The organism is Chryseolinea lacunae, assembly GCF_016735595.1.
Taxonomy (GTDB): Bacteria; Bacteroidota; Bacteroidia; order Cytophagales; family Cyclobacteriaceae; genus Chryseolinea; species Chryseolinea lacunae.
Window position 1 is genome coordinate 115,343 of record NZ_JAERRB010000017.1, and the last position, 47,258, is coordinate 162,600.

The 47,258-nt window shown below is 49.2% G+C and carries 29 protein-coding genes (1 of these 29 cut by a window edge); 7 read left to right on the plus strand and 22 right to left on the minus strand.

The annotated features are described in order from the left end of the window. From JI741_RS30345 to JI741_RS30355, 3 genes are all read right to left on the minus strand, one after another. Positions 1 to 3,566, minus strand: the 5' portion of a protein-coding gene (locus JI741_RS30345) for a hybrid sensor histidine kinase/response regulator transcription factor (protein WP_369411891.1). 628 nt of this gene lie to the left of the window's left edge; the window shows 3,566 of its 4,194 coding nt (coding positions 1-3,566); its start codon is at positions 3,564 to 3,566; its stop codon lies off the left edge, out of view. A gap of 87 nt (positions 3,567 to 3,653) precedes the next feature. After that, on the minus strand, positions 3,654 to 4,628 hold the full coding sequence (locus JI741_RS30350; protein ID WP_202016077.1) for a transketolase family protein: 975 nt from the start codon (positions 4,626 to 4,628) through the stop codon (positions 3,654 to 3,656). Further along, entirely contained in the window at positions 4,629 to 5,471 is an 843-nt protein-coding gene (locus JI741_RS30355; RefSeq protein ID WP_202016078.1) for a transketolase, read from the minus strand. It abuts the gene before it with no gap. A gap of 435 nt (positions 5,472 to 5,906) precedes the next feature. Here JI741_RS30355 and JI741_RS30360 point away from each other — a divergent pair, with 435 nt between their 5' ends. Next, entirely contained in the window at positions 5,907 to 7,175 is a 1,269-nt protein-coding gene (locus JI741_RS30360; RefSeq protein ID WP_202016079.1) for a S1 family peptidase, read from the plus strand. Positions 7,176 to 7,844: 669 nt separating this feature from the next. Here the strand turns inward: JI741_RS30360 and JI741_RS30365 are convergent. The 9 genes from JI741_RS30365 to JI741_RS30405 form a co-directional block, all read right to left on the minus strand. Next, on the minus strand, positions 7,845 to 8,666 hold the full coding sequence (locus JI741_RS30365) for a hypothetical protein (protein WP_202016080.1): 822 nt from the start codon (positions 8,664 to 8,666) through the stop codon (positions 7,845 to 7,847). 32 nt (positions 8,667 to 8,698) lie between these two features. Continuing rightward, positions 8,699 to 9,544: a GNAT family N-acetyltransferase gene (locus JI741_RS30370; RefSeq protein WP_202016081.1), complete on the minus strand. Its 846-nt coding sequence runs from the start codon at positions 9,542 to 9,544 to the stop codon at positions 8,699 to 8,701. Between the two features lie 888 nt (positions 9,545 to 10,432). Further along, positions 10,433 to 11,005, minus strand: a complete 573-nt coding sequence (locus tag JI741_RS30375; RefSeq protein ID WP_202016082.1) for a hypothetical protein — start codon at positions 11,003 to 11,005, stop codon at positions 10,433 to 10,435. 30 nt (positions 11,006 to 11,035) lie between these two features. Next, positions 11,036 to 17,464 (minus strand): DUF6443 domain-containing protein, encoded by a 6,429-nt coding sequence (locus JI741_RS30380; protein WP_202016083.1) that lies wholly within the window; start codon positions 17,462 to 17,464, stop codon positions 11,036 to 11,038. A gap of 42 nt (positions 17,465 to 17,506) precedes the next feature. Next, positions 17,507 to 21,091 (minus strand): RHS repeat domain-containing protein, encoded by a 3,585-nt coding sequence (locus JI741_RS30385; protein WP_202016084.1) that lies wholly within the window; start codon positions 21,089 to 21,091, stop codon positions 17,507 to 17,509. A gap of 55 nt (positions 21,092 to 21,146) precedes the next feature. Continuing rightward, on the minus strand, positions 21,147 to 22,283 hold the full coding sequence (locus tag JI741_RS30390; RefSeq protein WP_202016086.1) for an NUMOD4 domain-containing protein: 1,137 nt from the start codon (positions 22,281 to 22,283) through the stop codon (positions 21,147 to 21,149). A gap of 818 nt (positions 22,284 to 23,101) precedes the next feature. Then, positions 23,102 to 23,353: a hypothetical protein gene (locus JI741_RS30395; protein WP_202016088.1), complete on the minus strand. Its 252-nt coding sequence runs from the start codon at positions 23,351 to 23,353 to the stop codon at positions 23,102 to 23,104. Next, entirely contained in the window at positions 23,350 to 23,745 is a 396-nt protein-coding gene (locus JI741_RS30400; RefSeq protein WP_202016090.1) for a DUF5675 family protein, read from the minus strand. The genes JI741_RS30395 and JI741_RS30400 overlap by 4 nt, the downstream gene beginning before the upstream one ends. Next, positions 23,745 to 24,533, minus strand: coding sequence for a hypothetical protein (locus tag JI741_RS30405; RefSeq protein WP_202016092.1), 789 nt, complete (start codon positions 24,531 to 24,533; stop codon positions 23,745 to 23,747). Before JI741_RS30405 ends, JI741_RS30400 begins: the two co-directional genes overlap by 1 nt. A 236-nt stretch (positions 24,534 to 24,769) precedes the next feature. Here JI741_RS30405 and JI741_RS30410 point away from each other — a divergent pair, with 236 nt between their 5' ends. The 4 genes from JI741_RS30410 to JI741_RS30425 all read left to right on the plus strand — a co-directional run bounded on the left by JI741_RS30410 (position 24,770) and on the right by JI741_RS30425 (position 30,019). Next, entirely contained in the window at positions 24,770 to 24,970 is a 201-nt protein-coding gene (locus tag JI741_RS30410) for a hypothetical protein (protein WP_202016094.1), read from the plus strand. Positions 24,971 to 25,169: 199 nt separating this feature from the next. Next, positions 25,170 to 25,457: a hypothetical protein gene (locus JI741_RS30415; RefSeq protein WP_202016096.1), complete on the plus strand. Its 288-nt coding sequence runs from the start codon at positions 25,170 to 25,172 to the stop codon at positions 25,455 to 25,457. 276 nt (positions 25,458 to 25,733) lie between these two features. Next, positions 25,734 to 27,089 carry an alkaline phosphatase family protein gene (locus JI741_RS30420; RefSeq protein WP_236676351.1) on the plus strand — a complete coding sequence of 452 codons (1,356 nt, stop codon included), beginning with the start codon at positions 25,734 to 25,736 and terminating at the stop codon, positions 27,087 to 27,089. A gap of 203 nt (positions 27,090 to 27,292) precedes the next feature. Continuing rightward, the gene (locus JI741_RS30425; protein ID WP_202016098.1) at positions 27,293 to 30,019 is read left to right on the plus strand and encodes a PKD-like domain-containing protein; all 2,727 of its coding nucleotides are present in this window, start codon (positions 27,293 to 27,295) and stop codon (positions 30,017 to 30,019) included. A gap of 85 nt (positions 30,020 to 30,104) precedes the next feature. On the opposite strand, the gene JI741_RS30430 is transcribed toward JI741_RS30425, so the two are convergent. The 10 genes from JI741_RS30430 to JI741_RS30475 all read right to left on the minus strand — a co-directional run bounded on the left by JI741_RS30430 (position 30,105) and on the right by JI741_RS30475 (position 44,698). After that, a complete protein-coding gene (locus JI741_RS30430) occupies positions 30,105 to 30,371 on the minus strand; it encodes a hypothetical protein (protein ID WP_202016099.1) in 267 nt (88 codons plus the stop codon). Positions 30,372 to 30,383: 12 nt separating this feature from the next. Then, a complete protein-coding gene (locus JI741_RS30435; RefSeq protein WP_202016100.1) occupies positions 30,384 to 30,632 on the minus strand; it encodes a hypothetical protein in 249 nt (82 codons plus the stop codon). A gap of 204 nt (positions 30,633 to 30,836) precedes the next feature. Next, positions 30,837 to 32,462 (minus strand): S8 family serine peptidase, encoded by a 1,626-nt coding sequence (locus tag JI741_RS30440; protein ID WP_202016101.1) that lies wholly within the window; start codon positions 32,460 to 32,462, stop codon positions 30,837 to 30,839. 3 nt (positions 32,463 to 32,465) lie between these two features. Further along, positions 32,466 to 33,383, minus strand: coding sequence for a hypothetical protein (locus tag JI741_RS30445; protein WP_202016102.1), 918 nt, complete (start codon positions 33,381 to 33,383; stop codon positions 32,466 to 32,468). Positions 33,384 to 33,480: 97 nt separating this feature from the next. Further along, complete coding sequence (locus tag JI741_RS30450) at positions 33,481 to 34,977, minus strand: T9SS type A sorting domain-containing protein (protein WP_202016104.1); 1,497 nt, start codon at positions 34,975 to 34,977, stop codon at positions 33,481 to 33,483. A 56-nt stretch (positions 34,978 to 35,033) separates the two neighbouring features. Beyond that, entirely contained in the window at positions 35,034 to 37,859 is a 2,826-nt protein-coding gene (locus tag JI741_RS30455; RefSeq protein ID WP_202016106.1) for an IPT/TIG domain-containing protein, read from the minus strand. A 110-nt stretch (positions 37,860 to 37,969) separates the two neighbouring features. After that, positions 37,970 to 39,487: a beta-helix domain-containing protein gene (locus JI741_RS30460; RefSeq protein WP_202016108.1), complete on the minus strand. Its 1,518-nt coding sequence runs from the start codon at positions 39,485 to 39,487 to the stop codon at positions 37,970 to 37,972. A gap of 106 nt (positions 39,488 to 39,593) precedes the next feature. Next, positions 39,594 to 42,851, minus strand: coding sequence for a TonB-dependent receptor (locus tag JI741_RS30465; RefSeq protein WP_202016114.1), 3,258 nt, complete (start codon positions 42,849 to 42,851; stop codon positions 39,594 to 39,596). Positions 42,852 to 43,020: 169 nt separating this feature from the next. Beyond that, a complete protein-coding gene (locus JI741_RS30470; RefSeq protein WP_202016115.1) occupies positions 43,021 to 44,037 on the minus strand; it encodes a FecR family protein in 1,017 nt (338 codons plus the stop codon). Positions 44,038 to 44,080: 43 nt separating this feature from the next. Beyond that, a complete protein-coding gene (locus JI741_RS30475) occupies positions 44,081 to 44,698 on the minus strand; it encodes an RNA polymerase sigma-70 factor (protein WP_202016116.1) in 618 nt (205 codons plus the stop codon). Between the two features lie 382 nt (positions 44,699 to 45,080). Here JI741_RS30475 and JI741_RS30480 point away from each other — a divergent pair, with 382 nt between their 5' ends. After that, positions 45,081 to 45,563 (plus strand): hypothetical protein, encoded by a 483-nt coding sequence (locus JI741_RS30480; RefSeq protein WP_202016117.1) that lies wholly within the window; start codon positions 45,081 to 45,083, stop codon positions 45,561 to 45,563. Positions 45,564 to 45,626: 63 nt separating this feature from the next. After that, entirely contained in the window at positions 45,627 to 47,039 is a 1,413-nt protein-coding gene (locus JI741_RS30485; RefSeq protein ID WP_236676352.1) for a PAS domain-containing protein, read from the plus strand. Positions 47,040 to 47,258 lie beyond the last annotated feature (219 nt).

The following is a 47,258-nucleotide window of genomic DNA, read 5'->3' on the forward strand; positions in this document are numbered from 1 at the left end:
TTTTCCGTGGCCATGCGCAACCCCTCCTGCCCATGCTCAGCTTGCCACACCGTGAATTCATGCTTGAGTTCATCTGAAATATATTCTCTCAATTCTTGATTGTCCTCCACAACCAGAATTTCATAACGATCCTTGCCACCGTCCCGAGCGATTGAAACATAAGGGGCTCCCTCTTCAAAAATTCCGGCTTTGGTGTGAAAAATATCACCCGGAGATTCCACCCTGTTTTCGACCGCATAAACATCGGCATCAATGGGAATAACAATGATAAACTTCGTCTCTTTGTCCGGTGCGCTGGCAACATGAATGGTGCCTTGGTGCAATTCAATCAGCGCTTTGGTGAGCGACAGCCCAATACCCGTGCCGGGGTTGGAGACTTTCGCAGCAGATTTTGCCTGGTAGAACTTGTCAAAGATCCGTGGAATTTCCTCCGGCGAAATTCCCATCCCATTGTCCTCAACAATCAACTCCAGGCAACGACACGTGCCGTGCGACGTTGTCATCTCTCCTGCATTAATGATAACGTTGATCTGGCCGCCATCGGCAGTAAACTTAAAGGCGTTGGAAAGAACATTCACCAACATCCTTTCAAGTTTATCCCGATCAAACCAGCCTTTAAGCGACAACAGCTCGGCGCGTATCGAAAAGGTGATATTCCGCTTATCGGCCACGTCGCTAAATAGCAACGCCACGTTCCTGATAAACTCCACCAACTCGCCATGCTGCGGGTTCAGTTTCAAACTGCCATTTTCAATTTTATTAAAATCCATCAGCTCGTTCACAAGACGCATCATTTTGTCAGCATTCTTGTATGCCGTACAAATCCTCTCCTTCACCGTTGCAGACACGTCTTCCCCGGTAATGAGACTTTCCAGTGGCATGAGAATAAGACTAAGCGGCGTTCTGAATTCGTGCGATATGTTTGTAAAGAACTGCGTCTTCGATTCGCTAAGGTCGTGCTCCTTTTCGCGCGCCAGTCGTTCCAGCACCAACTGATTTTTCATGTTCACGCGCTCGATTCTGACTTTGGCCACAAAAAAAATCAAACACGCAAGGCAAATCATATACAAACAAACAGCCCACCAGGTTTTCCACAACGCCTGGTGAATCGTGATTCTCAGTTGCGTAGGGGCCTCGTTCCACAAGCCATCTCCATGAGATGCTTTTACCAAAAACACATAGTCACCGGGATCGATGTTGGTATAGGTGGCGCTGTGATTTGTGCCCACAAAATTCCAGTCCTCATCAAATCCATCCAGTTTGTAAGCGTAACGCTGCCGCGAAGATGGACCAAATTGAATGGCTACGAAGTCGATACTAAACGAACGTTGATCATAAGATAATGCTATCGATGAAGTAAGGCTGACATGTTTTTTCAACGGCGATCCCTTCGTTCCAATGCCTGCCGATTGGTTGTTTATTTTCAGGTCAGACAGATATACCTTCGGCTTGCCCGGGTCACTCCGAACACTGTCGGGATAGAATGCATTAAATCCATTGTTACTTCCAAAAAACACCTTGCCCGAGCTGCTCCGCAAACATGCATTGGGATAAAAATCATTTGATGCCAACCCCTCTTTCCGCGAATAGTTAACAATCGTATGGGTCTGCTGATCTAACATCGACAACCCCATATTTCCACTGAGCCAGAGATTTCCCGACGCATCCGAGGTTATGGCCCGGATGGTGTTGCTCGGCAATCCCTCCTTTTTCCGAAAGCTTTTAAACGCCACCGCACCCCTTGCTTTCACATTCAGTCCGTTATCTGTGGTGCCAACCCACAAATTCTTCTTCCGGTCTTCATACAGCGTCTGTATGCCACTGCTGCTAATACTGCCCGGGGCATCGTTCTGAATAAACCAGCGATAAGCATAACCCCGATCGCTCTTTTTTTCCAGTGCATACAAACCGTACATCGTGCCAACCCACAACACTCCGTCCGCGTCTTCAAGCACATCGCTCACATAGGATGTCCTGGTGATGTAGTTTGGCTTGCCTTGCTCACAGAGCACCACAAAGCGCTGTGTCTTTTCATCGAAATAGAATAGGCCGCTCCCCGACGACCCTGCCCATAGTGTTCCGCTCTTGTCTTCATACAAACAGCTGGTCTTATCATCACCAAAACCTTGCGACCGCATCGCGTAGTTCCTAAGCTCCAACGTTTCAATGTTTAGTTTATACACGCCGTAACCACCGGTGCCAACCCAGAGGTTTCCATGCCGGTCGCAAATCAGTGCCGTCACAAATTTATTCGCCAGTTTTTCATTGAGCGATGCGCAGTCCTGAAGCGCATGGGTCTTGGCGTCTATCTTGCCCAGACCCAACCCATCAAAGGCAACCCATACGTTTCCGTTGAGATCTTCGGCAAAGCTTCTCACATTCTTGCCCACCAGGTCGTTCTCTTTGTAGACACCGTATTGGTATTGACTGAATTTCCTGGCTTGATTGTCAACCAGGTATGCCCCGCGATTGAATGTGCCAACCCACGTGAGTCCGGCATCGTCGGTATACACTGCACGGATGGAATTTGTAGGTATTTTTTTGGGATTCCCCTCTTCGGCCAGGTATCGCGTAACGCGCCCTGTCTTTGTGTCCAGATAGTTGACACCTGAATTCTCTCCGCCGATCCAAAGATTTCCGTAGCCATCCATATTCAACGTCAGAATACTATTCCAGCTTGCACCATAGGCGCGCTCTCCCGAGAGAATGAGATTCACTGTGTAATAGCCATTGCCGGGAATGAGTTTGAAAATTTCTCCATTCATACTGGCCATCCAGATATTGCCGCTCTTATCGGACACAAGCTGCGTGATCTGCCTGGCGGGCAAAACTTCACCTGCAAAGGTCAACGGCTCAGCCACCGTTTCGCTTGTGTTAAAAAGTTTCAGACCACCCTTCGTTCCACACCACATCTGATCATCAATACAGAGCAAGCTATTCACATAGTTTGTCGCTGCAGAAAGCTTGCCGTCTGTGGCGTCGGTGAGATAGGCAAAGGAAGAAGTTTTTGGGTCATACACATTCACACCACCGCCATGCGTACCAATCCAGACCCGCCGCCCCTCCTGGTCAAACGACAAAGAGGTTATGTAACGGTTATTAAGATGATTCGTATTGCTGGCAATGGAATCTACATTGATAAAATGATCCAGCTCACGATCATAGATACACAACCCAAGCGCTGTCCCGATCCACAACCGATGCCGGTCATCCTCCACAATCACATTAATGCTGCTGTGACAGAGGCTGAATTTGTCGTCAGGGTCATGTTCATAACGATACGTATTCGTTCCGTCGTAACGTATCAAACCATCACCCATACCCAGCCACATATAGCCGTTACTGTCTTTGTAGAAACAGCGGACAAATGAATTTGAAATCGCCTCTGGGGCAACCGGCGAAAAAACCGAAGACTGCGCGTAGCCAAAAAATGAACCAAGAATAATGAGGACTGTCAACGCAACACGGCACCCCCATCCTTCCATGCGCACACAAGGGCATGCAAAGTCAAGCGTCCGCCAATGCCGACTCCCAAAAAACCTGCTGTCAGTTCCCTTTGACTCCATTGTCTTTCGGCTCCGGTCAGCCACCCATCGTCACACAAAAAATCATAGTCTTCTTCATATCCATAGATTGTTACAGAATATCGGTGATCATTTCCGTTTCAGAACTTTTTGAACCTGCAGAACGATGTTGGCCGCATCCAGTTTATACTTCTTCATCAATTGATCGGGCTTGCCACTCTCGCCGAATGAATCATCCACGGCTACATACTCCATCGGCACGGGCCTGTGTTTTATGAGAAGCTGTGCAATGCTGTCGCCCAGTCCTCCAATCCGATTGTGTTCTTCGGCAGACACAACACATCGGGTCTTTTCCACCGAAGTCAAAACGGCATGTTCATCCAGCGGTTTGATGGTGTGAATGTTTATTATTTCAGCATCAATGCCCAGGCGCTCAAGCTCATCAAGGGCTTGAATCGCTTCCCACACCAGGTGGCCGGTAGCAAAAATGCTCACATCCCTGCCATCTTTAACCTTCCACGCTTTTCCGATTTCAAACCGTTGGTCGGCATCGGTAAACACCGGAACAACAGGCCTGCCAAACCGCAGATACACAGGTCCCACAAAATCGGCAATAGCAAGGGTCGCCGCCTTGGTTTGATTATAATCGCACGGGTTGATAACCGTCATCCCGGGAAGCATCTTCATCATTCCAATGTCCTCCAGAATCTGATGTGTGGCACCGTCTTCACCCAGGGTAAGACCGGCATGCGATGCGCAAATTTTCACATTCTTGCCCGAATAGGCGATAGACTGACGAATCTGGTCGTATACCCTACCCGTTGAAAAGTTGGCAAACGTTCCCGTGAATGGAATCTTTCCTCCAATGGTCATCCCTGCAGCAATCCCCATCATGTTTGCCTCGGCAATACCAATCTGAACAAAACGCTCGGGAAAGGCTTTGATGAAATCGTTCATTTTCAACGACCCGATCAAGTCGGCGCACAACGCTACCACATTAGGATTGCGTTTCCCGGCTTCCAAAAGCCCCGCACCAAAACCCGAACGGGTATCTTTCTTTTCCGAATAGGTAAACCGTTTTGTTTCTATAGTTTCAGCGCTCATCTAAAAGTCTTTTAAAGTTGAATGAAGTTGGAGCAATGCGTTTTGAAGTTGTTCGTCGTTGGGGGCAATGCCGTGCCAGTGGTGAGATCCCATCATAAAATCAACGCCATGCCCCATGTTGGTCTTCATCAGAATCATGACCGGTTTCCCCTTGCCCAGGCGTTGTTTGGCTTCCTCCAAAACCCTGAGCACGTCTTCCATCTCATTGCCATGCATGGCCAACACATCCCAACCAAAAGCCTCCCATTTTGCCCGAAGGTTTCCTAAAGAAAGCACGCGATCAGTCGGCCCGTCTATCTGCTGACCATTCACGTCGATTGTCGAAATGAGATTGTCCACCTTGTTATGCGCGGCAAACATAGCGGCTTCCCAAATCTGCCCCTCCTGCAATTCGCCGTCACCGTGAAGAGAGAAAATGGTGTGTTTGTCTCCATTGAGTTTCTTCGACAGCGCGGCGCCGATAGCCACCGACAGGCCTTGTCCCAACGAGCCGGAAGCGATGCGAATCCCCGGCAGTTTTTCGTGCGTGGCCGGATGTCCCTGCAGTCTTGAATTAAGCGTCCGGAACGTTCCCAATTCTTTCACATCAAAATATCCCGACCGCGCAAGCACACTATACCACACCGGAGAAATGTGACCGTTAGACAGAAAGAATAAGTCTTCGCCAGGACCGTCGATATTAAACCCAGGGTCGTGTTTCAAATGATGAAAATAGAGCGCAACCAAAAAGTCCGTGCATCCCAAAGATCCACCGGGGTGGCCAGACTGGCATTTGTGTACCATCCGCACAATATCGCGACGCACCTGCGTAGCGATCATTTTGAGTTCGTTGATGTCAACCATATCCTTTAATTGATCAAATTTATAGTCATTTTGACTATAAGTAGTACTATAAAAAAACCATCAGGTAGCTGTTGAGTTTCCATGATGGGATGTATTCCGATCGCGGGCTGCAATCGGTTGTGTAAAATTAAATGTATTCTTTACATTTACAAGCCCTCAAGAAATGCTGATAGATTTTTCTTGTCCCACCTTGGAGATTCCGACCCCATTCACCACTTTGTTTCAGGAGGACGTGACCAGCTAAAGTTACCAGAGGACTTGAGCTTCGTCTAGGTTTCGAACCACTTGATTGCTAGACCTGTTTCTGGTCAAATGGTGGCGGAATTGGGTGGTCACGCGATTTGGAAATTGATGGTCAGGGCAAAACGGAAAAAGATGGTCAGCCTCCGGTTTTAGAGGGACTTGAAATTATAATGCCGCTATAAAGGTTTTTAAATGAACTACGCAAAAATCGTTCAAGAGAAGTTCAACAACGCCAGGCAGATTTGTCGAGTTATTCAAAAGGGGTTTTACGCTATTGTAATTATTTTTGAACGTGTTGAGCCTCTCGATGAGGTAATCGGTATTCTTAAATCGCGAACGCCGGAGACGCGATTTGAAGTACAGGTTGCTGGTACTCCCGAATGTGCTGAATTGAATTTCAATTTTCCAGATGGTGAGCAGGCGAGAATATTTGTCGGTGATAAATTCGAGGAGTGGTTAGACGAAATTTTGTTGAAGGACCAAAATGCTAAGATTAGCATTTTGGCCGGCTATAAAAAGGATGGGCGCTATGACTACTTTATCAACTGGCCGAACATTCAATTGAATGCAAAGAGAGCCCGGAGTTTTGAGCAACTGTCTACCCTCGATCCTTCGCTTCATTCGGTGATAGCAATTAGTGCTGTTGAGCAGCAATCTTTTTGGCCGTTTGGTAGCGGCGTTATGTTAATGGAAGGGTATGCTGCTACTGCTCGCCACAATATTATCGGTCTTTATAATCATTACAATGATTATCGAAAAATAGGCAACGATGTTACTGGGACCGTTACAATTCGTGGTGTAGGTTTAGTGGCAGTTCATAACTATGGAAACGGGGATGTCCCGGCACTATGGACAATTGAATCAGCGCATTTTGACGCACTATCAGATGTTGCCATTTTAAGACTGTCGCCTCGAAATGACGTCGCCGAAAAATACCATTGGAAAGGCTGTCCAAAGTTAAATATCAACCCGCCAAGGCTGAATGAAGTCATCAGTGCTTTTGGATTTACAACCTTCGATGAGTCGGAATTTAAATCTAACCTAGACCACGTCATCCTCAATTTTATTTCCAAAGATCAGTACGATTTGTGGGCTGCCGTAAAAGCAAAGGGCGTAGTGTTGAACATATTCTCAAAACACAGGGATAGGGGCATGGTCAGTTTTCCTTGCTTCAAAACCGATGCAGATTTTAAACATGGAATGAGCGGCGGACCCATTTTTGATTCAAACGGGAATCTTGTTGGTATTATATCGCAAGGGTCAGTACCAATTGCCTTGGGTGAAACTGAATCTTTTGGTGCGTTACTGTGGCCTTTACTACGAATTGTCGTTTCAATAGAAGGTAAGACGCGGTTTTTGGATATCTTGAAAGAGTCTCCAGTTGAAGTTATCGGAATTGAGAATTTAGTTTTAAATGCTGATGGATCCTTTGATTTTCGCACCATTATCAGAGGTTTTTAAGGGCTTTTAGCAAAAGGCTTTCTAATCAGAATAGGAAAGGGCCCGGCGTTAGCCAGGCCCTTGGACTCCTACTCAAAAAGTCTTTTCAAATGGTTCACGGTAGCATTGGTCGTGTGTATCGTGGAGATTCCGACCCCATTGACCACTTTGTTTCAGGAGGACGTGACCAGCTAAAGTTACCAGAGGACTTGAGCTTCGCCTAGGTTTCGAACCACTTGATTGCTAGACCTGTTTCTGGTCAAATGGTAGCGGAATTGGGTGGTCACGCGATTTGGAAATTGATGGTCAGGGCAAAACGGAAAAAGATGGTCAGCCTCTTCGGATTCTCCAGTAGGTCCAAGTAGACATCGTTCGCACAACGCGGGCAACGAATTCCATAGCCAGTGGGAATCCACACCTTACTATTATGAATAGGATTAAAGTCCCTCGGAAAGACTGGTATGAATGGTTCGTTTGTTGCTTTCGTCCAAGGAATAGGAACTGGGTTGCCACATGATAGGCAATTCAAAGAGACAGGCAGATCACCCGGGATATGAGTAACGAAACGATCCATGTGGACTAAGGCAATTTAACGCTACTCCGAGATTCTGCAAAGAATCCAATTCGAGCATAGATTCATTTCGGTTCGAAGGTCACAAAGACAACTATTTCTGAAAGTCATTCTGGTCGCTAGCGCACGGTACCAGGAAGGCTATCAGCAATCGTTGGATTGTTTCGTCCTTTCAAGATAATAACATCGAATGGGCCGCCGACTAATTTTGTATCGGCGTATTTGCTATAAACATCTCCAATGAACTTCATTTTAAACTGCACAAACTTTGCCAAGGCATCATCTCGCAGGCTTGTCAACTTTCCAAAGTCATGATGTTTGACAATTTCCTCAAAAACATTATCCAAATTCTTCCAGGCGGCTTCATGAATTCTGAAATCACCGTTTCGAAATATAGTTGTACTCTTAACCCCTTTCACTGACGCGTGGGTTGATCCATCCCAACCAATGCCCTTCGCATGTTCATTGAGAAAATCGGCATAAGGGTCCTTATAACCATAGTTCACCACTTGATATTCGTTTCCTGTCCACTTGCAGTTAGAGAAATGGATAAACTCTGGTTCACCAGAACTACGGTACCCCGCAAAATGGAAGCCAGACGGTTCTCTTTTGAAGTTATCAACTGGAACACGCCTATTCAGTTCATCTTTTAGCGCCTTTGCAAAGTCCATTAGATTGTCAATTGCGTGTTTTCGTTTAATGAAGTTAGGCAGCCAATTAAAATAAAATTCTGCATTGCCCTTCTCATTTATTAGCATCGTATTTCCCCAATAGGATAATGAGGCATTTAGATGCTCGATCTTAAATAATTTCTTGCCTGTTTTATATTTTCGCTTTGCATTGGCCTCCTTTCGATAGGTGAGCCTTCTGTCAGCCGTTGATATGATGAACGAATCATCAAATCCATCAACTAGGTGAATCTCGTTTGTTATCAGAGTCATAGCTACTCATAGTTTTCCCGCGCATTAAAACCCTATTCGTCTTCGTGTCGCCTTGAAAGAGAACACCAACGGTAGATTGACTGGTATCCAACTTTTAAGAATACTCGACTTGTTATGTTGTTATCCTGGTCAGCCACTAACCCACACCTAAGACTGCCAGTTTCAAGCAGACGACTAGTCAACGTATGCAGTAAGAAATACGCATAACCGTTTCCTCTTCTGTCGGGTTTAGTAAAAAGACTACCAAGCATAGGTTGCTCTTGATCGTCGTTTATAATGCTTATGATGCCTACAATTCTATCCTCGACGCGCCATGTAAAGATAGTTCCATCGATAATTCCCTGCATTGCCGTCGCAGCTACACCTTCATCCTTCATGCGACCGCCGCCTCTAAACTCTTCCCTATAATAAGCCAATTCCATTTGTATGATTTCCTCCGAATCGTCGATCTCTGCATGAGCCATTTCTCCAGTGAACCGACCATTTGCGGGATTTGCCTCACGGCATTCCTCCAAAAGACGGTTCTTAAAAACCTCGAAGTCAATTTGGTTAGATCTAAAAAGGGCCTTAATGAGTTCACTTTCACCACAAAATACCCTTCGTTCAATTTCTTCGCCAATTCGTTCTGAAAGCAACGGCAAGACTTCATTGCCCCAACCACGCCCGTAAATGTAATATCCATCTCTAGTCCACAAGACAAATATGCGTAGCTCTCCATCCTCTACTATACTGAAATAATCATGTAGTTCGGTGGCTCCACTATGGAGCTTGTCAATTACGTTGATGAGGTGATAATGCCTAAAGTAGTCGCTATAAATGAAGTTTCCATTTATAGCGAGAAATTCCCGTGGTGTTGCATGTCGTACAATTGAATACATCTCGCCGAAATCTTAGTGGTGATACGCTTGGATTCGGATTCGTTTGGACGTTCCTGCGGACGTCAACGTTCTAACGTGTTCCATCCCGTTTTCGTAGTTCATCTCTCGTTTGTTAACCGTCCTCAAAGCCGCGATCAAGAATCACCTGCTGAAACCTTGCATATCTATTCATAAAACGAATGCACGAGTTTGTAACCTTCAAGGGCCGATCGTCGGGTTGGCGGTGATAGTAGCTTGTCTTCATATTTTTCGCCGAGAGCATCAATATTTGAAAGCCGTTATTTAATAATTCCCAAATTCCATGTAACGCTAACAAAACCCCCTATCCGGGTTGCATTTTCAACCGGCACCTCTGTTGGTGCATATGCTTTCTTGAATTTCTGGCCCTCATAAAATCTTCCGTCTAATACTTTCGCTGTTGCGATCGACATGCCGCCTCCTGGAGAATCCGAAGGGGGTGACCAACTTTTTCCGTTTTGCCCTGACCATCAATTTTCAGATCACGTGACCACCCAATTCCGCCACCATTTGACCAGGAACTAGTCTAGCAATTAAGAGGTTCGAAACCTACGTGAAGTTCAAGTCCTCAGGTAACTTTAGCTGGTCACACCCTCCTGAAACAAAGTGGTCAATGGGGGTCAGAATCTCCAGCTACGCCGAGGAGCAACCAGTTTCTGTTTAAGCCCATTCTAAAAAGGGTGATATTGTGATCGTACATTTGATGTATCTTGGTGATCCTAAGCTCGTTTCGGGTAGGCTCACCTTCGATCACCCGCAGGCTGTCATCAACGATAATATTTCCTTTAAATTAGTGGAGCTTCCAACAAATCGACCTTATTATTTGATGACGGATCACGAAGCGAAAGTTACCTTCGAATGCCACAGTTTTCATAGTTCAATTGGTTCATAGTCAATCCCGGTAAATTTTTCGCGTTTTAGTTTCGCCTGGGTTTCAATACCAATGATTATCAGTGGATTTTTCTTATCATACGAGCCAAAACAAAGGTCCGATGAATAAAAACCATCCTTCAAGGGCTTACTGATACCAATTAATGTAGGAGGGTCTGTACCAACTAGAGTGTCGTAGTTTTTACACACTGGGCATAGCTTACCAAAACGCGATTTGACTTTCTTAGCATCAAAAGGTAGTATTTTTCGCGTGATGAAATGGAAGAAGTTTGGTTCTCTTTCAAATTCTTTGAACTGAATATTTTTATAACCCTCCCGAACACAAAACTCTTTAAACTTAAGAGACGTAATAATCCCAATATCGTAAGGACAGGAAAAATCATACGTTTTTCGCTTCAATTTAAAAAATGGGTTGTGGTAGTCAAAATCCACGATATAGTGACATAGAGGACATCTTTCAGGTACTGCTCTGTCGTCAAGCATCACACTGTCGTTGTCCAGAGGGGTAATTACATACCCAATAATCGCTTTGGTTTTTTTATCTTTCTTCATAGTAATACCTCCGAAGGAAGCATTCACTTATCAATCATTTTCCTTTTTCTTGTTTCTTTCATTGACTTGGTCAAAGAAGTCTTTTGCTGCCTTCTTAAATTCTTTTCCGACGGTCCTATAGAATTTAGACAAGGCCTTGATTATTTGCTCTTCCGAAAAGTTTCTCCTTATACGTTGACCGCTATTCCCCGGGCCCGGCGACATGGTCTTCCCATTTGGAGCTTTAAATTGTTTTAAAAATTCATTTAATTTTCGATGAAGTTTTTTGTGGGCAGCCGCCGACATCCTTGTCAGTTTTTGATTTACCGCGCCACCTAGAAACTTCATCCATGAATGATGATCATTATATTTCCCGAAAAATCTTAAGACTTTGGAGCCTCCTTTCGCCTCAGGCCCAAAACCGGGTATGGCAGAAACTGTTTCCCATGCAATATCGGTACCCGACATCTCATTCCCAAACCTGTCCTTACCGGTAATAACACCAAGCAAGGCATTGTATCCACATGCCAACGGGTTCCATTCGTTTACTTTTACCAAGAATTTTTCTGTCGGTGAGAAATTATCCTCAACTCTGCCTCCCCCTTCGTCTTCCTTTTCCCCATTGCTCTCGTCACCCTGCCCGTCGCCACTTCCGTCAGATGGGCTAACCGAAATTTCGTCAAGCAAGACAACATCATTTTCGTTACTAAATGTTTTCGGATCTATGTCATGAACCTTCACAGTGTCCATCCCACTTGGATCTATTGTGTTTATAGGGTCATTACCCAAAAAGCTATATGGGGATTGATCAAAATAGAACTCAGCATGAGGATCTTGTGTGGTTGTCCGGCCGAGTACTGCGTCATATTGCCTCCATTCAAAATCATAAAAGTCTACGTCCAAATCGTCGATAAATTGTTTTTCCTCAAATAGCAGTTTCTGCGGAAAACTTTTCTCTCGTGAATAGTCATTGAAAGTCAATCCAAACGGATAGTAGTCATCTTGTTGGATAATCGGCGAAACCGTCTGAGTAACTTTCATGTCATCAAAAAACACTTCTATAGGCGTAGCCTCCTCGTTACTTAAATAGATGTAAATATACCCAGCTTGCTTTATTAAAATATTATCGAAATACAGTCGCTCGTGGGAAACGTCATTTCCAGTTTCCTTTGGGGTGGCTGACAGGCGCTTGAACCCTCCGGTGACAAAATTATAACTCCGGTCGAACACCAGATAGTTTAGATATGCCTTTGGACCTCCTGTGCTGCCCGTGGTGTTAAGCAATCCTGCAAATGGAAATGATGAGGTACTGGTAGCATATCCACCCCCGTCGACCACCGTACCAACTGGCGCGGTGCCCGCCGCAATTTGCGTTAGCAGAGTATTCAGGGCAGCAGTTCGATTTCCTGAATTGGTGTCAACGTATTTGGCGTACACCTCCATGCTTATTTGGTCACCGGGCATTACGCTCAAAGATCGTGCTATTCCGTATTTTTCATTGGCCGAACCATTCAAACGTTCGGCATACCCAGTGGCCGTGCCATTGGTATGATCAAACAAGGAGGACTGGACGCGTCGAGCATTTGCAATTCGTAGGAATTTGGATTGCTCCCAACCCAAGCGTGAATTCTCCAGCGTGGCAACAGCGGTATCCAAGGCAACGTTTGTTGTAAAAGTAGCGCGAACGTTGTCTAAGTGATCTTTTAGGTTGTATTGGTATTCTGGCGTAGCAGCTGTAAGCATTACGCGACCTTCAGGATGCGTTGCGAATTTTAATGTATCATTCTGGTAAACAAATTCGGACACGTAATCTGTTCGTGTTGTTTTTTGAGGCGTCGTTACCTGCACAAAAAGCTTTCTTCCGGTGGCATCATAGACATTTGTAATCGTATTGTTGGTCCCTTTATAGATCAGTCTCGGCTGGTCCATCGATTGATAGACGATTCCAGCTGTTGCACCGTTGGCTAAGCCCTTATTCAGATCCGTGACCATGTTGCCATTTCCGTCGTAAGTATATTCATTCGCTACCTTGGTAAGTTCTTTGAAGCCAAGTTCCTGTGCATTCATTGCCACCGCATCGTCCACCCGGGTTAAGAGATTCCCTGTGTAGCTATAGGTGAGGTCATCCATCAATCCATAGGCGCTACCCGTAGTTCTTCCGTATCGTTTCAGCTTAAGAATGTTGCCGTTTCGATCATACCCCTTCAAATTCTTTCCCCCAATCGTTTCTGTAAATCTTCCATTTTGTGCGGCAACATCGAGATTGAAATACCTGGCATCCTTTAGTCGACCAAGGGTATCATAGAAGTAGCCGTAAGATTGAAGATTGCCCCCACCGGTTTTCCAGATAGCTTCCGTTATTGCACCATTGTATTTCTTATCACCACCGTTGGCTGAAGGGTCGAAATACTTAAGCGACATAGCAAATAATTTAGGATTGGTCTGAGGATCATTAATACTTTGGAGCCATCCACGAATATTATACTGGTAGTCGATAGTCTCTCTCGCGTCACTTGCCGTTGCGTTCGTGCTGTGTAACCGTTTCTCCACCGGTTGACCGATTTCATTATAGTTTGTTCTGCTAATCAAAATTTTAGGATTACTCCCCACCTGATGCCATTGATTTGTTTCGTGAAGAAAGTGGTCGTACTCGGTTTCATAGTTGATGGCTATTGATTTAGTTGAAAAGGAAGCCTTAGCATATGCAATCGAGGCCGTTCCTGAATACAATACTGCGACCGCATTCAAGGATGTTGTAGAACCGGTAGTTGATGGGGCAAGTGCCACACCGTTTTTCTTGTAGGTGATTTGATTTCCGATTCGCTCTATGCGCAGGGTGTCACCAGAGCAATAAGTACCAACGGCTGTGTAGATACCAGCCTCTGCCTTAACTAAATTTCCGCCCCCCTGTAGAATCAAACCATAGTTAACGAGAGCAGGGTTTCCATTAGGATTCGTTGTTCCCAAACCAAACATGCGATAGTTCCATTCTTCTGACGCACTAATTTCCAAAAATCCATTGGTGTTTGCCGGCAGGCTTTCGTTGGAGACTGCGCTTGCATCCCAGGTATTCGCAGCACCGCCCCGTTTGACAATTTTATTTCCCTCAACAGAAGCGTTGACTAGATTTTTCCAGGAGATTGCTTTTGACTCATGATTGGATTTTGATTTTGTCAACTTCACAAAATCGTAAAGGGATGAAAATCGATCCTTACCCCCTTTATAGTTGTCAATGACCGACTGAATGACTTCATATTGATCATCATAGTAAAAGCAGCTGGATAACCATTGCAGTTCACCAAAAGCCTCGCCATCGAGCACCCTAACTTTAATACCCGTCATATAGCCCTTCACAAGCGATTGTGCTGTACTTGGCATACCTGTGATCTCCGCGGGTTGATAAGCATAGTCGCTGGGTTTTCGAAGTGAAGTCTTAAAACCGTAGTCGTCGTAGTACACAACGGTTAAACATTCCGTGGGCAATAATTGGTCTGGGTAAGATTTGTTTGTGTAGCCATGCATATCGGTGCCTCGCTCCTCATACCATGCTTTGCCGGCGGCTAGATTGTTGTAAAATGAATTGATGTAGGTTTGCACAAAGGCTGGCGTCCATCCATAGGGATCCGGCAGTGTTGCCGTGATAATTGGTCGATCCTGATTATCATATTTTATCACTGACCACTCTCTCGGCGACTTCGCTCGCTGCACACCATCCTGCGTCATTACAACGCGATCTCGGGGGTCGTAGGTAATATAAACTGGCTCGGCACCCGGAGACCATTTTTCGATTACTCGGTGACGGCTGTCAAAAACATACCTGAATGCAAATTTTCGTATTTCCGTCTCAGAAGGAATATAGGTATCACTCGAATAAACCTGCAAGCTAAGTTCAGGTTGAAAAATGTACCGCAAATCACCAAAATCATCATACAGGAAGTATGTGCTGTTCCATTGTTGAAGATTATTTAAGTAAGCACCTGCCCCACCTTGAAGCTGGGATTTTCGTAGAACAATTTGTCCCTGTTTGTCAGAATATTCACGGGTCATGTTACCCTCCTCATCAACTTTCACGGCCACCGTTAATTGGTTTGTGCTATAGTAGCCGCCAACTTCGATTGATCCCGCATTTACTTGGTGCCGCGCGATTTTTCCAGAACGATAAACTTTCCACGCGATGACTTTTTCGTCTGTCGTATTGTTTCCCGTGCCATGAACATTTGTGAGATACGAATATTTCACAAACTTATTACTTCCACCCGAGTTCAATGGAGCCCAAGCTTTTCCAGGACCATACTCTTTGTCTACACGACCCAATGGCGAAGGTTCAAATTTGATCATTGAGAATGGTCGGTTGTCGTCGACAACTTTGTCCGTTCCTGTGGTGTTATAAAAATTATACTGAGGCGATGTTGTATAAGTTGGACCAAGTGCGTCTGCTTTTAAATCCCCGCTGTTGTCGACCGCAACATATGGCATATATTCAAGTGCTTCACGTCCAAATTGGTCATATGCATAAGGCGTTACAATGTCCCGTTTGTTGTTCATTGAACCTTGCGTCACAACGCTTTGGAGCGGTCGCCCCAAACCGTCGACGTATTCTGTTGTCTCAGTGCGGCTACCTACGGGTAATGCTGTAACGTTGGCTGGATTTGGTGTTGGCGTGAGTAATGTCTGGGTGCGTACATAATTATAGTTGTTCTTAGGGTACACAATTACTTCAGCGTCGCTAGTCACGGTCTCCCCGGTGTTGTCCGTGCCCGTTAACCTGAAAAGGTAGTATCCAATCACAAGGTTTGTGAGGGTTAATTTCGAGGTTGCATTGCGAGTATTAAGATTAGTATTGGCAGTAGCCAACGTGGCAGCAGGGCCAACTATTTTTGTCCATGCCATCCCTGTAATTGTGCCGTCAGTGTCTGGATCGTTTGCAGCCCCATTCAACATCAGCGTTGTGGTCGGTAACGCTATGGATTGATTCCCACCGGCGCTCACCATGGGTGGTGTGTTTGCAATGAGTGTGACCACTGCTGAAGTCGTTGTACAGAGTTTAGTCACTGTCACCTTATAGCTTGCCAGGGTTTTGGTCGAGAAAGAAGCCGTATTCCAGCCGGGCTCAGCGCTGGTAATGGCCACATTGTTTCGGTACCACTGATACGTTGTGCCTGTGGGGCCCGGTGTGGTAAGGGCGACAGTCTTGGTGCAGCCCGTACACACTCTTGCTGTGCCTGCGGGTGTGGTGACTACGTTCGGCAGGGGGTTCACCACAATATTGAGAGGTGTCGACGTAGCATCGGCCTGGTTGGTCGACAGACAGCCACCATTCGAATTTATGCCTGTCACGTGCAGTGAGATCACTTCACCAGCGCTATATTCTTGTGCCGAGCTGGCATTGTCGGTCACGGGGATAGTAATGGTCTGGGTCGTCTGCGAAAGGGTTGTGCTCCCGATTTTCCAAGTGTACGAGGTCCCTACTTGAGAGGAGCGCACCGTGATGCTCTCACCTGGACAGTAGGTATACTTATTGGCCGGTATCACAATGTCGAGTGTCGGCGCTGTGCTTTGTGCAACGTTCACATAGGCCAGATTTGGTGGAAAAACCTTTGGCAAATCTGTGCACCATTGATCCGACATCACTTGCACACCAATATCAGCGTTGTCGGTAGGGTTGACGTATACGTGGTTGGGATCCGTTGTAGTTTGTCCATAGCTGCCCAGATAAAGCCACCGATAGCTCAGGTTCGACACGGTCGTTTGCACGCTGATATGGGCATTTAGGTTTGGGTGGGTGGCCGCACAAATTTCACCATCATCGGTCCAGTTCGCAGCAACAATCGTCTTGGGGGTGATATAAAAACTTTTGGTTGGAGAGTTTCCTGCAGAAGGGCTAGCACATCCTGTGTAGTTGTTTACTTTCACGTAAACTGTATGCCAGCCAGATGCTAGATTGCCTGCACTATTATATTGGGGCACATTGTTTTGTGTTCCTGTAGTAGAAACAGAATAGAAAGGTGTAGGACTATTATCCAGGTAATAGGAGTAGCTGGGATTTGGTCCGGGGTTTGGACAAGTTGCACTAAAATTGATATACCCATCTTCGCAGATTTGAGTTTCAGCAATGTTCACGGTCGGCGTCGGCGCAGCAACGCTTGCCAAAATCGAAAAATGGACTGTGTTGGTCGTTCCCGTTGTGGCTTGCTGCATGCATTGATAGCCGGCATACACCTGCACATCGGCTACGGCACTGCTCCATCGAACATTCACAGAATTGTAGCCGCTACCAAATTCCTTTTCCGTAGGCTCTGGATAAAAATGCCACCAACTTGCGTTGGGCACCACTACCCCTGTGCAGTTGCTACCTCCACCGCCAACATAGAGTGAAACCCAGTTTCCTGCGCACGTGTTGCTTACCGAGGACAACGTTTGCGCGGCAACAGGTAGCGAACAAACCAAAACAAGCATAAAAGAGATGTATAACGATTTCATAGGTTCTTGGAATTGAAGGTGACTCGAAACGCGCCGGGCTGACTATGGTTGATAGCGATAGTAGTAGTCGTACATTTTCAAAATATTGAAGTTAGTATCGCGTGTAAGCTTGAGTCGCCCAAAAGTGTCGTAGCTGTAAAACAGTCCCTTGCCATTTGGATCAATAGTTGAAGTGGTGCCTACGTTGGGGATATAAGTATAGGTATTGATCTGCGCATCCTGTGGATAGATACGGACGTCATCAATTGCGCTGCCCTCACTCAGGATCATAGACGTACTACTGTAAACCTTTTGGATATACACCCATTTGTTGGACGCATCCAGGTAATAATAATCCAAATAATAACTTCGGGCATTTGGCTTAGTGAAGGCTACCGTATAATCACCGCTAAAGTAAGCTTCGCCGCTATGGGCCACACTGGCGTTGCGCACAACGCCTGTCGTTGTATTTTCTTCAAACGATTCGGCGAGGAATTCAATAGTGCCATAAACGTCAGTTCGGGTGGTATATTTGGGATAGATGATCTCACCGCAGGCGCCTACCCCGCCGGGTGTGCCGGGGGCGTCATAGACCGTCACTGTCAGGTAGCTATCACCCACGGCCGCGCCATTCATCGTGTACGTCCCTGCGCCGCAGGCTCCGGTTGGCAGAAGGCCATTGGCCGACCCGGCGCCCGTGCAATTAAAGTTTGTTGATACGCTTCCCGGAACGCCTAGTTTTAACGTCACTGGCCCGGCGTAATCAATCTTAAAATTATAAGTCGCAGTATATGTGTTGGCTGACGACGTGCCCGGCGAAATTGCCAAGCTTCCCGTTGATGGAATTTTTGTGGTCACAATTTTATACTGTGTATTTTGAGCATTCACCACCTCAGCAATGGGCACCGAACCATTATAGCCATATAAATAAGAAACAATCTGATTGTTGTCTTTTTGTGCCATCTGCAAATTGCCGTCATAGTCGTAGCTTAGTAAACTAAGGCGTTGTTTGTAACCTCCGTCCATGGTTACACCATTCTTCGCAGCATTGATGGATACCTGGACATAGCTCGATTTGCTAATGGCGGTGTCCGATTCCCAAAGATAGATTTTGTCGGTCACCACAAAACTCGTATCTGCAGTGTGTTGCCTGAATATTGTTACTTGTCCGGACACCACACGCTGGTTCGAGTTGTCGTTCTTTTGCAGATACGAGTAAGATTCAAGCGGAACACCCACAATATGCTTTCGTCGCATCATCGCAATTCCTTTTGCAGTGCCGCTGGTCGCCGACTCGTTCATAGGTTGCATTTGAAAGGGGTAGCGGTTCACAACTACACGCTGCTCGTACCCATTTCCCTGGGTGGTGGTGACATTTGTAACCTGGTAGTTTGCTAACTCATAAGTCTTAACCGTCACCTTTTCCACAAACCGATTCACATTGCCATTCATGTACGTCTTTTCAGATATCGTGGTAGGCAAGAACACACCCGTGGACTGAATAAAGGCCTGCGTTTTAAAAGTTTGGGTGTAGTAGCGATTGGATGAAGAGCAAATGTCAGCGAAACAGACTTCATCAGCCCGTGGAGAAAATCGAAACACGCCAAGTCCAACTGTGTTAGCGGTTTCCTGATAGGGCGTATAGGTGGTAGACTGTGAATACACAATTGCGCCCAAGCTGTCATAAACAATCTTACTCGTCAGTTGCCCCCGTTTCCATGCATAGCTGTTGTGGTAATATTTGTTCGAGCCTTGAACCAGTTGGTCTGCAGGATCTGTCACGGAATTGTAGGAGTATATGGTTTTCCCTAATTTTCCGTTCGAGCCATTCTGGAGGTATTCGGTCACCGAAGAATACAGCACGGGAGCCGCGTCAAATGCATCTTGATAAAATGACGAATTGGACTGGTAAGTGCGTAGCCGGTAAGTCAGGTATGCATCCTGTGGAACACACGCCTCTTCATGCCACGCTTGTTCAGTAAAATAAGTGTATTGGTAGTCCGAAAAATTAGGAGTACCATAACCAGACTCGCTCGCCCCATATTTATACGCCTTCACGGTTGCGGGTGCTGTCAGCGATTCAGCACTGGTAATGGCTGTCACACGAAGTCCCCCAGTCAGTGTCGGTGTCGAACCATTCAAATAACGATTGGCCTCATAGTCAAACTTTGTATAGCCGCCGGTAGGAAAATCGATTCGTGAAAGCACACCTTCCTTCATCAATGTTTCATTCACGGCACGGTTGGTTGCTCCACCAAACGTCTTGGTTGTAGGTGCTCCCAACACATCTTGATAGTCCACCGTTCGCGGAAGCAACAAATCTGTATTTGACGCGCCATTGTAGTAACCCCAAAGATCTCGGCCATTCAGAGTCGCGTCTGTGCCTGCCGTCCACGAAAATGTATTGGTCGTATAGCTAAGCTTATAGCGTTGAACTACCACACCTGCATTGTCCTGAAAAGAAACAGCATCAAGCTTAAGGGCCGTATTTTGCCCACCCGGATTCTTGAAATAAGAATAGCTGAACTTTACGATTTTCTGCAAGGTGTAGGTGCCCGCTATCAATCCATAAATCTCAATCCGGTCCAGAAACTTCAGCGGCCTCGCGTCCAATGGATTCACGTCCAGTCGTGTTGTGCCAAGAAAGAATCGGACAAGACCTGTTTTAAACTTAATCGAATCCACCCCGATCTGACCAGCCGTAATGTCTATCGTTGTCTTCTGAGGTGTATACAACTGCGTGGGACAGGGTTTTAAGCTAGGCCCGCCCGTGCCTCCAGTTCCAGGCACACTTTGACAGTTGTCCGTAATAATATACGCATACGTCAAATCCTTCATTCGTGCATCGCCGACATCCTGGTATGTCATCGAAATATTGTCGCGCGTGTTTGGGGCGATCATATCGGTCATATAATACGCCGTTGTTGCATGGCTCTGTTGACCACCTGTGTAGGTCACTGTATTCTCGGTTGGCTTGCGATTTCTTTTGTCCATCCCATATCGAAAGAGATTCCCCGCCGCATCGGTCAATTCAAATTGAGTTCCGGGCACTGTTTGCTTGAGTACAATGGGTGCATAAGGGATCAGAAACGCCAGACCGTTGTTCAGTTTAGGTTTTCCTTGGTCGTAGGCCGCAGTATTCAAGAACATCGCCTTGCCCGAACCACCTGGGTAAGAGTAGCCATAAACGTCAGGCTCGGTGTCCATGGAACCATTTGCAACACTTTTGAGATATTCGAAGTCAGTGCACGTGCTCGCATCTGACTTAAGTGGATAGTAGTAGAAGTATTCTGAATCGGTCATGCCCTTCACACTTGCCGATATCTGCCCACCTGCCGACAGGGCCCATCCCAATCCAACCCAACCTGAAACGTCCGTTGGCTTGAAACCCGCCGCATGATAATTCAACGTGATGGGCAATGTAAGTGCGCCACTTTTTACCTCATATAAGGGAATGGATATTTGAGGAAGCCCACTGAAATGACTCACCTGATAATCGCCAAACTTTCCTAATGAAGCAACGTTTGGTGAAGGCGGTAGTGGCCTTGGCATTAATTTATTTACAGCATCTTGCTGGCTGACGGTTTGCGCAACCACCTGCGACAATGCCAACCACATGGCAATGCCACTTAGGAACAACTTCCTCATAGAATTAAATTATTTTGACGGGCTCAAAAATTTTATTGAAATACTTGATCGGCTATTACACTAAGAGTAAAAAAACACCCCTCCAAATGGATGTTAGTGGCGGATTCCCATCCTTGTAGTATACCCGCAAGTTGGTATCCGCAATATCATACCGTTTCACGAACAGAAAATATACGAGCCGTGGAATGGACACCTGCTTTTTTCTTCCTTCAACGGCCATAGAGGCAAACGTGGAACCTGCAACCCATTTTCCTTTTCTATCTTTCCTGAAGTCAACGATGATTTTTTGAATTTGCTCCGGCATCCACTTCTGCTGTAACCCCTGCGTGATTTTTCCAAGGGCCTTTACCCTCCCATAGTTTGAGACCAAGTATAATCCCTGATAACCGGGAGCCGCTTTCCATTTTTCTCCTGCCATGCTGGCAAGGGACAAATTAACAATGGCGGGGATCTTACTTTTGTCCGTGTATCTGATCTTGAGCCTTTTTGCTAGCGCCGTGTTTATTTCGCCGCGTTCAGTGTTACGCCGGATTTTAGTTAAACTCAAATTCCTGTGGTGGATTCCGGCCCTCCAAAAATATCCCTTGAACATGTGTCCCTGGCCACTGACGACTTCGGCTATGTTACGGCCATTAAAACCTGTCAGTCGTCCTGCCTCATACATGCTTGGAAAATGAGCGATCACTTTGCCCTGTCCGTCAAATTGGGTGACCGGCTTACTGAGTACTGACAAATGACTGATGGCGCGCTTTTCTTTGTACGAGGCCAGTTTGATCTGGCTGATGGTTGTCTTTACCAGATTGGAGATATGCGTATTTCTTCCATCATGATCCTTGAATGAAATCAGCTCAGTAGAATGGTCAAGATTAAATTTCCCTTTAAATACATAGTAGGTCAGGCGTGGCAACGAGTAATGGTAGGCAATTGCATCCCGATAAAGCGTCATGCCCAAGCTATAGATATTTTGTTTTGTTGTTTTGTTGATTTTAACATCAACTTTTGCCCTTCGGATTTTTTCTTTGGACATGTAGCTCCCGCCACCGGGAGAGTTAAGCATCATTTCGCGAGAGAGCGATTTAACGCGCCCATAATTGGATATCTCGTATAAGCTTTCAAACTCAGGAATAGGTTTCCATTTCTCGCCAGGCAGATTTATCAGGGAATGGTTTTGATAGGAATAAATAGTTTTCACCTTGTCAACAACTTACTTTTTTGTAGACAAGAACAACAAACTGAGGCATTAAGACAACGGACATTTTATTTTGTTTGGAGCCGTTGACTCTATAGTCCACGTTGTAACATTTGAAAATAAGTATTAATGCTATTTACATATCATGGGTTGGCTTTCAACTTCCACGACAAGATCTACTATCGCTAATCGCATGCCCCTGGCTGCTTACAAAAGGGGCGATCACTAACACACTCTCCACATGCCGAACAGACGATACCCATACACTTACACTTACTGGAGATTCCGACCCCATTGACCACTTTGTTTCAGGAGGACGTGACCAGCTAAAGTTACCAGAGGACTTGAGTTTCGTCTAGGTTTCGAACCACTTGATTGCTGGACCTGTTTCTGGTCAAATGGTGGCGGAATTGGGTGGTCACGCGATTTGGAAATTGACGGTCAGGGCAAACGGACAAAGATGGTCAGCCTCTTCGGATTCTCCAGTCAGATGAAGAATCTATAATATTCAGAAAGTTTGGAACAATATCTACAGAGCCATAGCTGGAGCCCAGCCAACCAGAATAGCGCGAGACTGCGTTTCGCACCGACCACCCAAAAGCATTAGATACCAAAAAAAAAGAGAAGGCCCACCAGGGCCTTCTCAATCCAAACAGCAGCCACTTCAATCCCGCTTCCTAAACAACACCTTCATCCCAAGCGAAACCAAAAAGCTAACCACCGCCCCCACGCCTGCAAGCACCACAGTCCTCCCAACGTCATCAACACCAACATTGAACAAAACCGTAATCACGGTGCCCGCAAGCGTAGCAATCACGCTATCACTCCGACTTGCCTGCACCATCGCCAACCTCCTTTCCATTTTCATCGTTGTGGGCAACCGCAGTCTGGCTCACAGCCGTCATCACCGTGCTGGCCACGCCCACATAGCCGGCAATAGTCACTACCACGGCAGGCAGGGCAATGGGTGCCGCAAGCAACACGCCGCTGGCAGCGGCAAGGCTCAGGCCAATGGTGCGCAACACTCTAAAAAACTTGGGTGTCGGCGCTTTCACTCTTTCAATCACATTCATTTTGTTTCAGATTTAATCGTCAAAAAAACATCTTCATCATGATCAAAGGCAGGCGCAAGCACAGCACGCAAGTGCTGCATCGCGTCCCGCGATTGCAAACCCCTTCCGGGGCCAGTCGTGTAGCGCACGGGTGCAATGCACCCCCGCAGTTCTCGCAGTGCGTCGTTGGCCGGGTGAATCAAAATTGCATCCCGGTTCCGCACGTCGCGCACCAAAAAATGGACACCGCGTTTTGTGGTCACACGCCGTTGCAGGGCATAGCGTTCTTCGGGCACACAGCTCACGTTGTGTTGGTTGTTTTGCCAGGGCAATTCAATGGTTTTGCACACTTCAACCCACAACGTGCCGTTGGTGCCCGTCGGAAAATATTCACGAACCAGCAGCAGGTTCATCACGCGGCAACTACAGGAGGCGCTACAGGAGCCACGCCGCCATCTGCTTTCACAATGGTCAGCGCATTAAATGCACCGTTCTGCAAAGCATACAGCTTGTTGTTCACCGATTGATAGAAGGTGATGCCCAGCAACAAAAACAGCGGCTTCGTGCTGGCAGCCGTCACGTTGTTGTCCAGGGTAAACGCCGCCTGCTTCGTGGGGCCAAGTTTCACATCCACGCTCTCGGCCATGGCCGTCACGGCTTCGCCTGCTTCAAAGTCAATCTCCGCAGCGGCGCTCACCAGTCGGCAGTGTGTCGAACCTTCGGGTGCCACCACATCGCTGCCGGGCGTAAACTCCGGAATCGCTATCGACAGCTTTCCGGCAGCCCGGTCAATCGTGGCCACAAACTCCGGAAAAAAAGTGGTCGTCAACTTGGCGGCAATGTTAAAGTCAAAGCCCTGCAAGAAACCCACCTCGCCATCAATCACGTTGCGTTGGCCGCGGTCGCTGGTGGCGTCGGCTTGCAGCACTTTCATCATGGTGGCCGTGAGCCGGTTCGACATGCGACTGTCTGTCGCGTCCTTCAACACAACGCGAAACGCTTGTCGCAAGAGCTTGCCAGCAGTGCCTGCTCGACCAAACTCCTGCCCGTTCTCACGCGTTCTGGCAAACTCGGGGTCGTTGCGTATGCGGTCACCGTTAATGCCCGACGACTGTCGCGCCTGGAAACCATCTTTGGTTTTAAAGAACGACAGATCTCCCACCGTTCCTTCTAGTTTGATTATGCCTTTTTGAGAAGCCATAAATAAAATTGTTTTTGTCATCCGTCATGTTCGGCACACTCCGGTTAAGCCCTCATTGCAATGATGACTCAAATCAAAAGCATCGCAACGAGAAGACAAATTGAGACTTCCCAAGACTTCCTGAGTGTGCCATCTGTTCCCATCATAGCCGTTTTTGTATGTTCGCTAAACCACACACCTACCCTAAATTTGTAGCACACAAAAAATAAAAATCATTCACAACATCAGATAGCATCATGAAAAATCAACGTGCCATCATCTACACGCAAGACATCATGCGCATCACCGGCCGCAGCGATCGCTACGCCCGCCAGCTCCTGCGCACCATCCGCAAAAAGCTCAACAAACAAAAACACCAGCTCATCTCCATCAGCGAATTCTGCGACTTCATGCAGCTAAACCCCGAAACCCGCCGGCACTTTTTCGAAAGCCCCTAGCACCTCGCAGTAGCGAAACCGTTGTGAAACCGTTCCAAAACCGCAGTAGTCCCGTAGGCAACGGCGGACCTAAGCACACTAAAGGCACACTAACCTCGTGCTAAAGGCACAGTTAAAGCTCACCTGGAGCACACCCGGAGCACAGCAGTGGCCCTCAAACCAAAAATCAATTTCTCACAACCCAAAACAAACCACAGTCATGGCACGTCTAAAAAAAACAGCAATCACGTCCGCCCTAAGCGGCCTGCTCGGCGACCTTGTCATCCGTCAAACACGCAATGGCATCGTCGTCGCCTCGCGTCCCAACCGCAGCAAAAAGCCAATGCCCAGGGGGCAGCGACAAAGCTGCAACCGTTTCAAAGAAGCCGTCATCTGGGCCAAACAAATCATGGCCGACCCCAGGCGCAAAGCCACCCACCTCGCCAAGCTCAAAAAGGGCGAGAGCCTCTATCGGACGCTCGTAGGCGACTATATCAAAACGCACTAACAAATCTTCAATCCCTAAACATCACCAAACAAAAAAGGAGGCAACAGCCTCCTTTTTTTGTTCTTTGTGCGCTACCCCCCTTTGCCAGAAGGTGGGTTTGGTAATGGCGGCATCCATTCCAGTAGAACTCCCACAGCGACAACCTTCTGACAAGGGCGTTAAAATGTGATGACAACGTCACACAATCATTTGAGCATGCACAGTTAAGTTTCTCTTAACATTTGATTTTTAGATTTGCGTTCAGCTCAACACGTCGCCACCCCTAACCAATCCCTCATGAAGAAATATTTTTTAACCGTCAGCTTCGTGGTCATGGCCACCGCACTGTCGTTTGCCCAAAAGTCTAAGTATGTTGTCATGATCAGCATCGACGGCCTGCGTCCGGAGTTCTACAAAGACCATTCATGGCCTGCGCCCAACATCCAGGCGCTGGCACAAAATGGCGTCTATGCCGACGGTGTGCGGGGCGTGTTTCCCACAGTCACCTATCCTTCTCACACCACCATGCTCACGGGCGCCCCACCTGCCCGGCACGGCATTTATTACAACATGCCCTTCGAGCCCGACGGCCAAACGGGCAACTGGTATTGGGACGAGAGTCTCATCAAAGTAGAAACACTGTGGGATGCCTGCCGAAAGAAGGGCCTCAAAACCGCCAGCGTGCATTGGCCGGTTTCCGTGGGTGCACCCATCGACTACAACATTCCCGAAGTGTGGCCCGCAAAACGCGACGGCAGCGACCGCCTTGCGCCCATGCGCAAACACACGTCTCCACCATCATTGTTCGCAGAGGTTGAACAAAACGCCACCGGAAAACTGGACCACACAAAACTGAACAGCGACTACCTGCTCATGGACGAAAACCTGGGCCGTATCACGTCCTACCTCATCGAAACCTATAAACCTCAATTCACCACCGTTCACCTGGTGTGCGTAGATCACTTTGCACATGCCGACGGGCGCGACAGCGAAAACGTTCGGAAAGCCGTTGCCGGTGTCGACCATGCCATCGGGCAAATCATCGAAAGCGTGGAGCGGGCAGGCATCAAAGACAGCACGTCGTTTCTCATCGTGGGCGATCATGGCTTTGTCGACATTCACACCACGCTAGCCCCAAACGTGTGGCTCGAAAAATCCGGGCTCATCGAAAAGGCCGACAACCGTGGCAACTGGAAGGCCGCGTTTCATTCGTCGGGTGGCTCCGCATTTCTTCACCTCAAAACCAAGGGCGACACAAAAACGCTTCAACAGGTGCAGGACATTCTGCAAAAACTTCCCGACAACGAGAAGAAACTTTTCCGCATAATCACACCCGAAGAAATGAAAAAGATCGGAGCCGATCCCAACGTCATGCTTGCCCTCTCGCCCATCGAAGGCGTCACCATCAGTGCTTCGGCCAGTGGCGATGCGGTGCGCGCAGGCAGAGGCGGCACGCACGGATTTTATCCCGACTTCAAAAATATTCAGACAGGTTTCATTGGTGCAGGTGCCGGATTTCAGAAAGGCAAAGTGGTGCCGGTGATGGGCCTCGAAGACATTGCGCCAATCGTCAGTGCGCTGTTGGATCTTTCGTTTCAGGCGCCCGATGGAATCGCCGCACCGGGTTTGTTGAAAGTGAACGACACAAAGTAGACTATTTCCTAGATATCTATTTTAAGAAGGCGCTCTACCAAAAGCGCCTTCTTCATTTTCACAGGGCATGCGCTACAAACCTGCCAACGTGACAACATCGTTCTCACTAAACAATATACGCTTAACAGTGACGTGAAATTCGCATAACACCGGGGAGGTATACTTACATAACTAACAACCTCATCACACCAAACCCCTCAATCATGATTAAAACCTCTACAACACAAATGCCCGGGCCTCTTGCACGAGGCTTCAACCTACGTAGCCGTGCAGCCTGCGCGTGGCTACGCGTGTTCGCATTGCTGGTCTTTGCGTTTGCCACCACACAGGTGCGCGCGCAAATCACGTTGTTACAAGACTATCAGAATAATTTCTCCGCGCCCATCGGCACCTTTCAGGGCATCAACTTCCGCGAAGCTGGCTTCTCCGGTTTGTCTGCCATTCCGGGCACCAACGGAAAAGAATTCTGGACCCTCTCCGACCGCGGTGTCAACGTGGATGCGGCCAACGCCAACCCCGCAGCCTGTCGCCCCACCTACGACAAGATCTATGGCTTCCCGGCCTACGCACCCAAAATCCACAGGATCCGACTGAATGGTGACTCCGTGCAAATTCTGCAAACCATCACCATGAAACGTCCCGACGGCATCACAGCCACGGGCATCATCAACCCCACCGGCTATGGCAGCACCGCCGCCGAACTGGCGTCGACCGACACCGTGTTGAACTGCGCCAACTTCAACGCCAAGATTGCTCCCAAAGATGTTTGGGGAATCGACTCCGAAGGCATTGTGAAAGACGGCGACGGCAACTTCTGGGTGTGCGAAGAAGGCGGCCCCACCATCTGGAAATTAAATCAAGCCGGTGTGGTGCTGAAACGCTTCACGCCCTATGCCAACCTGCCCGGTGCACAGAGCATCGATGTGCAGATCGACACCGTGTTCAAGTATCGCAAAAACAACCGCGGCTTCGAAGGCATCTCCATCACCCCCAGTGGAAAGATTTATGCCATCATTCAAAGCCCCATTCTCTATCCAACCAAATCGGTGGGCGAAGGCACACGCGTGCACAGAATACTCGAGATCAACCCCGCCGACAATTCCACACGCATGTTTGTCTATCTCAACGACGGCATCATCGGCACGGGTGGCAACCAGATCAGACTTCGCGATTGGAAAATCGGCGACATGGCGGCCATCAACGATCATTCCTTCCTGGTGCTCGAAGCAGCTTTGCGCGGCACCACCGACATTAAAAAACTCTATCGCATCGAACTGAAAGACGCCACCCCCATCACCTCCGCGCGCTATGGTGGCCTCACCACCGAAGCCCTTGTTGACTCCTCCGGTCTTGCCGCACAAGGCTTACGCCCCGTGAAGAAAACACTGGTCATGGATTTGCTGGCCCACGGCTGGCCTTCTGTGCTCGACAAAGCCGAAGGCCTCGCCATCCTCAACGACAGCACCATCGCTATTGCCAACGACAACGACTATGGTCAATCGTCGCCCCTTGAAAATGGTATCGCCACCGCCACGGCAAACAAAAGCCACGTGTTTGTTTATCGCCTTTCGGGTGCCGACAAACTTGCAGGCTATCAGGGCAGCTGCCTGCTCATTGCCGGCGAAATTGAAGGCGACACCAACGCTTGTGCCTTCACCGGCCACGGGGGTGGTGTAGCCACCTACACGGTCAACACCACTGATGCATCCGGTTTTGTGTGGACGCTTCCGTCCAAAGCCGTGCTGGTGTCGGGCAAAGGAACCAACAGCATCAAGGTGAAATTCCTGGGTGGTTTTGTGGCCGGCACATTGTCGGTTTCTATCCAGAGCGCCTGTGGCAAAGAACCGGTAACGCGATCGCTTAAAATTTCCAACACACCGCCATCAACACCGTTGGCGGTCTATGGTCCCGCCAGCGTATGCGATGTTGTGGGCACATCGTCGCCCGTCACCTATGCCGTTGCCGCGGTTGACGCAGCCGTAGAATACCGTTGGATCACACCGGCCCACGCCGTGATTGTAGACGGACAAGGCACCGACTCCATCAAAGTGATCTTCACCTCGCGATTCCGCAGCGGCCTCATCAAAGTGAAAGCGGTGTCGGGTTGTGGCACAAGCAACTTCTTTTCCTACGCAGTCACGTCAGGCCCTCCTGCCAAACCCGGCAGCATTGCCGGTCCAACGCATGCGCTCTGTGCCAATGGCAACGCCGTGGTCTATGCTGTTGATGCCGTGCCTTCGGCAACCTCCTATGTGTGGACAACGTCTGTTCCAAATGCCGTCATCACGGCCAACGGTGCACAGGCTTCCATCGTGTTCCCTGCGTTTGTGTCGGGTGTTGTGAGTGTGAAAACGGTTAACGGATGTGGCACAAGCGCCGCGAGAATCCTGGCCATCTCTGCCAAACCCGAATCACCATCCTACATTCGCGGCGATCGCCGCGTGTGCAGCGGCTCGCTTCAAACCTACAGCATCGACTCCGTGGCCGGCGCATCATCCTATAGCTGGTCTGTGCCCAAAGGCGCTGTCATCAAATCGGGAGCCGGCACCACCCGCATCACCGTGCTGATCGGTTCCGAAAGCGGCACCATCAAAGTGAGCGCGGTGTCGTTGTGTGATGTTACCAGCAGCAGCAAACTCGATGTCGATGTGAACCGTTGCCACAACGTTCCGTCGTGCGATGTAGTCCTCTATCCCAATCCAACCCGCGGGTTGGTTCACCTCCGCATCACCGGTGCCGACAGCGGCAACTACAAGGTTTATGTAACGCACATCATCACGGGCGCGGTTGTGTTCAGCAGCGAAAACACACTGAACCCTTCCAGCCCCGAACACAACGTAGACCTCTCGCGACTTGACAATGGCTACTACATTCTTCACGTCGTGTCGGCTTCGGTCAACTATCACCAACGCATCGAGATAAGACATTAGTCGCCCGATGCTCCAAAACCAAAAGAAGCAGTCCAATGGGCTGCTTCTTTTTTTATGCCGAATGTCTTCCGGGAGGTTTTTTACCTTACTGCGTCAGGCTTCCTTCTTCTACGTGAGCTTCCATAAGAAATGTATCAAACGCTTCGTGCACGATGCCGGCAATCTCTTCGCGTGCAGGCAGGTCGTTGCCGAAATATTGTTCGGGCGCGTTGCAAATGCTCGCGCAGGTGCGGCGCACCAGGGCTTCCCATGCAGCGGCGGGCATGCTTTCCTGATAGACCGACAACATGTCGAAAAACGGCATTAACGAGCGCTGAAACAAAAGGGTGTAGTTGGGCGTGGCACGTTCCATAGCGAAGCGGGGTTATGATTTTTTGGTAGCAACCTTTTTCACACGCCGCGGTTTCTTCACGGCTTTCGCGGCCGGCTTGGCACTGCTGTCGACGGTTGTTTTCTTGTGCGTCTTCTTCACCAGCACGCTAACGTCCTTGGCAAATGCCGACACCAGTTTGTCGAGCTTCTTGCTGTATTCAGAAACACCAAACTTCGCAAGCGCCACCGCAATGGCGTCGGACACAGAAATACGTATTTCTTTCTTCGAGATCTTTTTCACGTGCAGGGTCGTTAGTCGGGGGCTGTGACAGGAGCGTGCAAGAATGTAAAAAATCTTTAAACAGCAAGTGTTTCCTGTTTGTCAACCGCCAAGGGCGCGTCAAATGGCCGGATTTGTGGGAGCCGTGATAAAAAAATGGGGCCGCATCGAAACGGCGCTGGCAAATGGCGACGATTCAAAATTGCCGGCGCAGCTTTCCGGAGGTCAATATTTCAACCATTTTACCACCGCGCGGGTGTTTTCATTGCGAACATAAAGCAGGTAAAGACCCGGTGGCAGTTCATCGAACCCATAGGTCAGTTCGATCCTGCGTGTCGCATCATGGTCGTCGCGAAAAATCAACCGGCCCATGCTGTCGCACAGTTCCAGCGTGAACCGCAAAGCAACTTTCTGATCCAGCACAACACGAAGCAATCCACCCGATGGATTCGGAAAAATTTGAAGCGAGTGTTCAACGGGCGGGCGGGCACCGTCGGCATGCAACGCAAGGGCAGCATTCACGCGCCCATAGCCATAGAAGCGATCCCAGCCGGGCGAGTCTTCCGTCTCTTTTCCCACGCCATCTTCGGCCGTTGTTTCAATGCGTTGTTCAAGTTGCTCCACCGTCAGGTCGGGGTGTTGTGCGCGCAACAACGACGCGATGCCACTCACCAACGCGGCAGCCTGCGACGTGCCGCTAAGCACCATGCTGTAGACCGTGTCGGAAAGGTGATAGAGGCCATAGATATAATTGCCAGGCGCCACCACATCAAGATGTTCGCCATAGTTGCTGCCATAGAGGGTGCCGGCAAACGATTCGCTACGGTGGTCGTTGGCATCGGTCGATCCCACAGCCAGCGCGTGTGCATGGCCCGCCGGATAAAACACCGTTTCGTTGTTCAGGTTTTGCATGCTGGCCACAATCAACACATTCCTGTCCCAGGCATACTGCACCGCGTCGTCCAGTGCTTTCGAATATGCATCTCCTCCCACCGACAGGTTAATGATGGATGCACCATGATCAACAGCATAATAAATAGCCGCAACCCAGTCGCTGTAGTAACCCTGCAGCCCTTCGTCAAGAACTTTCAGGGCCATCAGTTTGCAGTGCCAGTCCACACCGGCATAGCCAACGTGGTTGTTGCCGGTGGCGCCAACAATGCCGGCAATGTGGGTGCCATGACCGGCGTCGTCTTCAATGGCAGGGTTGTCTGCCACAAAATTCCATCCGTTCACATCGTCAACATAGCCGTTGCCATCGTCGTCTTTTTGGTTGTCGGGAATTTCGTGTGTGTTTCTCCAGAGGCGTCCGTCAAATTCGCGGTGATCTGTTTTAATGCCACTGTCCAGCACAGCCACAATCACTGCAGCGCTTCCGCTAGTGGTGGTCCACGCTTCGGCAATGTCGGCATCGGCATCAAACGTGGCGACAGACAGTGCAAAGCTGCCATCGTTGTGGTGCGACCATTGTCTGCTAAAGAAAGGATCAAGCGGAAACACAACGGGTTGCGTCACTGCAGCAGCATGGCCGACGTGGTCTGTCTCTACATACTCAAAAATATTGCTGTGCATCAGGTACGCCAGCAATTCGGTGGCGTTGGCATTTGCATCGGCCTTCAATAAAAATAAAACTCCCGATGCCTTTGTTCGCAACACCGGCGACGCACTGCGCGATGTTAATCTCATCGCCATCACCTTATGAGGCGCAGCGCGTAAAGTAACGGCAAGGGTCTCGTCCGATATTTCTTTTTTTGCCAGGGCCAGAAAGCGAAGCGGTGCACCCCGCGCCAACAGCATGCACGGAGCAGCTACGGCGGCAACAAAAATAAGGGTGACCAGTTTTGTTAACATCGTTCAACTTTTTCGTCTGCGGGAAAACGTTCTTGACGCTTCCCTATACTGCGCCAGCATTTCGGACTGAAGGCTGTCGGCCGTGCCGATCATCACAAAAAATTTACTGGTGTCGAGCAACACCATTTCATATTTCAGTTTGCGGGCGGGCGTGTATCCCCACAACTCCACGCCCCGCAGGCTATCGATCGACACATGCGAAATCGACGTCTCGGTCAATGTGCACGTGGGGCACATTTCGCGGAACTGGCTTCGCGCTGTTTCTTCAGCGCCCCACCCCGGCATGCGGTCAGAAGAACCTGCAAAGAAAGAAAGGCTTTGCAACGACGCATTGTTCCAATCGCCCTTTGTCGTAAACACCACCGAAGGTCCGGGAAGAACTTTCGCCGCGCGCATGCCCTTCACGTGCACACTAAACGGCAACGCGGCATGCTTCACCTGCCCATCGAGCTGCACCGACAGCAACGCATTTTTTATGGCGGCCGCCAGTTCCTTCTCGTCGGTTTTCATGTAGGTTCCCGCCACCGAAATGGTGCTCTGGCCATAGGGCAACAACAACATCCATTGTTCAACGTTAGAGCCGTTCACCAGGCGTTGAATTTTATAGAGAACCCCGGTGTCGTGCTGAAGTTTAATATCCTCGCGCTCCAGCAACCGGATGCCCTGCCGCGCAAGCGTGTCGACAACTATTTCTGAGGCGGCATCCTCGAAAGGCGTGGGCAACTCAAGGGCCACAATGGCCGAGCGTTTCGAAACATGCTGCAGACCACCCAACGCCGGGGCGGGTTTATAGCCCGGTGGTGGCACAAGGCGCACGGGTGTTCCTTCCAGCTGAAACGTGAGGGGTTCTTTTTTGCCCGAGCAACCCAGGCAGGCCACCACCATCATGATCATCATCAGGATGTGTTGAAGTCGATTCATTTCTAACATGATTTTAACCCTTTGTATAAAATAAAAAAGAGGGCGCCGAAGGGTTGAGACATCCTTCGGCTCCCCTGGCCAGGCAATCCAATCAAACTTATTTTTTAACCACGCGGGTCACGTCTCTGGAACTTCCATAAACCGATTCCACATAGTAGGTACCTTTCTTCAGCGAACCGCCCACGTTGGTTTCCAGGTTTGTGGTGGTGTCGAGCTGCTCCTGAACAATGCCGCTTTCGTTGCGCACGGCAATGTGCAAGGCTTCAGCTGCCGGCGTGGTCACCAACACCGTGGTGGTGTTGTCGAACGGCACCGGATAAACGGAGGTAGTGCTCTTGGCGCCTGCCCCACCCGTGGCGCAGGTGTTCACTTTCAGCTTAATGGTTTTGCGGAACAGATACAGGTCGGGCACGTTCGCATTCGAGATGGCCACCGAATAGCGGTTGGCATTGGCGGCCGTCACACCATCCAACACCAGGTTGGGGCTTGCCGACTCTTCCGAAACAAACGATCCGTCAACAGCAAACCAGGTGTAGCGGTTGTTGGGATCGCTCTCAATCACATCGCCACGCAACACAACAGACGAACCCACACAGGCCACCACCGTGCTGCTGGTGCCCACGCTATCCTGGGGAATATAACTTCCGGGCAGCATCTTGCCGATGCTGGGCCGGATGTCGGCAAAGGTCAGTTTGTTGTCGGCCACCGTCAGCTGAAACAGCGAAGCAATGCTCGACAGGTTGGGCAGATCGGCAATGTCGTTGCCCGATACGTTGAACAAATAGAGGCGTTTCAATTTTGTGAGTGTTTGGGGCACGGCACCAGTAATGTTGTTGTTGGCCGCATTAAAAAACACAAGGCTGTCCATGTCTCCCAATGTGGTTGGCAGCGCGCTGCCAAAGCGGTTGTTGTCCAGATACACATCGGTTGCTTTCTTCAATTTTCCGATCGATGCCGGCACGGCACCCTGCAGTTTGTTGTTCGACACATACAAACCCTGAAGCGAGGTGAGCAAGCCCAGTTGCGACGGCAGGTTGCCGGTCAATGCGTTGTCTGACAGGTTGAGTTTTTTCAGCTTGCACAACAACACCAGCGTTTGAGGAAGCGGTCCTGAAAATTGATTCTTCGAAAGGTTGAGGTCGGTGAGCGACGTCAGCAAACCGGTAGTAGCCGGAATCTCACCCGAAAATTTATTCTCGCTAAGGTTCAGAATCGTCAGCTTTTGCAGAAACACAAACACCAGCGGCAGCGGCCCCTGCAAATTGTTCGACGACAGGTTCAACACCTTCAGCTCCTGCAGAAAGCCAATGTGATAGCCCAGCGTGCCCGTGAGGTTGTTAGACGACAACGAAAGCTCACTAACCCGCGAGCCAGTAAGCGTAACACCTTCCCAGGTCGAAACTTTGCCCGTGAGCCAGTTTGTTTTTGAACTCCACGAAGGACCCTGGGTCTGGTTATAAATTTCCACCAGGGCCAACGAATCGCCAACCGAAACCTGTGCTTTCACCAGTGTGGTGCACAGTACAAGGAACATCATCAACATGCTTTTGTGGAGCACGTTTGTTTTGTAGATAGAATCTCTTTTTGTTTTCATTTGTGTGTTATGTTTATACAGCCCGGCCATGGGCCCTCAATGCAATGCGATGTTTGTTATTTCTTTCGTTGATGCGGGCGATGCGAAAGCGTTTTTAAGGTCAGGCCCGAAAAACTTCCGCGTTGTGCACCGCCACGCCCGGTCGACTCTTCCACCACCAATCCTGTGGGTGCGCTGCCCACCTGCACCGATCCTTTAATCGAATACACGCTCTGAACATTCGACGCGGGGTCTGTACCCGGAATCAACTCGCCATCATAGCGCTTGCGATACACGTGCGTGACACTGGCGTTGTCGTAGACAGCCCAATACACATACTGGTCCTGAACATCGAGCGACATGCCCACCAAAAGCTCCCCGGGTGGAATGGTGATGAACGAACTGAGTGCACCCGTGCCGTCGGCCTTGCCCGCCAGAATAGTTTCCATGCCGTCGACAACAAACATTTTGTTGTTGTCGGTGTCCACCCGCACATCGTGTGGTTCGGTGAGGCCTTGCGTGTAGAGTTGCGTAGAGGTTCCCGAACCATCGGCCTTCATCCGCCCAATGGCCGGCACAAAATTCACGGCGTCATATTCAATCAGATACAACATGTCGTCGGCCGGATTGTAGGATAGGCCATAGGTCAAATAGCCCACGTTGCCATTTTCAAAACTCAGCCATTTCTCCGGCGTGCCAGATCCATCCAGGTTGCCGCGCATCACAACTGCATCGCTGGTGGTCCAGTAGAGTTTTCCGGCCGCCGTGTTCAACGTGAAATCAGAAACCGCTCCGGCCTCCGCCTCGGTGTATAATTCTTCATAACCCGTGTTGGTGAAGTTGCACCGGGCAAGGGCCGCGCCTCGCAGCATGTAGATTTTTTTGCTGGCGAAATCGGCAGACAATATGGAAATGCCCAACCCCGCATTGCTGGCGTTATACACATCGGTGAGCGTGGGTGGATCGAACGTCGATTTCAAAATCTTCCACGTCTGCCCCGCCGTGATGGTGACCTGTGCGGCCATATAAACATTTTTCACCGCCACAGGTTTTTCCTTCACGCGAAACGCCACGGGCGCCGAAACATTGCCAACTGCCACAGTCACCTGGTAGTTACCCGGTGCCAGGTCGGGAACATAAACCGAGATGCGATCAGGAAACGGATCGTTCGCATCGGTGAGCGTTGCGTCAACACTGCCAAACTTCACAAGGTTATCTTTTTCAAGCGCGCCAAAGTCTGTTCCCTCCAGCGTCACAATGTTTCCGGGAAATCCCTCGGTAAGCGACAGGTTTTTGATTTGGGGCGAGCCTTTCACAAAAACAGGAACCGCATTCGATGTGAGACTGAACTGCGACACCTGAAGGGCCTTTGTGCCCGCCGGAAATCCCATAGGCACCATCACCACCACTTCGTTCTCCGCAGCCGACACCACTGTGAGCTGCCCACCACCATCGGGTGTGTTCACCACAATATCGGCGCTCGTCGCACTGAAGTTGCCACCCCGCAAGGTGATTGTCTCCCCGCGCGACACGTTGTCTGGTTGTATAGACGAGATAAAAGGCTTGGCACCACCCGTGGTCACCGTGAACTTTGGACCAATGCCCGTCAGTCCACCTTTGGTCACCGACAAAGGGCCGGTCGTGGCACTGGCCGGTATCTTCACCGTCACCTGTGTGGTTGTGGCCGTCACTACCGTAGCGGCCACACTTCCAATCTTCACCGAATTTCCAGCCGCCGTGCCGGCAAAGTTTTTTCCAGTGATAACGGCTTGGCTAAGCGCCGGGCCGCTGTTGGGACTAATGCTATAAATGATGGGTGCATCCGGGTCGGCTTCCGAAAACACAGGACCATCGGCCTTGCGTTCGTTCACCACAACCCACACCGGCCCCGTAGAAAACCCCGATGGCACAAGGGCCACTAGTTCTGTTTTCGACGCTTCGGTCACCACGGCAAGTTTGCCATTAAAGTAAACCTGGTTGTCTTCAGGAAGGTGGCTAAATCCTGTTCCGGTAAACGTAACGGGCACACCCGCTGCGCCACTCACAGGCACCACGTCTTTGATTTCGGGATACACTTCAAAAATCTCTGCGCTCGAAACAACATAGTCATCCGCATACTTCAACGTCCACACGCCATCGGTGGCACCACCGGGCACCACCACCTTCACCGCACGACTTGTCGATTCCGTTCCCGAAAAAACTGTTCCCATCCCGTTCAACTCAGGCTGCGCCGATCCATCGTAGGGCAACCCTTTGCCGGTGATGGTAATGACCTGACCGGCGGCACCATGCGCAGGCGACACACTGGTGATGAACGGGGTCTTCAAGGTGAGCGAGGGACCATCAAAGCCAAATATATTTGTAGTGCTCACCTTCGATGTGAAGGGCACAATCACCTTCAATTCTGTAGACGATCCGCCAATCACCGTGGCGGCATTCACTTGTCCGGGTTTGAAATAAACACGATTCTCCACCGCACGCGGTCTGAAGTTCACACCGGTCAGCGTCACAGTGTCGCCAACCCACGCGTCGGCGGGTTCCACTTTGGTGATGGAGGGAACCTTCACAAACAACGAAGGGCTGCTGGCCACTTCTTCGTCAAGAATGTTCACCATCACGGGGCCGGGGGTGGCGCCGTCGGGAACCACCACCCACAATTGAGATTGTGTTTTTTTAATGGGTGTGATGCGCGTTGCGCCGGGAAAGAAGATGCCGTTCACGCTTGGGTCGGGGCTAAACCCTTCGCCGGTAATCACAATGGTGTCGCCCACCAGCGCATCGGCCGGTAGCACGGAAAATACTTTTAGCGGAACAAACTTCTCTTCTTTCTGACAGGACAAAAAACACAGCGTCAACCAAAGGAATGCTACGAAGCCAATGCGATAGTAAAGTTTCTGTTTCATTCGCGTTTCTTAAATTTTAATAAAGAAACAGGCGCAACGTACGCCTGTTTCTAAGTTCAGTTCCAGGTTAATGATGCCGTTCAGTTGATCAGGTGAACGGTTGAGTTTTGTTAGTTGTAAGGTGTGTTTTGAGGATCGAAATTGAGCCAGCTTCCGCTCAGGTTCCAGCCATTGTCGTCGGCTGCACGGCGTGCGCCTTTGAAATAGGTGGTGGGCGAAACGGCTACAGTTCCGTTCACATCAAAAATGGGATTGATCAGATTGGCGTTTGTGCCGGTGGCCAATACCGGCGATGTGTAGGCCGGAGGAACCGGACCCGCCAAATTGGTTTGCGGCAGGAAGCTCGGGTTTGTCAACGTCCATGCTGCCGAAGTCAGGCCACTCTTGCGAATGAGGCCGTTGTTGTCGGTTGACGAAGATGTTGCCAACGCTGCGGCATTGCACACGTTCGATGCACCCAGTGTCCAGGCGTTGTTGGGAGCCACGGGCTCATACACGCAGGTCACGCCGGTAATGAACGGTGTGGCAATCAGGTTGTGTGTGAGAATCGAAGTAGTCACCAATTCAGCAGCCGGGGTGTCGTCCAGATACAAGCCGCGTTTCCAGCCCACCACCAGTGAGTTGTAAACATCGAGGCCCGTGTTTCTTCTCAGGTGCAAACCATCGCCGAACTCGGCCGTGCCGGGTGTGTTGATCACGGTGCGGGTATTGGCCGGATCGTAGGGACCAATCAGTGTGAAGTTGCTGAACTGCGCAGTAGTGCGCGTAGCATTCACACCGTCGGCATCCGTATCCGACTCAAAGCCGTTTGATTTCGAATCGTCGGCCACTTGCGGATCGCGCACGGCAAGACCGTATTGCACGGCACCGCTATAGCCCCAGTCCGTATCGAAGTCATCGTCTTTGTTGCGATACGAAACCAGATACTTGGCGTTCACCGTGCCGCCAAACCACTCGAATGCATCATCGCCACCATACGACACCTGGATGTGATCGAGAATGGTGCCACTGCCCACGCTATAGAGCGTCAGACCGTTTTTCTCCACATCGGCAACGCCGGTTTTTTTTCCGCCAAATTCAATGCGCACATAGCTGAGGCGACCGGAGTTGTCGTTGCTAACCGCACCACCGTGTTGAGGCGCAGTAAGGCAAACGGGATATCCTTCGGGCACAGCATTCACGCTTTGGTTGTTGGGCGCTTTTCCAAAAAGGTTCACACCACCCCAATCCTGCTGGGCACGCGAGCCGGCCACAGCGCTCGAAGTGAACACGATGGGCTGGCTGGGAGTGCCAATGGCAATCAGCTTGCCACCGCGCTCAACCGACAAGGTGCCAACGGTGGCTTTGTCGCCTTTCACAATGGTTCCGGCGTTGATGGTTAAGGTCGCGTTGTTGGGCACGCGCACATCGCCTTTAATGATGTAGATGGTGTCGCGCCACGTTTGTGTTTTCAGATTGGTGGTAACGCATTCGGTAGCGCCGCCAATAATCTTGATGGGCAAAGAGGCTGCAGAGCCTTGCAACCCCTGGTTGTTCACCACGGGTTCGTCGCTGCAGGCGTTCAGGAACGCCGCCATGGAAACCACCCCAAGGGCGGCCACGGCAAATTTCTTCAACTTGTTTTTCATTGTGCGTCAGTTTAATTTTGTATATGTTTTGAAACTGGAACTGATCTTCTAGTTTTCATTGTGTGCGCAGCCCCGGCCATGGGGCTGCCACTTTTTTTGGCCGGCCTCAGAAAGTGAAATTGAGCCCGATCATATAATAACTTCCCGGCTTATATTCCTGAAACATCCAATCGCGATACGGCAACTTGTTGCGTCGCTCAGGGTCGTAGCGCGCATCACGGTCAAAGTCGCGATACAAGCGGCGCGGTTGATTGAGAATGTCCTGAATGGCAAATCGAAACTCCATGTATTTTGTCACGCGTTGGCGCACGGTCAGGTCGAGCACATTGCGCGGGAGTTCGTAGGTAGCAGGCCACACCAACGAAGGTGCATAGACCAGGCGCTGCCCGATAACATTGTAGAGAAGCGAAATCTTTGTTCCCCATTCTTCCTGATCATAATACAACCCTGCGTTGATCACATAGCGCGCCGTGCCTTCCAGGGGGCGCACCGATTGCCGGTTGTCTAAAAAATATTGTCCTTCTGTGTCGGGAATAAGACCGTCGGTAAATTTCACTTCGCTGTGCAGGAGCGCAAAGTTGGCAATGGTCGAAAATCTTCGAATCCATTTCACCGGCACAAAGTTCAGACTCTTGCGCAATTCCAACTCCACACCATACACCGTGGCATTGTCTGTGTTGTCAAACTTAATGCGCTCGCGAAGTCCATCCCGGGAAGCATATTGTTCGATGGCATCGTATAGCTTCTTATAAAACACACCCACCGAAATAAACTCGCCATCGCCCGGATAATATTCCACCCGGAGGTCCATGTTGTGAATTTTGGCGTCGGTCAGCGAATCGGTACCAATGGTCATGTTGTCGAGGCGAGGATCAAGAATCGCCATCGGAAGATATTCGCGATAGTTCGGCCGGTTCAGCGTCTTGCCATAGGCCGCGCGCAGCAACAGCTTGTCCGTAAAACTCCAGCTCACGTTCACCGACGGAAGCCAATAGTAGACATACTTATTGATCAGATCTGTGGAATAGCCCATCACCTCCAGCATGCGCGACGGGCGCACCTTCACCAGCAAATCCTGGCCTTCATAGCGAAGACCACCATACACATTCAATTTTTTCCGAAACGCTTGAAGGTTCACGGCAGTGTAGCCCGCCATGATCTTTCCGCGAATGTCGTATTGACCCGTCAGGTTTTCGTTATCAAAAATATAACCACCCGATCCGTCTTCGCGAAACAGGGCCGGACTCATAAGTTTGTTAAAATTTGTTTCGCCGATAGAATCACCTTCCACAACAAAAAAATTATCGTTGTTGGTGCTGATGTTGATCATGCGGGTGTCCATGCTTTTTATCTTGCCTTCATAAAAGGCACCGGCCCGCACAAAAAAACCTTTGTTGAATTTCTTTTCGTAGTCAACGGTGTAGGTATGGTTTTCTTCCTTTGTATCGATGTAATACAGCGCATTGGTAGTGGACCCGCGATTGGGAAGGATATATTGAAACGGATAGCGTGTATTATAGAAACTCCGTTGCGCCGGAACGTTTTCCACCGAACTCGAATAGGCACCAGACCATTTTAATGAATGCGCACCCGACTTGCCAAGCGTGTGACTGCCCGCTACCTGTGCCGCGCCAATGCTGCGGCTTCTGTAGGTATAAATAATATTTCGCACATAACCGCCATCATCCACAACGATGCCCTCACTACCCTCTCGAACCAAGGTTTCGTCTGTGCCCAGGCGGTTAAAAAGCCCCTTCAGTTCTATGACATGACGGTCATTAAATGCAACGGACAAATTCTGCAGCAACCCCCACCGCGCCATCTTGCGGCTGATGGAATCCTGAAAAGCACGCGAATCACTCACAGCACCATCTTTCGAAATGACACGCTGTGGTGCAAAGCTCTGGTTCACCAACTGCACCGCTTGCGTAGTGTTGATTGACGTGAGGTTACTTAGCCGCACGTTGCCGATTTTCCAGGCATCATAATAATTAATACCCGCCCGGTAGTCGGGACCCGAACGCGCCTTTTTCAAATCCCACGAATTGTAAAGAGACTTCGACAGCTTTGCATTGGTCGCCATATTTTCGGGAGTCAACACCACGCCGTGAAAGTTCACACTGTCTGTCCTGAAAAAACCCGGCGAACCAATTCCCCCCGCCGGAATTTCGCCCACACCCGGAAAGCCCCCAGGCAACGCCCGCGTGCCATCGTCTTTCCCAAGCCAGTCTTTCTTGCCACCGCTGTTTGTATAATAATCTTCAAAGGTCGACCCCGGCCTATACCACGAAGACAGATTCACTTCAAACTGCCGCGCAATTGACGTGTTCTTTGTTTCAATCTTAATCGCCCCTCCTGCCCAGTCGGCCAGCAACTCCGGCCCCGGACTTCTGTACACCGTCATCTTATCAATCATGTTGCTGGGCAACAAATCGTAAGAGAACGCGCGGCGATCCGATTCAGAGCTCGGCGCCACCATGCCATTGAGGTAGGTAATGTTGTAGCGCTCGTGCATGCCACGGATGTTCACAAAATTATTTTGAATCGACACGCCGGGAAGTCGCCGTGCCACTTCGCCTGCGTCCTGGTCCACACTGCGGCCAATTTGTTGTGCCGAAATGCCGGTGATAATGAGCGACGAATTCCGGATCTCCTTGACCAAAGCCGACTCATTCGTCTCCACGACGTTGCCCGACAACACACGGTCGCCGATGATGGTAATGTCTTGTAACTGCGTGCCCGATGCTTTCAAGGCGCGATCAAACACCGTGTGCTGATTGGCCGTGATGGCCACCTCGCGTTCGATCAAGGTTTCATAGCCGAGATACGAAACCGCCACTTGGTAAACACCTTCGGGAATATCGCGAATCATAAAATCTCCTTCGGCATTCGTGATATTCCCATGGGGTGTTCCAATAAGGCGGACGCTGGCACCGATAAGCAACTCGCCGCTGGCGCCATCTTTCAGCTTGCCGCCCAGGCTCCCTTTGGGAAGATGCTTGGCGGCCGGCTTCACAAAAATGATGATGTTGTTTTCATGCTCACGGAAGCTGAGCGAAGTCTCGCGCAACACCGTTTTGAGGGCATCGGCCACAGAGACACGGGCCGACTGATAAGTAACTTTAAAATCTCTCGGAAGGTCTGCGTCGTTGTAGGTGATGCCGAACCCTCCTTTGGATCCGATGGCATCAAGCGCATCGGGCAGCGGCGACTTTTGCAACGCCACGGCGATAAATACTTCTGTGGCCTTCTGCTGTTCGCCCGCGAAAGTCGCTTGCGGAATACTTACTACTAACAAGTGCAAAGATGCCAGCCGCACAAAAAGAACAATAAGGGCATGACACCTCGATAAAAGTTTTTGCATACTTTTAAAGGTTTTAAAAATTATGATTCTAACCGGATCACTTATGTTTTAAGACCCGGACGCTTCGTCCGGTCCAAGACGGAAGCGTTAGCGCGCTTCCGTCTTACTTTTTTTATAGCACTGTTTTTAGTATAGGCAATGCATGGTGTCTGTCGTTTAGGCTTTCGTTCTATTTATTCATGTCGCAACCACGGGCCACAATGTCAATCTGTTGTGCGTTTCGTATGGCGTAGGTTATCAATCCCGTCAGCTTCACCGATTCCAGCACATCTTGCAGCGGAGTGCCTTCATTGAAGGCAGCTGTCACTTTGCACGACGCGGTGGGCACGTGCGCCAGGTTTATTTTCACGGCATACCAGCGCTCAAGACGTTTGATCATTTCAGGAAGCGGGCAGCTTTTAAAAACCAATCGCCCTTCGTGCCACGCCATGCGGGTGGCCGCGGCAACCGAATCTTTAACCCACGTGTGCTGCACCAGGTCATAGCGCACATGATGGTTGGGCGTGAGCAATGCCAGCTGATTTTGTTCCTGACGGGCGGTGTCGAAAATGCCCACGGCCACTTTGCCGGTGGCCACCGTCACGTCAATGGTCGCGTCGTCGTCATAGGCCTCTATATTGAAAGACGTGCCCAGCACGCGCGTATAGAACTCGCGGGTCTGCACCACAAACGGCTTGTGCTCGTCGCGACGCACTTCAAAAAAAGCTTCGCCCGTCAGGTTCACTTCGCGCATCACACCACGGAAGGCCTCCGGATAGCGCAGGCTCGACGATGCATTGAGCCACACCTGGCTGCCATCGGGCAATTTCAGCAATCGTTGTTCGCCCGCTTTGGTCTGCACCGAAACATACCGCACCGGATCAACGCGATCGCGAATAACATCCCAATACCTCACGGCGAAATAAGAGCTCATCACCAACAACACAACCGACGCCGCGATCTTATAGAGCACAAAGCTATGAGCAGGCCGCACCTTGCCCCGAACGCCTTCATAGCGTTTCTCCGCTGCGCGCCGGTCCATCGGTGGCGCCGTAGTGTCCTCCCATAGCTCTTGCATCAGGGCATCAATCTGGCTGGCAAATTCAGGGTTCTCCAGATATTGTTCTGCCATCCGTTTTTCGTCGGCGGTGCAGGTGCCTTCCAGGAATTTTCTAAATACTTCCGGGTGAAAAGTGTTGGTATCCAAGGGATGATCTTTGACTATAATACACCCCTGGTCATGAAGAGGTCTATGCGGAGAAAAAATAAATCCAAAACATGCCCCACACAGTGAAAAAACTATCGGCAATGTCGGAGTGCATAGACATGAACCGGCGGATGTCCTTTAATGACTGAACAATTTGCAAACGAACGGTATTTTTGGAGATGCCCAGGGCAACGGCAATTTCTTCGTAGCTCTTGCCTTCGTTGCGGCTCATCTTAAAGATAGACTTGCGCTGCGGCGGCAAACAATCGATGGCCCGGTCGGCGATGCGAACATATTCATCAAAAAAAATCTGTTCTTCCGTGGCATTGCCCGACGTTACCATCGACAAACTATATTCTTTCTTCAACGCCACACGCGTGGTGTTGGCCCGCAGATAATTAAGAATCCGGTTCTTGGCTATCTTATACACAAAGGCGCTAAACGAAAGCGTCACATCCAGGTTTTCGCGGTATTCCCAAAGTTTGATAAACGTGTCTTGCAGAATTTCTTCGGCCACTTCGTGCGAGCGGGTGAGCCGGAAAACATAGAGAAGAATTTTCTGCTCAAACCTCAAAAACAATTCTTTGAGTGCAGGTTCGCTTCCCTCCTTTAATAGAGTTACCAACTCATATTCAGAACAGTTACGCAAATTCTTTTTCATAAGTAAGCATCAAAAGACAACGTCGAGAGGGTACGAATTTATGCGATTCTTGTGTTGAAACTCTTATTGGAATATTAAGGAACCATTAAGATACGGAAGACGCGATGGGCTGCCTTGGTTCATGTCGCGCCGATGGCGCTTTATGAAGGCTTAACCAACGATCGAAAATACTGAACCGTTTTTATTCACTTGTCTCATGCCAATTCAATTCTGGCGAGAGTAGCCAGCAATTCCCTCGCTTATCGCCATTTGATTGCGCTTCAATAGCAAAGCGCTGAACCAGAAACAAAGAGTTGGTCCCTTCGCCTAAACCGAACGAAACGGGAACGAAGGACTGCATTCGATAAAATTACTGGACACCTTAAAACCTCGCACAAAATAGATGAGTAAGATTTGGAATTGGTTTAGAAGCATTGTGGTGAACGATGCAACGTTCGACCTTGAACAGAGGAGGTTGAATTGGGTCTATATTCCATGGGAACTGCGGGGCGTCGTCAACGATGGCTCCATTTCACGGCAGTGTTATGTCTTCGATGGCGCGAACTTCACGGCCACCACGCCGCCCACCGGCATGCGCATACCTCCTGGAGGCAGCCAGCGCGTCTACCCCTTCATCATCACCCCTCCAGGACGCGACCGGCAACACACTCTGGCAACAGAAGTTCACCGCGCCGTGGCCACCACCGTTCAGGTTGCAGCCCCGCAGCGTGGCACAACGCTGTGCCTCATGCCCGGCGGCAGCGTGACGCAGGCCTCCTGCCCGTCGGTGTTCCCAACCCCGCATCGGCTAACCCCAGCATCGAAGTCGGCACCAATGAAAATTCCATCGGATGGAAAAAAGTATCAATTTGAACAACAGGGATAGCCCCAATGAAATAGAATCCTGCATAAATCCACTCCTGTTATGCTGGCTTATTTTTTGGATTGAATGGTCAAAAGAGTCAGACATATAGGTAAAGGATCATTAGGAAGCGACGTGGCCTTTTACACTACACCTTGTGACCAAACCTATCAAAAAAATGCTTCAATGTGGTTAAACGCTATCTGGATTAACGGATTAAAGATCGGCTACCATCAATCCATCTCCGGCTTGGAAAGAACCAGAATCATGATACTTAATGGGGTTGCCATAGTAACTTCGATATCTGTGATGGCCTATGCCATTGGGTACAGTCTAATCGGATACAGATATTATTATGGTCCTCTGTATATCCTTCCGGTGGCGGTCCTTGTATTATCCCTGAACTATCACGGAAAATATTTCTCTTCCCGAGTGGCATATTCACTAGGTTCGATATTGGTAATTACCTATTGGTGTTATGAAGGGAGAGGAAACGGAAATGAATATACTTTGGTTGGTTTAGCGACCACCTGCACCCTGATATTTAGCCAGCGCTGGATTGTCTATTCTAATAATTTCGTATGCCTGCTGATTTTTTCGAGCTACAAATATCTTGACCAAACTGTGCCATTTGAGCCCGATCAAACAATTAATTATAATATCCTCCCCTGGATAATCCTTTCCAATACAGTCGCCGTTATCGCCTTTCAAATGACATTATTCCGTGATCTCGCGCACTACTACGACAGGAAATTATTAACTAAATATCATGAAAAAAACACCTTACTGGCGCAACAAAAACGAACAGAGGAACAATTAAAAGCATCAAATGATAGATTCCAAGCTATCACAGCGCATCTGGAAAATGTGGTCGAGAAACAAACTATTGAACTTCAGACACTCGTCAATGCTATTAACGTAAATATATTCATGTCAGAAAGTGACTTGAATGGACGTTTCACAAACGTAAATGAACATGTGGTCATTGCTTCTGAATATTCGCGAGAAGAATTGATAGGAAGCCATTACACGATACTTGCCTCAGGTCGGTATTCCAACGATTTTTTTGAGGAAAGAAGAAGAACACTTATGGAAGGAAGGACGTGGCGCGGTGAGGTTGAACATAAGACCAAGCACGGGGCTTTACTATGGTTCGATTGCGTGGTCATACCCATTCAAGACGGCCGGAAGGAAATACAATCTTTCTTGACCCTTGGACTGTCCATCACTGAGCGAAAAGTACACGAACAAATGATGAACGAAACCCATAAGCTCCTTGAGGCAATTACTTTTAAGACCTCGCACAACATACGAGGTCCGCTGGCCAGGGTAAAAGGTCTGGCGGAACTCGTCAAAAGAGATCAGATCGGAGCTGCGGAATTCAAAATGATCGCTGAAAAAATGGTACTTTCTTCCAATGAGTTAAATCACTTCACAAGCGAACTTGTCACCTTTGTTCAAAATCATCAGGAATCTATTAAGGGTAATTCCAAAAATTAAAGGATACCTTTCACGTGATCTGTTGTGATTTAGGAGGGTAATAGCTGTTTAGAAAGGTCCATTAAAAAACACAAGTAGGCCCTGCAATCTTTAAACTGTAGTAGTTCCGACTTAATCTGACAGTTGGGTTAACTTAGAAGTGCAAACTATCTAAAGTCAAACCCTTTAAACTGTCAGAAAAATGAGAACAGAATCTAAGTTAATCAAAACGAAATTAGG

Excerpts from the sequence above, each read along its gene's own strand:
- JI741_RS30465 (WP_202016114.1), bottom strand. The coding sequence starts at position 42,851 with ATGCAAAAACTTTTATCGAGGTGTCATGCCCTTATTGTTCTTTTTGTG.
- JI741_RS30375 (WP_202016082.1), bottom strand. The coding sequence starts at position 11,005 with ATGAAGAAAGATAAAAAAACCAAAGCGATTATTGGGTATGTAATTACC.
- JI741_RS30365 (WP_202016080.1), bottom strand. The coding sequence starts at position 8,666 with ATGACTCTGATAACAAACGAGATTCACCTAGTTGATGGATTTGATGAT.
- JI741_RS30420 (WP_236676351.1), top strand. The coding sequence starts at position 25,734 with ATGAAGAAATATTTTTTAACCGTCAGCTTCGTGGTCATGGCCACCGCA.
- JI741_RS30445 (WP_202016102.1), bottom strand. The coding sequence starts at position 33,383 with ATGAATCGACTTCAACACATCCTGATGATGATCATGATGGTGGTGGCC.
- JI741_RS30400 (WP_202016090.1), bottom strand. The coding sequence starts at position 23,745 with ATGAACCTGCTGCTGGTTCGTGAATATTTTCCGACGGGCACCAACGGC.
- JI741_RS30475 (WP_202016116.1), bottom strand. The coding sequence starts at position 44,698 with ATGAAAAAGAATTTGCGTAACTGTTCTGAATATGAGTTGGTAACTCTA.
- JI741_RS30460 (WP_202016108.1), bottom strand. The coding sequence starts at position 39,487 with ATGAAAAACAAGTTGAAGAAATTTGCCGTGGCCGCCCTTGGGGTGGTT.
- JI741_RS30480 (WP_202016117.1), top strand. The coding sequence starts at position 45,081 with ATGAGTAAGATTTGGAATTGGTTTAGAAGCATTGTGGTGAACGATGCA.
- JI741_RS30485 (WP_236676352.1), top strand. The coding sequence starts at position 45,627 with ATGGTCAAAAGAGTCAGACATATAGGTAAAGGATCATTAGGAAGCGAC.
- JI741_RS30405 (WP_202016092.1), bottom strand. The coding sequence starts at position 24,533 with ATGGCTTCTCAAAAAGGCATAATCAAACTAGAAGGAACGGTGGGAGAT.
- JI741_RS30380 (WP_202016083.1), bottom strand. The coding sequence starts at position 17,464 with ATGAAATCGTTATACATCTCTTTTATGCTTGTTTTGGTTTGTTCGCTA.
- JI741_RS30440 (WP_202016101.1), bottom strand. The coding sequence starts at position 32,462 with ATGTTAACAAAACTGGTCACCCTTATTTTTGTTGCCGCCGTAGCTGCT.
- JI741_RS30415 (WP_202016096.1), top strand. The coding sequence starts at position 25,170 with ATGGCACGTCTAAAAAAAACAGCAATCACGTCCGCCCTAAGCGGCCTG.
- JI741_RS30455 (WP_202016106.1), bottom strand. The coding sequence starts at position 37,859 with ATGAAACAGAAACTTTACTATCGCATTGGCTTCGTAGCATTCCTTTGG.
- JI741_RS30425 (WP_202016098.1), top strand. The coding sequence starts at position 27,293 with ATGATTAAAACCTCTACAACACAAATGCCCGGGCCTCTTGCACGAGGC.
- JI741_RS30410 (WP_202016094.1), top strand. The coding sequence starts at position 24,770 with ATGAAAAATCAACGTGCCATCATCTACACGCAAGACATCATGCGCATC.
- JI741_RS30450 (WP_202016104.1), bottom strand. The coding sequence starts at position 34,977 with ATGAAAACAAAAAGAGATTCTATCTACAAAACAAACGTGCTCCACAAA.
- JI741_RS30355 (WP_202016078.1), bottom strand. The coding sequence starts at position 5,471 with ATGGTTGACATCAACGAACTCAAAATGATCGCTACGCAGGTGCGTCGC.
- JI741_RS30385 (WP_202016084.1), bottom strand. The coding sequence starts at position 21,091 with ATGAGGAAGTTGTTCCTAAGTGGCATTGCCATGTGGTTGGCATTGTCG.
- JI741_RS30370 (WP_202016081.1), bottom strand. The coding sequence starts at position 9,544 with ATGTATTCAATTGTACGACATGCAACACCACGGGAATTTCTCGCTATA.
- JI741_RS30430 (WP_202016099.1), bottom strand. The coding sequence starts at position 30,371 with ATGGAACGTGCCACGCCCAACTACACCCTTTTGTTTCAGCGCTCGTTA.
- JI741_RS30360 (WP_202016079.1), top strand. The coding sequence starts at position 5,907 with ATGAACTACGCAAAAATCGTTCAAGAGAAGTTCAACAACGCCAGGCAG.
- JI741_RS30395 (WP_202016088.1), bottom strand. The coding sequence starts at position 23,353 with ATGAATGTGATTGAAAGAGTGAAAGCGCCGACACCCAAGTTTTTTAGA.
- JI741_RS30350 (WP_202016077.1), bottom strand. The coding sequence starts at position 4,628 with ATGAGCGCTGAAACTATAGAAACAAAACGGTTTACCTATTCGGAAAAG.